This window comes from Hallella seregens ATCC 51272, from assembly GCF_000518545.1.
Taxonomy (GTDB): domain Bacteria; phylum Bacteroidota; class Bacteroidia; order Bacteroidales; family Bacteroidaceae; genus Prevotella; species Prevotella seregens.
In genome coordinates this window covers 115,343-161,090 of the sequence record NZ_JADU01000007.1, presented here as the reverse complement: position 1 = coordinate 161,090, position 45,748 = coordinate 115,343, and the positions used below count along the sequence as shown (strand labels likewise).

Sequence of the window (45,748 nt, the reverse complement as noted above, 5' to 3'; positions counted from 1 at the left end):
AGCGTTCATCCTGAGCCAGGATCAAACTCTCCATGGTAAAATATAACATTGTACGTACCTACAATCACCACAAGGCCAATGCCCCACGGCAAATGAAAGCACGACGTCTTGCCTGTCACAGAACGCCTGAAAATGTATCGAAGTTCAAGTAAAACCTGTGAATCTCATCCAAAATGAATCGGACGGTTCTCATTCATACCCAATTCCCCGAAACCCAATAAAAACAGGAACGGGGACTTGCTTCTTGTACTACTACTCTGTCTATGTAAATACTTTCAAAGAACTCTTTCCTAAACGCAAACCGCCACACAGGCGGAAAGCGAGTGCAAAGGTAGACATTGCAACCAAAACAACCAAACAATCCCACAAAAAAATACAGATGAAAAACGAATTTTTCGCTTTAACGGACAAATAAAGGACACAAAAACAGAACTCACATTATTATATATATGCGCGAGAAAAAGCGGCGATCGAGGCGAGCATCACCCTCAATGATCTCCAAAGCACAGCAACCGACTCTTGGCTTCACCACCTTATCTAACTACGAACACCATACTCTATGGCAAACTGCTCCGTCTTGTTTTTCCTGTATCAGCATTATAAAGTTCGATGGACATTGTTCCATGTTCAAAGAAAAAAGTATTATCTTTGCGCCGTAAAACCAATCAACCGAAATGAACGACGAGGTGTTCCAAAAGAATGTGGCCCTGCTCACTCAAGTGACGGATGCCGAAGCACGAATGCTCCCCGACCATGAGGCCCAGCTGCCATCGGTCGAAACATTGGGCGAAATCGTGTCGCTGGTGAAGATGATGGTGTTTCCCGGATTCTTTGACAAGCGACAAATCGACAGCGACATCCGTTCATACCACATCGGCGTGAACATGGAACGTCTCGTTTGTCTGCTGAAACAACAGACCTCCTTGGCCCTGCTCTTCAACCAGCACGACACGCAGCAGGCCAAAAAAGAGGGCGACCGCCTGACCCAACAGTTCATAGACCGGCTGCCCGAACTTAAAAACATGCTCTACACCGACGTGGAAGCCGTCTTCGCCGACGACCCAGCGGCCCGTTCCTACAGTGAAGTGATTTTCTCCTATCCGGTCATTCTGGCCATGATCCACTACCGGGTGGCCCACGAACTGTACGAAATGGGGATTCCCGTCATCCCGCGAATCATCACCGAACAGGCCCATGCCCTGACCGGCATCGACATCCACCCGGGAGCCCGGATAGGTACTCACTTCTCCATCGACCACGGCACAGGCGTGGTTATCGGCGAGACCAGTGTCATTGGCAACCATGTACGCCTGTTTCAGGGCGTGACTCTTGGCGCCGGACACCCCGACCGACCCCAGCCGGCCGGCCGCAACATGGCCCGACTCTCGGTTCCACGCCACCCCATCATCGAAGACCGTGTGACCGTCTACTCCAATTCCACCCTGCTGGGACGCATTACCATTGGGCACGACACGGTGGTGGGCGGCAACGTCTGGCTCACCCACAGCGTGCCGCCTGGCTCTCTTGTCCTGCAAGGCAAGTCGCAGGACTTGAGCTTCTCCGGCGGCCTGGGGATTTAGCTACCGAGCATCGGGAGACCGTCATCAAGGTGACGGGAAGAAAAAACAGACTGCATTTAAACCAAACACCATGAATTTCAAGAAGACAACGTTAGTGAATGAAATTCGCGACTATGTGATGATTCTCATCGGAATGCTCTCCTACTGCATCGGGTGGAACATCTTTCTGCTGCCCAACAGCATCACCACGGGGGGCGTTCCGGGCATCGCTTCGGTTGTGTTTTGGGGCACAGGCATTCCCGTTCAGTACACCTACTTTGCCATCAACGCCGTCCTGCTGGTGGCGGCCCTGCGCATTCTGGGCTTCAAATTCTGTATCAAGACCATCTATGCCGTCATTGCACTGACCACCATGACCGTTCTGACACGGCAACACGGCGCGGACATGCGCCTGCTTCACGACCAACCCTTCATGGCCAGCATCATTGGAGCCATCTTCTGCGGCTCGGGCGTGGGACTGGGCTTCTCGTTCCACGGATCCACCGGAGGCACCGACATCGTGGCGGCCATCGTGAACAAGTACCGCGACATCTCGCTGGGCCGTGTCATTATGATTTGCGACATCTTCATCATTTCCTCGTCCTACCTGGTATTTCACGACTGGGAAAAGGTCATCTACGGCTATGTCGTGCTCTGGGTGACGAGTTTCTGCGTGGACCAAGTGGTGCAGTCCACCCACCGCAGCGTACAGTTTTTCATCATCTCGGACAAGTATCAGGAGATCGCCTCGCGCATTGCCGTCTATCCCCACCGCGGCGCAACCATCATCGAGGCCCACGGCTTCTACACGGGGCACGGCGTGAAGATGCTCTTCATCATGGCCATGCGCCGCGAGAGCAGCATCATCTTCTCCATCATCAACGAGATAGACCCCAAGGCTTTTGTCACGCAAACCAACGTGATCGGCGTCTACGGCGAGGGATTCGACAAGTTCAAGGTGAAACCCCGGCCGCAGACTACAGAGCATGCCAAGGCCATAGAATGAGGTTTTCGGCGGGCTTACGGGTTAGAAAAAGATTAAACACAACAATAAACAGCCATGAACAAGAAAAACATTTTGCGCGGACTGCAGCTCTTTCTCTTCCCCCTGCTGCTGTCGTCATGTGCCGCCCTTGGGATGAGCGGGCAGCTGAAAGCAATCAGCAAGATACATCAGGGCCAGACTCAGCAGCAAGTTCTCTCCGCGATGAAAGGCGAACCCAAGTACCGGCGCTTCATGGAGAACGGCATCGAACAGTGGGAATACCACAAGAACGTGTGCCTCAACGGCGACTACGACGTGGTGCTCATCGGTTTCCGCGACGGCCGCGTGGTCTCCTTAGACTCCTTCCCCTACGTCTATCCCAAGGCTCCCGAGTCGTCGCAACCGGCCGGCCCACAGCGGTAACTGCCCGTATGGCATCCGCGCCCACCCAGCCATAGCAGAAGAAGTGCGGCCGGTCCTCACTTCTTCTACGCTCACAGACTTCTACCGTACATCAAGTCGCGAGGGGAGCCGCACCATGCGACTCCCCTCACGACTTTCTTGTCAGAGCACAATCCGCTCACGGATGGCCGCTATGAAGCCGGCCGAATTCACGGCCCGGGGCTCCACACCCTCCATGAGCCCCACGAGGTCTTTGGTGGCAATGCCGGCATTGAGCGTGTCAAGACAGGCCGCCTCCAGCCGGTCGGCAAAGTGCACGAGGGCCGGCAGACCGTCCAGCTCGCCGCGTTTGCGCAGGGCACCGCTCCATGCAAAGATGGTAGCCATGGGGTTTGTCGAGGTTTCCTCGCCCTTGAGATAGCGGTAATAGTGGCGGGTCACGGTGCCGTGGGCCGCCTCGAACTCGTAGTTGCCGTCGGGCGAGACGAGCACCGACGTCATCATGGCCAGCGAGCCGAAGGCCGTGGAGAGCATGTCGCTCATCACATCGCCGTCGTAATTCTTGCAGGCCCAGATGAATCCGCCCTTCGACCGCACGACGCGCGCCACGGCATCGTCTATCAAAGTGTAGAAGTATTCGATGCCGAGCCGGGCAAACTGCTCCCTGTAGTCCTGCTCGTACACCTCTTCAAAGATCTCGCGGAAGCGTGCGTCGTAGGTCTTCGATATGGTGTCCTTGGTGGCAAACCACAGGTCTTGCCGCGTGTCTACGGCAAACTTGAAGCAGCTGTGGGCAAACGAACGGATGCTTTTGTCGGTGTTGTGCATGCCCTGCAACACGCCGGAGCCCTCGAATTCGTGTATTTCCACCTCCTGTCTGCGGCCGCTCCGGCCCTCGAACACCAGCCGCGCCGTGCCGGGTTCGTCCACTTTCAGCTCCACGCTCTTGTACACATCGCCGTAGGCATGACGGGCAATGGTGATGGGCTTCTCCCAGTTGCGCACCACGGGCCGTATGCTCGGGATGGTGATGGGAGCGCGAAACACCGTGCCGTCCATGATGGAACGGATGGTGCCGTTGGGGCTCTTCCACATGTGGTGCAGGTGGTATTCGTCCATGCGCTGGGCGTTGGGCGTGATGGTGGCACACTTCACGGCCACGCCATACTTGCATGCAGCACGGGCCGAGTCGACGGTCACCTGGTCGTTTGTACGGTCGCGGTTGGGCAGACCAAGGTCATAATATTCCGTCTTGAGGTCGACAAAGGGCAGGATGAGCTCTTCCTTAATCATCTGCCAAAGGATTCGAGTCATCTCGTCGCCGTCCATTTCGACCAGCGGGGTCGTCATCTTGATTTTCTCCATAACCTGTCTTTTTCAATGAACGAGTGTGCCAAAACGCCGGGTTGTTGCCGCAACGCAGAAGCATGCGCCCCATAAGACCGAAAGCCGAACAAAGCCCACGGATACCCACGGGGTGTGCTCCTACGCGTCAAACCCAGTCATTTGTCTTGACACACACGCCGTTACTTGTTGCTGTCTTCGGGTGCCTTGTCGATGAGGTCCATAAACTGGTCGAGCTTCGGCGTGATGATAATTTGCGTGCGGCGGTTGCGCTGCTTGCCCACCTCGGTGTCGTTGGAGGCCACGGGGTTGAATTCGCCGCGTCCACCGGCCGTGAGCCGCTTGGGAGCCACGCCGAAGCGGTCGATGAGATACTGCACCACACTGGAGGCGCGCAGGGCCGAAAGGTCCCAGTTGTTGCGGATGTTGCGCATCGAGGCCGCGTCGGTGTTGATGGGTACATTGTCGGTATTGCCCTCGATGAGCACGTCGTAGTCCTTGTAGTCGGTGATAATCTTGGCAATTTTACTCAACGTTTCCTCGGCCCGGTCGTTGATTTCGTAGCTTCCGCTCTTGTAAAGCATGTTGTCGGCAAGCGAAATATAGACCACGCCTTTGAGCACTTGGACGTCCACTTCCTTCATTTCCTCCTTGCTCAGAGAGCGTGTCAGGTTGTTGGTGAGCACCATATTGAGCGAGTCGCTCTTGCTCTTCACCTCCACCAGATGGCGTATGTACTGGTTCGACTCGTTGATTTGGTCGACGAGTTTGGAAATGTTCACGTTGTTGTCACTCGTATTGGCCAGGCTCTTGTCCAGGCTGCGCTGCAGGGCCGCATAGTCGGTCTTCTGCTGGGCCAGCTGCTCTTGCAACGAGGCCGAACGGGCCTGTGAGGCGGCCAGCTGCTCCTTGGCGTCCTGATAGTTGGCCGTGAGCTCACGATTCTCGTTCTGGCAATTCTGCAATTCCTTCTTGCTGGCGCAGCCCGTAACGAGCAGCGCACCTGCCAGCAGGGTCAGCACTAAGATGTTCTTTTTCATATTGTTCTCATTTTTAGTTGTGATTTTACCATAGGGTGGCGGGCTTCTCCCATTGCCAGTTACCCTTTAGACGGCCCAGCCGCCTGATTGTTGCATTGCGTTAGGTTTATTTAACCGCTTTCGGCGGGCTGCGTCCCTATCGTCCGGGCCGGCTGTCCAAGCCTGGGGCAACGAGGGAAACAACGGCCGAAAACCATTCTTCATGAATGGTTGCACTTAGGTTTGCACGGCCAAAGTTACGACTTTTCGTTCACAAACAAGCCTTTTGGATTACATTTTATCACAACACGGGGCAAGAAATAACGCATCGTTCACTCTCCCCGACTTCGCCAACCTGCCGGCTGCATGCCGCGGCGGCGGCGCGATGGCGGTGCAAACGCCGCGCGACAACGGCGTAAACGCCACGCGATCGCGCCGTAAACGCGGGGCGATGACGGCGCAAACGCGAGGCGAAAACGGCGCAAGCCAAGCGGCCTGAACAAAAAAAGACGGTGGAAGAGCCCAAGGCGGGCCAGTCAACGGGCCCGCGAAGAGGCTGGTTCCGCCGACAGGACAGGCCAGCCTTTCTTCCATTTGATGGCACGCTGCACCAGCACCGACTGGCCTTGCAGCGGGATGGAGTAGCCGTGGCAGACGAAGAGGTCGGTGCCTTTCACATCCCCGGCGGCGGGCAGCGCATAGGCGGCGCAGTGGCCGGCGGCCTCGAAAGTGTGGCCGTCGCCCCCGAACACCTCGGTGCCACCGCCCTCGGTCATGGGCCGCCCCTGGCGGTCCACGTAGGGTCCGGCCACATGCCGGCTGCGGCCCACGGCCACGCGGTAGGTGCTCTGGCTGCCGCGGCAGCAGTAGTCCCAGCTCACAAAGAGATAGTAGTAGCCGCCGTGGCGGAAGATGAACGGGGCCTCGATGGCGTTGGTGCCGGCATGGCGCGACGTGGGATTCTCCTGCTGGTAGGGCGCTCCCGGAGCGTAGCGGCGCGCTATGGTCTGTGGCGGGGCGGCCAGGCGCAGCGTCAGGCGGCCGTCGGGGGCCGTAGCCTCCGTGAGGGGAGCCAGCTGAATGCCGTCCCAGAACGAGCCCCACGCCATCCACAAGCGGTCGTCGTCGTCAACAACGAAGTTGGGGTCGATGGCGTTCCAGTTGTCGCGGCCCTCGCGGCTGGCCACCAGGCAGCCACCGTCGTGCCAGTCGGCAGCGGCCAGCGACGTGGCCGAGAGCAGCCCAATGGCCGAGGTGTTCTTGCCAAACGTGGAACAACTGTAGGCCATCCACCAGCGGCCGTGCCAGCGAATGACGTCGGGGGCCCAGACGTGGCGGTCGAATCCGGGCACGCTGTCGCGCGTCCACTGCGGAATGTCGCGGAGTACGCCGTCGCGCTGCACGTGCCAAGTGCGGCGGTCGGCCGAGGTCATGGCGCCGATGTTCGTGCCCGTGCAGAAGAGATAACAGCGTCCGTCTTCAAAGGCCAGCACGGGGTCGTGTACGAAAGGCGTGTCGGTGGTGAAGGTCAGGGGGCGCAGGGGCGCGGCGGGCGCGGGGTCGGCGGGCTGGGCCTGCGCCGCAACAGCGGAGAGCACGGCGCAGAGCGTGAGGGCCAAGGGGGGTCGTTTCATAAGTGGTGAGGGGTTAAAATGAATCAAAACGGAGTGCGGCCGTGCCCTCAATAGAGCAGCAACAGACCGGCCAGCGCCGCATAGCAAATCATGCGGATGGGGTTGACCTTGAACCACATCGTGCCCACAAAGGTGGCGGCGAAGAGTGCAAGGCTGATGCCGAACTGCCAGGGGCTGACGCTCGGGCTGGAGAAGTTCTCATCGTTACAGAGCAGCAGCGTGGCGGCGGCCAGCAACCCCACGACGGCAGGACGCAGTCCGGCAAAGACGTGCTGCACGGCGGCGGTCTTCGTGTACTTCATGAACATCTTGCTGATGAGTATCATCAGCAAGAACGAGGGCAGCACAAGGGCAAACGTGGCCGTGGCCGAACCGAGGCAAGAGAGCCACAAACCATAGCCGGCATTGTGCACGGCGGTGTAGCCGCAGTAGGTGGCCGAGTTGATGCCAATGGGCCCCGGCGTCATCTGCGAGATGGCCACGATGTTGGTGAACTCGGCCGTGGAGAGCCAGTGGTGGCGCACCACGGTCTCGGTCTGGATGAGCGACAGCATGCCGTAGCCGCCGCCGAAGCCGAAAAGGCCTATCTCAAAGAACGTGACGAACAGCTGGACGAAGATCATAAGGCCATCCTCCCGTATACGTAGCCGCCCACGCCGGCGGCAATGATAATCCAGATGGGGTTCACGCCAAAGGCCCAGATGAGCAGGGCCGAGGCCACGGGAATCCAGCAGTTGGCCAGATTGATGCGTGCGCTTTTGGCCAGACTGAACGTGGGCACGGCGATGAGGGCCACCACGGCGGGCCTGATGCCCCTGAACATGGCGGCCACCCACCCCACGTCCATGAACTGATGGAAGGCGATGGCAATCATCAAGATGATGAGAAACGACGGCAGCGCGGTGCCCACCGTGGTGCACACCGCCCCGCGATGGCCGCGCAACCTGTAGCCGATAAAGGTGGCGAGGTTGATGGCAAACACGCCGGGGCAGCTCTGGGCAATGGCTATCAGGTCGATGAACTCGTCCTTGCCAATCCACCGGTTCTTGTTCACGACCTCGCTTTCGATAATCGGAATCATGGCGTATCCTCCCCCAAGGGTGAATGCGCCAATCTTGAAAAAGGTGGTGAAAAGGGTTCTGTACATGCGTTGGAAATTATTGGAGTGACGGAGTTAAGGAGTGATGGAGTTAAGACAACAGGCTATTGGGACGTTTTCTTCCCTCCAACCATTTGTCTTAACTCCATCACTCCTTAACTCCCTAACTCCCTCATTGAATTATTTTTCGAGCCTTTCCTCCACCCACTTGCGGGCGTTGACAAAGGCTTCCATCCACGGTGTCAGCTCGTCGGCACGGCGGTCGGCCGGGTACCAGGCGTTCTGCCAGGGGAAGACAGACCGCTCGGGGTGCGGCATCATGGCCAGATGGCGGCCGTCGGCCGAGCAGATGGCGGCCACGTTGTAGTCGCTGCCATTGGGGTTGCCGGGATATTCGGCATAGTTGTACTTGGCCACGACGTTGTAATGGTCCTCGGGTTCGGGCAGGTAGAAACGGCCCTCGCCGTGGGCCACCCAGATGCCGAGCTTGCTGCCACCCAGACTTCCCAGCATGATGCTCTCGTTCCGGGGGATGGAAAGGCTGAGGAACTGGCTCTCGAACTTCCGGCTCTGGTTGTGCGTCAGGTGCGAGCGGTGCTTGTGTTCAGGATTGATAAGGTTGAGCTCCACCATGAGTTGGCACCCGTTGCAGATACCGAGCGACAGCGTGTCCGGGCGGGCATAGAAGCGGTCGAGCGCCTCCTTGGCCTTGGGATTGAAGAGGAAAGCGCCCGCCCATCCCTTGGCAGAGCCGAGCACATCGGAGTTGGAGAAGCCGCCGCAGAACACAATCATGTTCACCTCGTCCAGTGTTTCGCGGCCGCTTATCAAGTCAGTCATCATCACATCCTTGACTTCAAAGCCGGCCAACCACAGTGCATAGGCCATCTCACGCTCGCCATTCGTTCCCTTTTCACGGATGATGGCGGCACAAGGCCTTTGGTCTTCGGGCTGTGAACCGTAGTCTTTGAGCTGTGAACTATGGTCTGTGAACTGTAAACTGTAGTCTGTGAATTTTGAATTTTGAATTTTGAATTTTGAATTCTTCCCCTCTTCTTTCCACCGGTCGGGGTTCAGGCCGAGCGAAACAAAGGTTCCTTGGAAGCCGTCGGCGAACTTCATCTCCAGCGGCTGCTTCTTGTAGTTGAGCCAACGCTTGCGTGCCATGCCGTTCCGGCTCTGGTTGCGGTCGAGCAGATAGGAGGTCTTGTACCACGTGTCGCGCAGGGCGTCGATGTCGAACTCATGGTGGAAGTCGCCCTTCACCACCACTATCTTGCGCTCGGCGGGCGTGGGATAGGCTATCTTGGCATAGCCGATGCCGTTGGCTTCAAAGTATTCACGCAGGTCTTTCTTGTGCTGGTCGCTCACCTGAATGACCACGCCCGGGTTCTCGGCAAAGAGCATTTTCACCACGTCGTCTCCGCTCTCGGGGGCTACATCGTGCAGGTTTACGTGCATGCCGCCCTCGACATTGGCAAACGTCATCTCCAGCAACGTGATAATGAGACCGCCTGCCGATATGTCGTGTCCGGCCATGATCCATCCCTTTTTGATGAGTTCCTGCACGGCGTTGAAGCAGTCGGCGAAGTACTCCGGGTTCTTCACCGTGGGCACGTCGCTGCCTATCTTGCCCAGCGTCTGGGCCAAGGCCGAACCGCCCAGACGGAGCCTGTCGAAGCTGAAGTCGATGTAGTAGAGCGAGGAATTCTTGTCGTTCACCATCACAGGACTCACGGTTTGCTTCACGTCGCTCACCTCGGCGCCGCTCGTCACAATGACCGTGCCCGGCGCAATAACCTTGCGCCCGTCGGGATATTGCTGGCTCAACGAGAGCGAGTCCTTGCCCGTGGGCACGTTCAGACCCAGGCTACAGCAGAAGTCGCTCAGGGCCTCGACGGCCGTGTAGAGGCGGGCGTCCTCGCCTTTCTGGCTGCGGCAGGGCCACATCCAGTTGGCCGAGAGGTTCAAGTTCTGCACGGGGTAGGGATGATTCACGTCTGTTGCCACGGGTGCCCACACGATATTGGTGAGGCTCTCGGCCACGCTCAGCACGCTTCCGGCGGCCGGATCGGCCATGCCGGCCTGGGGGGCATGGCCCAAGGCCGTGGCAATGCCTTTCTCACCACGGTAGTCGAGCGCCACGACGCCGCAGTCGCTCAGCGGCAGTTGCACCTGCCCCTGCGTCTGCTGGCGGGCCACCTTGCCCGTCACCGAGCGGTCCACCTTGTTGGTGAGCCAGTCCTTACAGGCCACTGCTTCCAGTTGCAACACGTTGTTGAGGTATTCGTCCAGATGCTCCACCGAGTAGACGGCATCCTCGTAGTGGCGCACCACGGTCTCGTCGCGCATCACCGTCTTGGGCGAATGGCCAAACATCTGGGCCACGTCGAGGTCGAAAGGCTTCACGCCGTCGCCCTGCCTGAAGCTGAAGTGGGCGTCGCCCGTGGTGCGGCCCACCACATACAGTGGGGCACGCTCACGCTCGGCGATGCGCTTCACATGGTCGAGATGCTTCTCGTCAATGAGCAATCCCATGCGCTCCTGGCTCTCATTGGCGATGATTTCCTTGGCACTCAAGGTCTTGTCGCCGATGGGCAGCCTGGTCATGTCTATCTCGCCGCCACACTCCTCCACCAGTTCGGAGAGGCAGTTCAGGTGGCCGGCAGAGCCGTGGTCGTGGATGGAGACCACGGGATTCACGTCTTCTTCGACCAAGGCGCGCACCAGATTGTAGGCACGTTTCTGCATTTCGGGGTTGGCTCGCTGCACGGCATTCAGCTCGATGCCGCTGGTGTAGCGGCCGGTGTCCACGCTCGACACCGAGCCGCCGCCCAGTCCGATGCGGTAGTTGTCGCCGCCCACGACCACGATTTCGTTGCCCGGCCGGGGCTCTTTCTTCAGGCAGTCGCGCTTCTTACCATAGCCCACGCCGCCTGCCAGCATGATGACTTTGTCGTAGCCATAGACCTGCGGGGCAGCCCCCGACCCCTCCGACGGGAGGGGAGTGCCGTCCGGGCGTGTTGCTGTGTCGGCGGATGAGGTCTGGTATTCAAAGGTCAACACTGAGCCGACAATCAGCGGCTGGCCGAACTTGTTGCCGAAATCGCTGGCGCCGTTCGAGGCCTTGATGAGGATTTGGTCGGGTGTTTGGTAGAGCCAAGGGCGTTCCGGGATGCTGTCTACCCACGCACGCCGTGCTGTTGTATCGGCATGCCCGCTGCCCTCTCCCATCGGAGCGGCGTCAGCGGAGGGGGTGCCGGTGGAGAGACTGCGGGGGTAACTCGTCATGTACACGGCCGTGCCGGCAATGGGCCAGCTGCCCACGCCGCCGCCCATGCGGTCGCGTATCTCGCCGCCTGTGCCTGTAGCAGCGCCGTTGAACGGCTCGACGGTCGTCGGGAAGTTGTGGGTCTCGGCTTTCAGAGAGACTACACTCTCAATGGGCTTCACGCGGAACCAGTCGCTTGTGCTCTGATCCTCGGGTGCAAACTGCTCCACCACCGGGCCCTGCGCAAAGGCAACGTTGTCCTTGTAAGCCGAAAGTATCTTGCCGGGATTCTCTTTTGTGGTCTTCTTAATCAGTGCAAAGAGACTCGACTCGCGCTCCTCGCCGTCGATAATGAACGTTCCGCCGAAGATTTTGTGGCGGCAATGCTCGGAGTTGATTTGGGCAAAGCCGAAAATTTCCGAGTCGGTAAGCGGGCGGCCGTTTGCTTTCTCGATCTTGTGCAGGTATTCTATTTCTTCAGGACTCAAGGCCAAACCCTCCTCCTCGTTGAACTTCTCCAGGTCGTCCACGTGCCTGATGGGCTCCGGTTCATGGTTCACCGTGAAGACGTTCTGGTCCAGACCGCGGTACATGCGCTGGAGCATCGGGTCGTGGTCGGCCGCCTCACTCTTCACCGGGAAGAACTCTTCTATACGCAAAATGCCATTGAGACTCATGTTCTGGGTTATCTCAACGGCATTCGTACTCCATGGAGTGATCATCTCGCGACGCGGTCCAACAAAGAAGCCTTCCAGCTTCTCGGCCCTCAATGGCTCGGCATCGCCATAGAGCCAGCACAGTTCTTTTGTCTCCTGCTCACTGGGCCGATGGTCCATTTCAGTGGCAATGATGTTCTCCTTAGGAGTCTTAAAGAAAAGAATCATAATCTTCCTGTTTAATAATTAAGGTGTGATACTATGATGCAAAGGTACTTGATTTTTTTTGCCCAAGCAATGATTTACCCTTAATTTTAAGACGATAAAGGCCTTGTCGCCGGTTATGGCAACAAGGCCCTTGCCTTTAAACAGGACCGTAGAAAGACTTAGTATTCCAGTATCAGCGTTTCGCGGCCGGCCAAGGGGATGTCCTTGGTCAGGTCAACACGCTTTCCGGTCAGCACGTCGGTGGCCTGGGTGTGGCTGCCTATCACCTCGGCATAACGTCGAACAGCCATCGAGGCCTCGCCGTGCTTGCCGTTGAGGACGGTGAGCACCGTGTGCCCCGCATGCCGACGGGCTATGACATAGACGCCTTTCCAAGGGATAAACTGCGTCTGCGTGCCCTCGGTGATGACAGCATTGCCCTGCCGCCAGTGGAGAAGCCGGCTCAACCACGCAAACATGGACTGCTCCTCACGCGTGCGTCCGGCCGGGGTGAAGCAGTCGCGGGCGTCTCCGGGGAACCCGCCGGGGAAGTCCTTGCGCACGTTGCCGTCGCTCGTCTCCTTGGTTCCGTTCATCAATATCTCCGTGCCGTAGTAGAGTTGGGGAATGCGATTGATGGTGAGCAGCAGGGCAAGAGCCTGTTTCAGAGCCGTGGTGTCCTTGCCATTGCCCAGGAAACGGTCGGTGTCGTGGTTGTCGATGAACGCCATCACACTCCGCGGGTTGGCATACACGTAGTCGTAGCACAGCACGTTGTAGATGCGGTTGAGCCCTTTCCACCAGTCGTCGGTCTCCTCGTTCTTGGCCTGATTCAGGCGATCGTAGAGGGCAAAGTCCATGACTGTCTTCAGATAACTGTTGGAATCCGAGAGCCTCGATCCTTTCTGCCAGGTGGCTGTATAGGCGGGTTCCGTCACCCAAATCTCGCCCACGGTGTTGAAGTTGGGGTATTCGCGGTCGAGTGCTTCCATCCACCGGGCCATGCCCTCGCGGTCGGCATAGGGATAGGTGTCCATGCGGATGCCGTCGATGCCCACCGTTTCGATCCACCACATGGAGTTTTGAATGAGGTATTTCATCACATGGGGATTGCGTTGGTTCAGGTCGGGCATGGAAGAGACGAACCATCCGCCCATGGTTTCATCCTTGTCCACCTGCGAAGCATAGGGGTCGAACACGGGCGTGAGCTTGTAACTGGTCTGCAATCCGTAGCCCGGATGATTGAACCAATCGGCTGAAGGCACGTCTTTGTTCCACGGATGGAAGTCGCCGCAATGGTTGAAAATCATGTCCATCACCACTTTGAGCCCCCGCTGGTGGGCCTCATCCACGAGCTGGCGATAGTCTTCATTGGTACCGAAGCGTGGGTCCACGCGATAGTAGTCGGTCGTGGCATAACCATGATAAGTGCTGTACTTGCCCTCGTCGGCCGGGCGGTCATTCTCCAACACGGGGGTGAGCCACAGGGCCGTGACCCCCAATTCGTTGAAATAACTGAGGTGCCGGCGGATGCCCTCCAGGTCGCCGCCGTGGCGCAGACTGGGTTCCCGGCGGTCGCACAGCTTGTCCTGCATCGTCTTGAAAGCGTCGTTCTTGGGATTGCCATTGGCAAAACGGTCGGGCATGAGCATATAGAGCACGTCCTTATTGGTGAATCCCATGTGCTTCTCGCCCGCCATTTCGCGGGTCTTGAGCAGGTATTTCACGCGTTTGTTCTGCTTGCCCTGCCTGAAGCTGAGCGTCATTTCGCCGGGCTGCGCCCCCTGCAGGTTGAGGTAAACGAGCAGATAATTGGGAGAATCGAGGCGCACAAGCGAGTCGAGGCGCACGCCCGGATAGTCGGTGGATACGTCGGCCGCCCCAATATTCTGGCCATAAACCATCAGCTGCAGGCTGGGATCTTTCATGCCGGCATACCAGTCGGTAGGGTCTATACGGTCTATTTTCACTTGTGCGCTCATCAGAAAGGCCTGTGCCAACAGTATCAACGTAAGAAGTTGTTTCTTCATTTCAAGGGATATTTTGGGTGTTACGGTTTGCCTCGGATTACTTATGAAGGATCAAGGCCGACTGTGCGGCAACGGTTACACGGCCACCCGGGAGGGTCCGTAGGCCCTGCTCGTCGATGCGTCCGTCGCTGCACACCACGGTATAACTGCCTTCCGGCAGGGTCACGACGGTGGGCTGGCGGTTGGCATTGAGCACTACAACGATGTCGTTCCACGCGTCAATGCCCTGCAAATTCTCCAGCGCATAGGCCACTACACAGGGTTGCGCATCCAAGAATCGGAGGTGCCGGCGCACGCGCTCGGCCGTGCCCAAGCGGAAAGCAGGGTGATTCTTGCGCAGTTGGATGAGCCGGCTGTAATAGTCGAACACCTGCGGATAGCGCGTGAGGTTGTTCCAATCGAGGTGATTGATGGAGTCGGGCGAGTTGAACGAGTTGTGCACGCCTTTCTTGTCGCGCAGCATTTCCTCGCCACTGAGCATGAACGGAATGCCCTGGGCCGTAAACACGGCGGTCTGGGCCAGCAGGTCGAGCCGCACAAGCTCGTCTTGTGCAATGCCGGGAATGGAGGCACGCAGCCGGTCCACAAGGCACATGTCGTCGTGACAACTCACATAACTGATCTGCTGCGTGGGCTCGGCGGCCCACGGTTGCTTGTCGTAGTTCACCCGACTCATGTCTACCTGCGGATGGGCGATGCCGCCCACGATGCCGAATTTCAAGCTTTCTTCCTCACCGGGAAGCCCAGCCAGGAAAGCCCCCTTGCTGTCGTCGGAGAACGGGCCGCGCAGGGCATCGCGCATATCGTCGCTGAAAGCGGCTATGCCGGGCATCTGCAGGGTGTGCGCCTTGACGGCCAACTTGTCCAAAGGATAGGCGCATGTGCCCGCGCTCCAGCCCTCGCCATATATAAATAAGGTGGGATCCAGCTCTGTAAGCTCGTGCTGAATGAGGTTCATCGTCTCTATATCGTGCACACCCATGAGGTCTACCCGGAAGCCGTCAATGTGGTATTCCGTGGCCCAATACTTCATGCTCTCCAGCATGAAAGCGCGCATCAGCGGCCGTTCCGAGGCCGTCTCGTTGCCGCATCCCGAGCCGTCGGAGTATTTTCCATCGGCTGTCTTGCGATAGTAATAGTCGGGCCAGGTGCGTTGGAAACCGCTGCCGTCGATGTCGAACGTGTGGTTGTACACCACGTCGAGTATCACACGGATGCCCGCCCGGTGCAGGGACTGCACCATTTGCTTGAACTCACGGATGCGCACTACGGGGTCGTAGGGGTCGGTGGAGTACGAACCCTCCGGCACATTATAGTTCAGCGGGTCGTAGCCCCAGTTGTATTGCGGCTGGCTGAGCCGCGTCTCGTCCACCGAAGCATAGTCGAATGAGGGCAGGATGTGCACGGCGTTCACGCCAAGCGCCCGCAGATGGGCGATGGCTCTGGGCTCTGTGAGGGCCAAGAACTTGCCCTTGTGCTCCAGCCCCGACGAGGCGTCGATGGAAAAGTCGCGGTGGTGCATTTCGTAAATCACCAAGTCGGCGGCCGACTTCAGTGCGGGCCGCACGTCCTGTGCCCAGCCGTCGGGGTCGGTGTCGCGCAGGTCGATGATGGCTCCGCGCCGGCCGTTCACCCCCACGGCACGGGCAAACACGCCGGCGGTCTCGCCGTGCGACGTGTCGAAAGTATAGAACTTGCCTTTCAGATCTCCGCCCACAGTGGCCGTCCAGCGGTTGTCGCCGCTCTTCTTCATCCTCACCGTCTTCACGGCCTTGCCGCCCTCTCCCCGGTCGTAGATGCGCAGGGTGACGTGCGGGGACCGGCCAGCCGACTGCGATGTGGCCCCTGTAACGGCATCCACCGCAGTGGGGGCATTCAGGTTGAAGACGGTCTGCTTCGCCGAATAGACTATCTCTCGAAACAGATCCTTGCCCTCTCCTCCCGTCGACGGGGCGGCCTCCATCTGTCCATGGATGCCTAAAAGTGCGAGGGCAGACACAAAGATATTCTTCAATTGCATGGGGGTTGTGATTATTTTAGAGCAACGGAGTTAAGGAATTAAGGAACGCCTTGACCGCCCAAACGGTTACTTCGCCATCAGCGACACGGCAAAGCCGCCGCCGCACGCCTCGGTGAGCTTCAGCACGTCGCCGTGTTTCACCGTCCTGCGAGTAATGGTATAGGCCTTGGGATTCTTCTCATAGTCGGCCCCTTTGGCGTCGGCATAGATGGTGCAGTCGTAGCGACGGCCCTTGTCGAGGAAGTCGAGCTTCACCGTGCTCTGGTGTCCGTGCTCGTCACACTTGCCTCCTACAAACCAGTTGTCCGTGCCCTTGGCCTTGCGTGCCACCGTGATGTAGCGCGCGGGTTCGGCTTCCAGATAGCGGGAGTCGTCCCAGTCGCAGGCCACGTCACGGATAAACTGGAAGGCATCGTCGTATTTGGCATAGTTCTCGGGCAGGTCGGCGGCCATCTGCAACGGGCTGTACATCACCAGATACAGGGCCAGCTGGCCCACGAGCGTGGTGTGCACGTAGTTGGGATTGTCGCTCCAAGTCTTGAGCTGCGTCTCCAGAATGCCGGGCGTGTAGTCCATGGGGCCGCCCTGAAGCCGGGTGAAAGGCAGGATGACCGTGTGGTTGGGCTGGCTGCCGCCAAAGGCTTCATATTCCGTGCCGCGGGCGCTTTCGTTGCCCACCAGGTTGGGCCACGTGCGGCAAAGACCCGTGGGACGCGTGGCCTCATGGGCGTTCACCATGATGTGATGCCGGGCCGCCTCCTTCACGCAGTAGAGATAATGGTTGTTCATGGACTGGGAATAGTGGTGGTCGCCGCGCGGGATGATGTCGCCCACATAGCCGCTCTTCACCGCGTCGTAGCCGTAGCGGTTCATCAACTGGTAGGCACGCTCCATGTGTCGCTCGTAGTTTTGCACGCTCGACGAGGTCTCGTGGTGCATCATCAGCTTCACGCCCTTGCTGTGGGCATAGTCATTCAGCGCCTTAAGGTCGAAGTCAGGATAGGGCGTCACAAAGTCGAACACATCCTGTTTCCAGTGGTTAGCCCAGTCTTCCCAGCCCACATTCCAGCCCTCGACGAGCACTTGCTGCAAGCCGTTCCGGGCAGCAAAGTCGATATACTGCTTCACTTTGGCCGTGTTGGCGGCGTGGCGGCCGTTGGGTTTGGCCTTGCTCCAGTCTATCTGGTCGAGCTTGATGGAGGGGAACTCGTCGGTATAGTTCCACGAACTCTTGCCCACAATCATCTCCCACCACACGCCACAGTACTTCGTGGGGTGTATCCAGCTGGTGTCTTCAATCTTGCACGGCTCGTTAAGATTGAGGATGAGGTTGCTCGAAAGCATGTCGCGCGCATCGTCGCTCACCATTACCGTGCGCCAGGGTGTCTGGCAGGGCGTCTGCATGTAGCCTTTCATGCCGGTGGCGTCGGGCGTGAGCCACGAGTCGAACACCAAGTTCTTGTCGTCCAGATTGAGGTGCATCGTGGCATAGTCCACGCAGGCAGCCTCGTGAATATTGATGTAAAGGCCATCGCGACTCTTCATTTGCAGCGACGTCTGCACGCCGGTGGGCGAGAACACCGACACCGAAGAGTTGCTCCAATTCACGGCATCATGGAAGCGGGTGCGTATCTCCGAGAGGCGGCTTTCCTGGGTTTCCTGCTCCTGAGTGTCGTAGTCTCCGGGCAGCCACCAGGCGGTATGGTCGCCCGTCATGGCGAATTGCGTGTGCTCATCCTTGATGACAAAGTAGACGAGCGAGTCCTGCTGGGGGAACTCATAGCGCAGCCCCATGCCGTCATCGTACACGCGAAAGCGGATGGTCATGGTGCGCTTGGACGAAGGCTGGGCCAAGTCCACGGCCAGTTCGTTGTAGTGATTGCGGATGGTGGCCGTCTCACCCCACACAGGTTTCCACGTCTCGTCGAAGGTTGTGGTGCGATGGGCCGTCTCGGTGAAGCCGTCCATCAAGCTGGTTTCGCGCATGCCCTTGGAGGCATGGCTGTCCTTGGCCAGCTCGAGCCCCAGGTGCGAGGGCTTCACCACGGCCCGGCCCTTGTAGCTCATCTCGTAAGTGGGCTGGCCGGCGGCCGTGAGCGAGAACCTGAGCCTGACGTTGCCGTCGGGCGAACTCACCTCCTGGCCCAGGGCTGCAGCCGAGCACAGGAGGGATGCTATGAACAGATGTAAGCGCATATTCCTTTTCTTTTTTAAATCCCGCAAGAACAATTTTGAATTTTGAATCCTGAATTTTGAATTACCTCCCGCTCTGGTACACCAGCTCGCGCACGCTCTCCATGAAGGCTTCGTCGGCCATCAGGTCCTCGATGCAGAGGTGCATGCGGTAGCGCCAGTAGTGCCTGGGGTTGGCGGGAACGTTGATACGCTCGGCGTCGGCGTCGGGCAGCCGCAGCCGCTCGTCGCCGGCCAGCCAGTCCTGAATGCTCAGCACGCAGAGCATCGAGGGCGAGGTGAGCTGCCGCGACACGATGTCGCGGGCCAGCCAGCCCGGCAACGGGTGCGGGGCTGCACCGCCGCGATGGAGCATAGAGTTGTAATAATCCTGCGTGCGGTCGATGTTCTCGTCCCACCACTGGCGCATGGTGGGCATGTCGTGGGTGGAGAATGTGCAGACGGAACGGTAGGGATTGCGCGAGAGATGGCCGAAGCGCACGTGCGGATCCTTGGGCATAGACTGGATTTCGAGCGAGAGAATGCGCAGGGCATTGATGACCCATGACACACAGTCGGGCACCATGCCGAGGTCCTCGGCACACACGAGCATGCGCGTGGCCTCGACCAGCCGCGGCAGCTTCTTCATGGCCTCGCGATACCAAAACTGGTTGTTGCGGCGATAGAAATAGTCGTTGTAGAGGCGGTTGAAGGCAGCTTTGTCGCTGTCGTAGAGGGCCTCGTAGGTGAAATCGAACTGTGCCGAGATGCGCGGATGGTACTTGCCGGGCTCCCTGGCGTCGCGCACGAAGAGCACATTGGAGATTAAAGCATAGAGGCCGTCGCGCAGATTGAGCTCGCTCTGTGCGGTGACACCGGCAAAGGCACGCTCCACCTTGCGCTGCGTGGCATACTCGGGCTTCATGTTCCATACGTCGTCGTGGGCATGGTCGAGGTACTTCTGCTTCACCTCGTCGGCGCGCTCGCCAAACACACGCTCGACGATCCAGTCGGAAATGAACGGGTCACAGAACTGGTGCTCCTGGAAATGGAGGCCATAGCCCTCGATTTCCTCGCGCGTCATGCCGAGTGCGGGGCTAAACTGTCCCAGCAATCCGTGCACGGCATCGCCGGGAATCTGCCAGATGCGGAAGAAGCCCAGCACGTGATCGATGCGGTAGGCGTCAAAGAAGCGGGCCATGCTCTGGAAGCGGCGCACCCACCACCGACAGCCGTCCTTGAGCATCTCGTCCCAATTGTAGGTGGGGAAGCCCCAGTTCTGGCCGTTCACCGAGAAGTCGTCGGGGGGGGCACCGGCCTGGCCGTTCAGGTTGAAATATTTCGGTTCCATCCACACGTCGCAGCTGTAGCGGTTCACACCGATGGGGATGTCGCCCTTAAGCACCACGCGGTGCAGACGGGCATAGTCGTGCACTTCACGGAACTGGCTATCCAGAACGAACTGCACAAAGTACCAGAACTCCACCTCCCGATAGGCCTTGGTACGGCTGTTGGACAGGTCGCGGCGGTCGGCCTCGTCCCACGTACGGTGGTCGGGCCACTGCGAAAAGTCGGCCGTGCCGAAGCGGTCGCGCAGCATGCTGTACTGTGCGTAGGGCACAAGCCACTGCCCGGCCTCCTTGAAGAACCCGCGGAAAGCCTTGGAGGCCATCATGGCCTTTCCCTCCTGCTCGAACACCAGGCGCAGATACTCGGTCTTAGCCTGGTTCACACGCTCGTAGTCTATCTGGTCGAGGGCGTTGAGCTCCTGGCGCAACTGCTCGAACCGTGCCCGCTGCCCCTCGTCCTTGAGGGCGGGCAGCCGGGTCAGATCCACATACTGCGGATGCAGGGCAAACACGCTGATGCAGCTATAGGGATAGGAGTCGGTCCAGGTATGGGTGATGGTTGTATCGTTGATGGGCAGCACCTGGAGCACGCGCTGACCGCTCTGCTCCACGTAGTCTACCATGCGGCGCAGGTCGCCGAAGTCGCCCACGCCGAAGCTGCTGTGCGAGCGCAGCGAGAATACAGGCACCAGCGTGCCGGCCAGCTTCACGTTGTAGACGGGCAGGAAAGCCTGGTCGAGATGGTAAACCACCACTTGCCCGTCGGTCATCGGGGGCAGTTCCACGGTGCGGTTCAGCCCCGTCTCCCAAAGTGGGCCCGAAGCTTGCCCGCTGCCGAGGGCGGCAAACTTGAACTCCACCACATTGGAGTCGAGGGCATCGGCGTTCAGATCAACGGCCCACTCGTTGATATTGTGCTCCGTCATGGGCAGAGCCTTGTCCCATTCCCAGTTGCCCAGATAGTCACCCGCGCCCACCAGGGCCAGCCGCTCGCCGCTGCGCAACTGAGGGGCGCGCACCACAAGGCGCACCGTCCGGCCATACTCCGTGCGGGGCAATGCACCCGTCTCGCGGCGGTTGATACAGTCTGTGAAGGCCGAACTGTAGAGATAGGAGTCTTCGGGAATGTCGGTCCAGTGGTCGTAGACGGTGTATTCCACGCCCTTGGCCGCACAGAGCTCCAGCCGGTGCATCACGGTGGTCCACTCATGACGCTCCCGTGTGCCGGCGTAGTCCACGCTATAGTAATAGTCGATTGTCGCTTTCGAGGGCTGCATGGTGAGCTGGCAGCTCCACCGGCTACCATCGGTCGTCCTCATACGGTACTGGGCAACGCCGTCCTGCTTGACAAGATTCAGCACGAGTTCCTCGCCGAACCGAGTCTGGTAATCCACATGAAATGATAAATTCATAGAGTTTAGGTTAAATATTTTCTGGTTCAAAGATAACAAAAACTATCATACACCGCTCCCCGCCTTTTGCACAAAGTGTGGAAAAGAACGTGCAATCGTTTGCACTCTCGTCCTTTGAACTTCATATTTCAAAGGGTAAAGCTCAAAGTTCGAGGTTCAAGGTGAGCTCGTTTGCACCCACATGCAGCTGCCAACGGCTGTGTTCCCCCGTGAGCTTGTCGCCCAGCCAGTAGCCGAGCCACGTACCCCCCACGCCGAGGGCGGCCCCTGTCGCCACGTCGTGCCAGCGGTGGCGGCGGCTCGTTACCCGCTCCACGGCCACGCCCGCAGCCAGCGCATAGCCCGCCACGCTAACCCACGGCGAGGCGTGGCGAAACTCCCGATCGAGCACCGCCGCGCCGGCAAAGGCCAGCGTGGCATGGCCCGAGGGGAAAGCATGACGGTCGGCCCCGTCGGGCCGACGCTCGCGCACAGCCCGCTTCAGGGCATAGGCCGTGCCACACGAGAGGGCCAGCGAGGCTACCGCATCCACGCCCAGCCGCCGCCACGAGCTGGCACTCTCCACGCCGCCGGCCTTCAACACCAGGGTGGCGGCCACTGGCAACAGGGCCGGCCCATAGCTCAACGCGCCGCCGCCGCCGGGCGCAGCCACGGCGGGCAGCCCCGGCAGCAGCAGCCACAAGGCCAGCACACACCGGCGAACCGGCTGCAGACCACCGGCCGCCCACGGGCGGTTACTCAAAGCTGTCGATGGAAATGTCATCAAACTGGGCCAGATAAGTGTTGAGCAGCCGGTGCTGGTCGCGGTCGCGCCGCACCTTGATTTCCATCGTCACCTTGTAGCAATCGCCCTCGGCGGTGGGCGCATGCTTCATCTCGTAGGCGGCCAGGACGATGTCCTCACCGTGCAGACGGTCGAGCACGGCGGTGACGGCCATCTTGCTGGTGGCCGTGAAGCCCACGGTGATGACCGTGCGCCCCATCTTAGGCAGACTGCTGTTGATGACCTCCAGGCAGAGCAACAGTAGCACCACCGTGGCCACGGCGGGCAGGAAGAGGCCTCCACCGCAGGCCAGACCGATGGCCGAGGTGACCCACAAGCCGGCGGCCGTGGTGAGTCCCTTGACCACATTCTTCTGCAAGATGATGCAGCCGGCCCCGAGGAAGCCCATGCCCGAGACCACCTGGGCGGCCACGCGCGAGGGATCGAACCGGCCCACAGCCCCGTGGGCAATGATGTCGGCAAAGCCATACTGGCTCACAATCATGAACAGGGCGCTGCCCAGGGCCACGAGCACGTGGGTGCGGAAGCCGGCATCCTTGGAGCGATAGTCGCGCTCGAGGCCGATGAGGCCGCCGAAGATGGCGGCCACGGCCAGCCGGAGAAGAATCATTGTCGTTGTCATAACCAAAGCATTTGGGGGATTAAAGCCCATTGCAAAAATAGGCAAAAATCGGCAACCCGCCAAGTCCGGCAGCCCGAAAACGCGCCCCGAGGGCCCGCAACGCCATCCGCCACCCCGTCGGGCCGCAGCGACAACGGCGCAAACGCAGTGCGATGGCGGCGTAAACGTGGCGTGAAAAAGCCTCAAACGCGAGGCGACGACGGCGTAAACGCAACGCCGTTGCGCCGTGATGAAAAGACGATTGCAGGGTTGGCGCAGTGGGGCCAGGGAATGATGGGGGAATGACGGCACAATGGTAGGGAAAAATCAAAGCCGTGGCAACCCTCTGACAGGGTTGCCACGGCTAAACCATCATGGCTCCACGCACGCACGGCAGGGCCGTGGCGGCAGAGAAACGGGGGCTATGCCTACTTGCCGTCGCGGATGAACGACACGGCAACGGCACCGAGCACGAGACTCACGCCGGCCACAATCATCATGTGGCTCTGCACACTGCCCACCACGGCCAGCAAGGTGCCGCCAATGGCTGCAGCCACAATCTGCGGGATGCAAATGGTGCCATTGAAGAGCCCCAGATAGGCACCCATGTGGCCATAACCCTGCAGGGCATTGGTGACAAAGGTGAAAGGCATGGCCAGCATGGCAGCCCAGGCAGCCCCGATGAGCAAGAAAGGCACGAAGAGCAGGTAGGGATCGTGCACCACGGCACAGGCCGCGAAGCCCACGCCACCCAGCAACAGACTCACGGCATAGGCCATCTTGCGGTTGCTGAACTTGGGCAGGATGGGGGCCCAGACCACCGAACCGATGGCCTGCACGGCGAAGAGGATGCCCACCCAGTTGCCGGCCTCTTGGTAACCGCTGCTGGTCACATCGGTGGTGCCCCAGCAGTTGGCGGCCACAGTGCCGTTGGTATAGGTCCACATATACATAAAAGCAAACCAGCAGAAGAACTGCACGAGGCCTACTTTCCAGAACGTGGCGGGCGCATGGCGCAGCAGCACCAGCCAGTTGCCGCTGCCCTCGTCGTCCAAGGCCCCGTTGTCGGTCTTCTTGCCGTTGTACTGTTCATACTCCTGCGGACTCCATTCTTTCACTTTCACCACGGTATAGACGACGCAAAGAATGAGGATGGCGGCGCCCACATAGAAGCTGTAGATCACCGAGTCGGGCACCACGCCCTTGGGAGCCACGTTGGCAATGCCCAGCAAGGCAAAAGCAAAGGGGAACACATAGCCCACGAGCGACCCTGCATTGCACAGGAAACTCTGGATGCTGTAGGCCTTGGCCTTCTGCCGCTCGTTCACCATGTCGCCTACAAGCATCTTGAATGGCTGCATGGCCATGTTGATGGAGGTGTCGAGAAACATGAGCGAGACGAGCCCAAAAACCATGGCCGTGGACACGGCCATGCCGAAAGAGCCACTGTTGGGCAGCAGACACATCACCAGTACAGCCACGGCTGCACCGATGAAGAGGTAGGGAATACGGCGGCCCCAACGTGTCCAGGTGCGGTCGGAACACGAGCCCACGATGGGCTGCACCAGTATGCCCATGAGCGGCGGCAGTATCCAGAAGTAACTCAGACTGTGGGGATCGGCGCCGAGCGTGGCGAAAATCCGCGAGATGTTGGCACTCTGCAGGGCATAAGCAATCTGCACACCGAAGAATCCGAAGCTCAGATTCCATAAGCCCCAAAAGGATAAATCGGGCTTGTTTTTTAATTCAAAATTCAAAATTCAAAATTCAAAATTAGGCTGACGCGTAGGCGGTCATCCGTTGATACGCTGGCAATTATCCGGTGATACACTGACAATCGTCCGGTGACGCACGGGCAATCATTCGGTGATACGCTGGCTATCATTCGGTGATACGCGGGCTGACATGCGTTGACGTACTGGACGACATCCTATTTTTTCGTTGTTTGGGGGTTGATTTTACTTTTTATACGGTCTGACATGATGATATAAGATGAGGCTGACGGAGTGGCTGCCAGCCTGACTTTTAACTATTTTGGGGTTCCATTCACATTGTTTTGGGCCGTGGACTTCACGATAGCCATGAGGAGTTTGCACAGTTCCGTGCAATCGGCAAACAAACTTTGATACTCCCTTTCGGAGATAAGTCCCACGCGAGACAGCAAGTCCAGCCAGTACTGCGACTCGTTGGCCTCACGCAAAGAGATGTTCATCCGGGCGCGAAAGTCAGCCCGGCTCTGTCCGCGCAACGCCTCGCACACGTTCGCGCCAACGCTCGTGCCGCTGCAAAGAATCTGGCTGGCCAGGTCGTATTCATGGTGGGTGTCGCGCAGATACTTGGCCAACCGCACGCACCGCACGGCAAAATCCATACTCTTCATCACAACAACATTATCGTTCAACTCCTTCATGCCGCACGGTAATTTTGAATTTTGAATTCTGAATTTTGAATTATTTCGTTGTTCCCCTGATGACCAGCCGCGTCCTCACCACGCGTTTCTCCACTTTGTTCAGAGGAGTTTCTCCCTCCACTTTGGAGATAAGGATGTTGGTGGCCTCCTCGCCCACGCGCACACCACGCTGTTCCACGGTGGTGAGCATTGGGTCGCAGGCCACGGCGCGGTAGCCGTTGGTGAAGCCGCAGACGGAGACGTCTTGGGGTACGCGGTAGCCCATACGCTTGGCTGTATAGAGAATACCGATGGCCGTATCGTCGTTCACGGCGAAGAAAGCGTCGGGAATCTCCCCCTGTGAGAGCAGGCCGGGCGTGATGGCCTCGGCGTCGGCCCGGTTGTCGCAGATGCGGAAGAACCGCTCCTCGGGCTGCAGGCCTTGGCGCAACAGGGCGTCGCGGTAGCCGTTGTAGCGGTTTTTGGAGATTTCGAGAGTCATGGGAGAGCCGTAGAAAGCAATGCGCCGGCAGCCCGTATTGATGAGATGGGTCACGGCGTTGAAAGCCCCCTGATAGTCGTCCACCACCACACGGTTGCAGTCGATGCCGGTGCAGATGCGGTCGTAGAACACGAGAGGCATGCCGTGGTCCATGAGTTTCTGGAAGTGTTCGTACTGCTGCGTGTCCTTGGCTTGGGAAACAATGACGCCGCACACCTTGTGCTCATAGAACCGCTCGCAGAGCAACACCTCGCGGTTGTACTGTTCGGCACTCTGTCCCACCATAATGGTGTAGCCCCGCGAGGCGGCCTCCTGCTCGATGCCACTAAGCACTGAGGCAAAGTAGAAATGTGCAAACTGGGGTACAATAACGCCGATGATCTTGAGCGGTCGGGTGCGGCTGTTGCGCAAACTCTCGGCCAACACATTGGGATAATAATTATGTTCGCGCGCGTACCTCTTTATTTTCTCGCGCTGTGCGCCGCTGATGCGCGGGCTGTCCTTGAGGGCACGCGACACCGTAGCCACCGACACGCCCAGTGCCTCGGCTATATCTTTCATCGTGACAGGTGCAGATTGTTTCATCTTCTACATTAGGTCTAAAGGGCAGATCACTGCGTTTGCAGCGCGGCCGGCCGTCCAAAAAGGCCAAACCGCGCCTTTCTCGTTGCAAAAATAAGGATTTTGGCGTGAACACGGTACACCGTTTTTTACAAAGTTTGCATTGAATTGCGCAAACGTTTGCACGACCGTTTCGACAATTTTGTGCTAAAAAAAGTGTACGGCAATTAAATAACGCTTATTTTTGCAGCGTGAAAGTGTGCCGCGAGCACCGCTAACCATTCCCATTATCAACGATTTATCTACCACACAGGAAAGGGAGTTGGAGCCTAAAGACGAGTAAACAATTTATAAATTATAGGTTAACTTAAAACGAAAAATGATGAAGCAGGTAAAGATTACAATGCCTCGCAGAGCCGTCACATTAGCATGTGGCCTTGCTCTCGCAGCCACTGCGTTTGGTCAGCAAGTGGTTGTCAAAGGACATGTAGTGGATGCTACTGGCGAGCCAGTCATCGGCGCCACGGTCCGTATAGACGGACAACAGGGCGGGACGGTGACCGACATCGACGGTAATTTCACACTGAACGCCAACTCCGGAGCCACGGTAACCGTGGACTATATCGGGTACGAAAGCTACAAAGGAACGGCTTCTTCCAACATGAGCATCACGTTGCAGGAGGGCAAAGAGAAGTCTCTCAACGAGGTGGTAGTTATTGGTTACGGTGCCGTGAAAAAGTCAGACCTCACGGGATCGGTGACTGCCTTGAAGCCGGATGGCAAGAACAAGGGACTCGTGGTGAACGCCCAGGAAATGATTTCGGGCAAGATTGCCGGTGTGAATGTGACCACAGAGGGCGGCGCCCCCGGCTCCAAGGCAACCATTCGCATCCGTGGCGGTGCCTCGCTCAACGCCGACAGCGACCCGCTAATCGTTATCGACGGCATCCCCATGGACAACAATGGCGTGAAAGGTTTGTCCAATGCGCTGTCTATTGTAAACCCTCAGGACATCGAGAGTTTCAACATTTTGAAAGACGCCTCGGCCACGGCCATCTACGGAAGCCGCGGTTCAAACGGTGTCATCATCATCACCACCAAGAAAGGCCGCAAGGGACAGAAAGTGCAAATCAGCTACAACGGCAGTGCCACGGTGAGTATGAAGCGCAAGACCATCGACGTGATGGACGGCGATCAGTACCGCAAATTCGTGACCAATCTGTACAAAGGCACCTCGCAGGAACAGACCGTACAGAACGCTTTGGGCAAGGAAAACACCAACTGGCAGGAGGAAATCTACCGCACGGCCATCACTCAAGACCATGCCTTGACGCTTTCGGGCTCGCTCGGCACAGTGCTCCCCTACCGCGTTTCAGTGGGCTATACGGGTGAGCAGGGCATCCTGAAGACCTCAGATTTCGACCGCTACACGGCATCTGTAAACCTGAGTCCCAGTCTGCTCAACGACCACTTGAAGTTCAACATCAACGTGAAAGGCATGTATGCCGACACGAAATATGCCAACACCGACGCCATCAGCGCAGCCGTGTGGATGGATCCCACGAAGCCGGTACGGAGCAGCGATGCCATGTACAGCAACTTCGGCGGCTACTATGAGTGGACGCAGCCCGGCACGCCACTGGGTGACAAGAACTGGGCCTACACCTACAACAACAACGCCACCAAGAATCCCGTGGCACTGCTCAACCTGAAAAACGACCGCGCGCACTCCAAAGACCTGAATGCCAACCTTGACGTGGACTATCAGATACAGGGATTTGAAGACCTGCGTCTGCACGGAACCGTGGGCTACGACATTGCCGAGGGCAAGCAGCTGACCGACGTTGATCCCGCCTCGCCTGAGAACATCTACTACGGCAGCCACGGATGGGAGAAGATTCTGAAGCGCAACTTCACGGCCAGCGCCTATGCGCAGTACTACCACGACTTCAACGACCCGGCCAAAAACCACTTTGACATCATGCTGGGTTCGGAGTTCCAGCGCTTCTGGCGCAGCCAGCACAACAACTATTATGGCTATTATGGCGCCGGTTACAACGATGCCTCGAAGGCCGGCACCAAGTACAACGACAAGACTTACGACTTTATCACCCACAGTAAGCTGCTCTCTTTCTTCGGTCGTGCCAACTGGACTCTCATGGACAGCCGCTATATGCTGACTGCAACGGTGCGTGCCGACGGCTCGAGTCGCTTCAATTGGCTGCAGCCTTACGACAACAAACAGTGGGGTGTGTTCCCGTCGTTCGCCTTCGGTTGGCGCATCAAGGACGAGAATAAGTTCCGCGACATCTCCTGGTTGTCCGACCTGAAGCTACGCCTTGGCTATGGCACCACCGGACAGCAGAACCTCGGAACCGACATCGGCGACTATCCCTACTACGACACTTACGACCTGAATGTGAACCCCACCTCCTATTATGACATCGACGGTGACGGATCGCTGGCACGCCCGGTAGCCACCAACCACGCCCTGACCTGGGAGAAGACCACGACCTACAACATCGGTCTGGACTGGGGAATCCTCAATCAGCGCATCAGTGGCAGCATCGACTGGTACTACCGCAAGACCACAGACCTCATCAGTACAGTGAATGTTGGTGCAGGCTCTACCTTTAAAAACACCCTGCCAAAGAACGTTGGCGACATGACCAACACCGGTGTGGAGGCAGCCATTCACTTCAATCCTATCCAGACGAAAGACTGGAACTGGATGATCGATTACAACTTCACCTACAACCAGAACAATATCTCTCGGCTGACCGAAGCCTATGTGAAAGACTACTTTATCCCCGTAGGAGGCATCTCGGCCGGTACCGGAAACAACTGCCAGGCACACGCCGTGGGCCATCCGGCTTTCTCTTATTATGTGTTCCAGCAGGCTTATGGGGCCGACGGCAAGCCCCTGGAGGGTGTGGTCGTAGACCGCAACGGCGACGGTGTGATTACCGAAAAGGACAAGTATTTCTACAAGAGTCCCGTGGCTCCGGTGACGATGGGCCTGAGCTCGCGCCTGGAATACAAGAGCTGGGACCTCGGTTTCTCACTCCGTGCCAGCATCGGCAACTATGTGTTCAACAACCTGGAGGCCGGCTCTGCCAACGTTGGTTCGGCCGCCATCTACCGCAACGAGTTCCTGAGCAACCGCCCTATCTCGGCCCTTACAGCCGGTTGGACATCGGACGAGACCTACTCCGTGCTCTCCGACCGCTACGTGCAGAACGGCTCTTTCCTCAAGTGTGACAACATCACGCTGGGCTACAGCTTCAACAGTCTCTTCCGTGCCGGCAAATGGGCAGGCCTGAACGGCCGCATCTACGGTGCCGTGAACAACGTGTTCACCATTACCAAGTACAGCGGCATAGACCCCGAAGTGTACGGCGGTATCGACAACAACGTCTACCCGCGCCCCTTCTCGGCCATGGTCGGACTGAATCTTAACTTCTAATTCTAATAGGAATCGACAATGAAACAGTTAATCAAAAACATATTTCCTGCTGCCGTTCTGGTGCTGTCGATGGGCTTGAGCTCCTGCGACATCCTTGAGGTTGAACCGCTCGACCCCAACAAAACGACACAGATCAAGAGCAGCCAGCTCTTCAACAAGTGCTATGCCAACTTCGCAGTATCCGGCAACAAGGGTGCCGAGGACAATGACTGCGACATCGCCGGGCTCGACGGCGGCACCACGGGCTACGTGCGACAGCTCTTCAATGCCAACGAGCTGACCACCGACGAAGCCATTTGCGGCTGGGGCGACGAGGGCCTCTCGTCGTTCTGCTACAACGCCTACGACGCCTCGCATCCCATGCTTCGCGGTTTCTACTACCGTCTCTACTTCGGCGTGACGGTGTGCAACCAGTATTTGGATCGGTTCAGTTCGGAAGACGCCACCAAGACAGCCGAGGTGCGTTTCCTCCGCGCCCTGAATTACTTTGAGCTGCTGGATCTCTATGGCAACGTGCCTTTCACGCTGGCCGCAGACGGCAACAACCCCACGCAAATCAAGCGCGCCGACCTGTTCAACTGGCTCGTAAAAGAGCTGAAGGAGATTGAACCCGCGCTCTCCGAGCCCAAGGCCAAGAAGTCCAGCGACGCCGGCTACGGCCGTGTGGACAAGGCAGCCGCATGGATGCTTCTGGCCCGGCTCTACCTGAACGCCGAGGTTTACACGGGGACAGCCCACTGGGCCGACGCGCAGACCTACGCCAAGCGCGTGATTGGCTCCGACTACAAGCTCTACAGCACGGCTTCGACCGATCCCAACGGCCAGAAATGGTCGGCCTATCAGAAGCTGTTCCTGGGCGACAACGGCGAGAGCGGAGCCTCCGTAGAGGGCATCTTCCCGATTCTGCAACAGGGCAACCGCACCACCTCCTACGGCGTGACGACCTTCCTCATGGCCGGCTGCATGGACGGAAGCGTGTGTGTAAAGAAAGACGGCACCACCGGCAACAACATCTCCCAGACCTGGGGCGGCAACCGTTGCCGGCCTGATCTCATCGCCAAGTTCTTCCCGCAGAACGACGCTCCCAACGTGAACGCCTACGCCATGCCCGACGCAGCCAACGACGACCGCGCCATCTTCGACGGCGTTGGACGCACCGTAGAAAACACCGAGGTGGGTACCTTCACCAACGGTTTCGCCGTAGGCAAGTTCTCCAACTGGAAGAGCGACGGCTCGACTGCCACCGACTCGAAGTTCCCCGACACCGATTTCTTCTTCTTCCGCGTGGCCGAAGCCTACCTGATCGACGCCGAATGTGACGCTCGCCTCAACGGCGGCAACACCACGGCAACCGGTACGGCCGACATCAACGCCCTGCGCACCCGCGCCAATGCACAGACCCGCACAGGCAGTTTCTCGCTGAGAGACATCTGCGACGAGTGGAGCCGCGAGTTCTATTTCGAGGGTCTCCGCCGGCCCACGCTCATCCGATTCGGCTACTTCGGCGGCAGCAACAGCTACATGTGGCAGTGGAAAGGCGGCACCAAGGCCGGCAGAAGCTTCGACGCCAGGAAGAACATCTTCGCCATTCCGACCACCGACCTCACCGTCAACAGCAACCTGACACAGAACGACGGCTATTAATCAATCCCTTTAAAGCATACGACAATGAAAACAATATTCAAGTCAGCCTTTCTTCTGCTCTGCGCCGTGGGCCTCTTCACGGCCTGCGAAGACGACAACGACTCCAACCCGACGCTCCAGATTCCCAAGACGTTCCAGCTCAATACGCCCGCCGTTTCTGAGAACAACGTGGTTGACCTGGCCCACTCGCAGTTCGTCAACCTCACCTGCAGCCAGCCCAACTACGGCGGCTTCCCCGTCTACACGCAGTACACGGTGGACGTGGCCACGAAAGCAGACATGAGCGATGCCGTGACGTTGAGCCAGACTTTCACCTCCACCCAGCTGGTCCTCGACGCCAATGAGGTGGCCAGCACCATGACCAATCTGGAACTCAACGCCGGCAAGAAAGCCGAGGATTTCCCCCTGACCGTACCGGTGTACTTCCGCGCCACGGCCAAGATTGTGAACGCTTCCACCAAGCAAGCCATGGACACAACCCAGGTGGTGTCCAACGTGGTGAGCCTGAAGAACGTGAAACTCGCCTACTCCCTGCCCGCCGCACAGGCTCCGAGCGCCCTCTACATCACCGGCAACTTCTGCGGTTGGTCGTGGGACAGCCCGCTGACAATGACCGAAGTGAACGGCTCGCGCGACAACGACAACACGACTGCCAAGTTCTGGCACATGGTCTACATCGACGCATCGGGCATCAAGTTCAACACGGCCACGGCATGGGATGGCGGCGAAGTAGGCTTCGCGGGCATCACCATCGACCCCGAGAGTGAGCTGGGCACCGACATTCAGGACGGAGGCGGCAACATCGCCTCCAAGAATCCGGGCTGGTATCTGATGATTGTGACAGCCAAGGTGAGCGGCCGCGACGTGAGCTACACCGTGACCTTCAACAAGCCCGAGGTGCGCCTCATCGGCGTAGCCATCGGTGGCTGGGACGAGGGCAAGGGCGAAGCATTCAGCGTGCCCGCCACGGCCGACGGCGAATTTGTGTCGCCCGCTCTGCCCGCTCTGCCCGGAACCGACGAAGGCGGCTGCGTGCGCATGTACGCCAAGGTGCCCGGTTACGACTGGTGGAAGTCGGAATTCATCGTCGGCATCGACGGCGACAAGATTTCCTACCGCGGCAACGGCGGCGACCAGGCCCGCGTGGGCTGCACGGCCGGCCAGAAGATTTATCTGAATTTCAGCAAGGATACCGGCTCGATCAAGTAATTCACATCTTCAGGATTAAATACCAACAAGAATGAAAAAGCTATCTATTTATATCATGCTCGCACTGACAGGACTCTTCATGGGGTCCTGCAGTGAGGACTACACCGACTGGGCCAACCCGCAGTCCAACCCTCAAGAGGATGCCATCACCATTCCGGGCTTCACCGCCACGGCCGTGGCCGCACAGACCCTGACGGCCGACGCCGCCACCGTTCCCGTGTTCACGCTGAGCACCGCCACCCTGCCCGAGGGCTACGCGCTGGCCAACGCCCGCGTGGAACTCACGCCGCAGGGCGCCACAACAGCCACCGAAGTGAGCGCCACCATGGAGGGACTAGCCAGCAAGGACAACATCCAGTCGCTCATCGAGGCCGCTTATGGCAAGAACCCCGTGGCCCGCACCTTCAGCGGCCACGTGTATGTGAACGCCGTCAAGAGCGGCCAGGCCGTCCTCATCGACGCCGGCACCGTGAACTACACCGTGACCGCCGTCACGCCTGACATTGCCAATGCCTACTACATCATAGGCGGTCCCAACAGCGACTGGGCGGCCTCGGCAGCCAGCCGCAGCCTGAAATTCACCCATAGCGAGACCAACATCTACGACGATCCCGTGTTCACCATCGTGTTCCCCATCGCCGATGCTTCCAAGGACTGCTGGTTTGCCATCGCCGACGACAAGGCCTGCGACGCCATTGTGAACAGCGATGACTGGACCCAGCTCTTCGGAATCAAGGAGGGCAACGGCCAGAACGCCACCGACGGCACTGCCGGACAGCTCGACCGCCGCGCCAAACTGACCGACGACGGCTCGCTCAAGGTGCCCGCCGGAACCAAGTATGCACGCGTGGAAATCAACATGCTGGAGTCCACCTACAAGGTGACGGCCCTCAACTTTGCCGAGTATATCTACGAGCGCGGGGCCAATACCAGCTGGGGCGACAAGGCTGCCTGCCCGCTGGCACTCGTCAGCGAGGACGGCAAGTACCAGGGATTCATGTACCTGAACGGCGAGTTCAAGTTCATGCCCAACAGCAACAACTGGGAGGGCGACTGGGAGAACAACGGCGAAGGAAAGATTGCCGACAACGGCGGCAGCAACTGCCCGGCCCCCGAAACGGGCTTCTACGCAGTCAATGTAGACCTTACAGCCATGACCTACAGCCTGGACAAGGTGAGCGTTGTGTCGCTCATCGGCGACTTCAGCGACGATGGTTGGAAGACCGACATCGACCTTGCCTACAACCCGACAAGCGGGGCATGGGAGGGCGACGGCGTGGTACTCGCCAAGACGGGCGGCCTGAAATTCCGCATGAACCACGACTGGAAGACCTCATGGGGCGGCACGCTCGACAAGCTCACCTCCAACAATGGCGCCAACATCAACGTGGAGGCCGGCACCTACGACGTGAAGCTCTACCTGAGCTGCGAGGGCAAACACTACGCCACGCTGACCAAAAAGTAACCTCTGCTTCATCAGATGTTACCACGCCGGGGGCGGTTCTCTGCAAGGAGAGCCGCCCCTTTTGCTTGCCCTCACGGCCCCGGCCCGGGCCGTTCCCCCTGCCATCCCGCCGCCGTCACGCCGTAAACGCCGGACGAAAACGCCGCAAACGCCCTGCGATTACGCCGCAGACACGAGGCGAACACGGCGTGGACGCGGGGCGTGGATACCGCAAAGCCTGCACCATGACCAAGAATTGGGTAAAAAGAAAAAGGGAGAATCATTTGCTTCTTTCAGGAATATCCCCTAAATTTGTAGGGAAAAAGAGAATATTCTACATTATAATTTCGTATGAAGGACAAGACCAAGGAAAAGATAGGAGACTGGTTACTGGATGTAGCCAAGTATATCTTTACTGCCGTCTTGCTATCTACGCTCTTCAGTGGCATTGCAACATGGAAATGGTATTGGTATATTCTGATTGCCATAATTGTGCTTTCCATTGTTGTCATTGGGTTGAAGATCATCAATAGTACGGGCAATAAAAAACGGAGGTAACCCATGGGAGCTTTTATTTTAATAGGAATGATGGCCTTGTTTGCCATAGGCATTTACGTCTATATCTGCATAGAAGACAAACGCGAGAGCAGAGTTTGATTCTCTGACGCACCGCATAAGGGGGCGGCTCCCAGCCATGGGGCCGTCCCCTTATGTACTCTTCCACCCCTCTACGCGCAATCGTTTGCACGGAATGAACGGCAATTGATTCAGCCCATACAGACGATGATGTGCCAAAATATCGTATCTTCGCGGCAGAACCAAACTAAAAAGTTGATGATGAAACGTTTCCACACTTTCATGATGGCAGCCCTGACGCTGCCCATGACCATGGCCGCCCAAGGATGGCCGGCCGACTATGGCGGCGTGATGCTGCAGGGATTCTACTGGGACGGCTTCAAGGATGCCAAGTGGACACGCCTCGAAAGGCAGGCCGCCGACTTCTCTGGATACTTCGACCTGGTGTGGGTGCCGCAGAGCGGAAAGACCCAAGGCGGCCTCTCCATGGGCTACGACCCTTACTATTACTTCAACCAGAACTCGTCGTTCGGCAGTGAGAGCGAGCTGCGGTCCATGATGAAAACATTCAAGGACAAAGGCATCGGCACCATTGCCGACGTTGTGGTGAACCACCGCAGCACCTCGGGCTGGTTCACTTTCCCCGCCGAGACCTACCAAGGCGTGACCTATCAGATGACGCCGCAGGACATCACGGCCAACGACGACGGGGGTGCCACGGCCCGCCAAGCCACCCTCGAGGGCGTGACGCTGAGCAGCAACATCGACGAGGGCGAAGACTTCGGCGGTTTCCGCGACCTCGACCACAAGAGCACGAACGTGCAAACCATCGTCAAGGCCTATGCCAAATACCTCATCGACGACCTCGGCTACACGGGCTTCCGCTACGACGTGGCCAAGGGATTTGCGCCCAGCCATCTGGCCGACTACAACAACTACGCCGGCCCGAAGTTCGCCGTGGGCGAGGTGTGGGACGGCGACGCCAAGATCAAGAGCGTAATCAATGGCTCCGGCAAGACCACGGCAGCCTTCGACTTCCAGTTCCGCTACACCGTGCGCAACGCCGTGGGCAGCGGCGACTGGAGCCGCCTGGGGCAGCAAAACGATGACAACTGGCCCCTCGTGAGCAGTTCCAACGACAACGGCGCCTACCGCCAGTATGCCGTGACTTTCGTTGAAAACCACGACACCGAGCAGCGTTCGGCCACCAACCAGCAGGATCCCATCCGCCGCGACACGCTGGCCGCCAACGCCTACATGCTGGCCATGCCGGGCACACCCTGCGTGTTCTACAAGCATTACTTGGCCTACCCCAACGAAATCAAGGCCATGATCGACGTGCGCAAGGCCGCCGGCGTCACCAATACGAGCAGCTACAACAACTACCGCAGCAGCAAGGCCTACTATGCCAACACCGTGAACGGCAGCCGCGGCACCCTGCTCGTCTGCGTGGGCAGCGGCTTCACCGACCCCGCCGCCAGCCGTTACGTCAAGGTGCTCAGCGGCCGGCACTACGCCCTGTACCTCTCGCCCTCCACTGAGGTGGCCTTTGCCGACAAGCCCTCGGGCACCTATGCCGAGGCCTTCAGCACCCGGCTTACGGCCGTGTCGGCCAACGGCGGGGCCCGGCTGGTCTACACCACCGACGGTTCCGACCCCTCGGCCTCCAACGGCACGACCGTGGACAGCGGCACAAGCGTCGCCATCGGGCAGGACTGCACGCTCAAAGTGGGGCTCCTTGTGGGCGGGCAGGTGACCCACACCGTCATCCGACAGTACACCATCAAGGGGGGCGAAGTGGAAGATCCCGTGGTCTATGAGACTCCCCCCGCCGGCTACACCTACCACGCCTACTTCATTGCACCGGCCTCGTGGGGCAGCGAAGCCGACGTCTACGCCTGGGCCTGGGTGGAGAATGGAGCCAACTACACCCCCGACAACAACGCTTCGTGGCCGGGCGACAACGAGCACGTCTACCGCATTGCCAAGGCCGGCGACGGCGGCTATGTGTGGCAATGGTGCTACTATGGCACGGAGACCACGCCGCCGGCGATGATTATCTTCAACAACGGCAGCAGCGGCGTGGGCACCAACCAGACCAAGGACATGACCTTTACCGACGGCGGCTGGTACAACATCGGCACCACCGAGGCCAACCCCACACTCGACATTCAGCGCGGCATGACCGTGGCCACGGGCGACGACGGGGCCTGGCACACGCTCTCGGGCATGCGCCTCGGCGGTCGGCCCACGCAGAAAGGCGTCTACGTGCACGGGGGAAAGAAAGTGGTGAAATAGGCTTCGGCCTCGGCAATTCCCGTTTTTTTCTCAAGAGTAGGGGAAGTTGGCTTGGCCAACCTCCCCTACTCCTGTTTTCTTTTCGTACCTTTGCAGCCATCAACCCAAACTGATTGACGATGAACAACATCAAAAAACTATTCTCCCTGCTGTGTCTCTGCCCGCTGCTGGCCGGGGCGCAGAAGTATGTGGGCGGCGACATCTCGCTGCTGCCCACCTATGAAGAGCACGGCGTGCACTATCTCGACACCCACGGCACGCAGGTGCAGCTCCTGCCCTATCTGGGTCGGGAGGCCGGGTGGAACGCCATGCGCGTGCGCCTCTTCGTCGACCCGTCGAAGGCTCCGGCCGCCCACCGGCAGGAGGGCGTGCGCCAGGACCTCGACTACGTGACGGCCCTGGCCCGCCGCATCAAGGCCGAAGGTTATGCGCTGATACTCGATTTCCACTACTCCGACACCTGGACCGACCCGGGGCAGCACGCCACACCATCGGCCTGGACCAGCTCAGACCCCTCGGTATTGGCCGACAGCGTGTACCGCTACACCGTGCGCTGCCTGGAACATCTCAAGGCCAACGGCGTGGCTCCCGACCTCATTCAGCCGGGCAACGAGGTGACATTCGGCATGCTCTGGCCCACCGGGCGCTGCTATCCCGACGGCTCCCAATACGACACGGGCAGCTTTTCCAACTTCGTCAGTTATCTGCAGGCCGGCATCAAGGGCTGCCGCGAGGTGTGTCCACAGGCCAAAATCATTGTCCACACCGAGCTGAGCAGTGCCTGGAACGTCACCACTTTCTACAATACGCTGGGCAACCGGGTGGACTACGACATTATCGGGCTGAGCTATTACCCCGATTACCACGGCCCGCTCTCCACCCTCGCCTCCACCCTCACCACGCTGGAGGCGCAGCATGCTGACAAAGACATCATGATTGTAGAGACGGGTTACGGGGCCCGCTGGTCGCTCAATGGCGACTACAGCAGTGCCGTGCAGCGAGCATGGCCCGTGACCGAGGCCGGCCAGAGGCAGTTCACGCTCGACCTCATCGGCGAGCTCGCCCGACACAGCCGCGTCACCGGCCTCTTCTGGTGGCTGCCCGAAGACAATGAGTTCTGGGCCGATAAGAATCCGGCCCGCAGTTCCTGGTGGAATGCCTCGCTCTATACGCAGAACACGGGCCGCCCCCTCGCCGCCCTTTTCGAGCTGCAACGGTTTGTCGGGCTCGACCCCACGGGCATCGCTGCCCCGCCCCTCGCTGGCAGCTCTCGGCCAGCGGCCGGCACTTTCCAGCCCTCTGCCGGTGCTTCCCAACCTTCTGTCAACGCCTCCCAGTCCTCTGCCAACACCTCGGATGCCTCGCCCGTCTATACCCTCCAAGGGGTGCAACTGCCTGCCAATGCCCCCTTACGCCGCGGGGTTTATGTCCAAGGGGGCAAGAAAATCGTGCGGTAAGCCGATGGGAGGGCATAGGATTTGGTAGGTGGTGATAGGCTTTGGATAGGAAATGATAGGCACCTATCCCCTCCTACGGCTGCTTATCCTCCCCTATTCCCTCACTTCCCGCCATTCTGAGTAGCCGGGCTATTTCCTGCTCACGGATGGCGAGCTGACGTTCGCGGGCTGCCAACTGCTGTTCGCGCTGCAAGGCGGCCTGTTCGCGCCGTATGAGCTCGTCGCAGCGGCGGGCATACTCATGGTCGTTGGCCGGGTACTGGTGGCTCTGCGGGTGCTGCTGACGGTAGGCCAGACGGCCGCGCGTCATCTCTTCCTTGATGCCGCCGGTCTCCAGAAACTTCTGTTTGAGCTTCTCTATGTAGTTGCGCAGCATCTGGTCTTCCTGGCAGATGAGCGTGATGCAGATATTGGCCAGTGCCTCGTCACTGCGTTTGTCGATGTCGCGCATGTAGTATTCGCGGTCGTTGTGGGCCCGGCAGGCCCGGCGCACCTGCTCGTATTTGGCATCGCCAGGCTGCCATACCCGGAAGCCGTGGTGGGCAAGATAGTCGCGATAGTCCTCCAACAACTCTTGATGGCTGGCCTTGGCCACATTCATCAACTTGATTTCCGTCTCTTTCGAGGTGGCCGACGCTGCCGTTCCCTCTACGATATTCTGCTTGCCCGAGCGCGCCGCCTGAATCATTTGGTCCACGGTACGATCCTTGTATTTGTCGAGAAAGTGGTGGCAGAAGTAGAAAGTGAGGTCGCAAATGCACTCTGCTTTCTTGTAGACCAGCAGGTGCTGGTACTGCCCATCCTGGGGCAGGAAGTTGTTGTTGAGCTTGACCATGGGGATGTTGGTTGGGGAATCATCACTTCCCTTCACTGTCCTTCACAATCTTCGGGCCGCGCACCTTGTCGCCTTTGCCCAATCCGCTCTTCACCTGAATATGGATGCCGTCGCTCAGGCCAGTGGTTACCTTGCGGCGGGTATAGGTTTTGGCCTCGGGCGTGCCGCCCACCAGATACACATAAGTGTCGTTGCCGCTGAACTCAATGGCGCTCTCGGGCACCGTGACGACACCACGGGCCTCGGCCAATACTATCTCGGCATTGGCACTGTAGCCCGAACGAATCTGCGTGCCGCCCACGCTGTGCACGGCCGCCTTAATCTCAAACTGGTTGGCTCCGTTGCTTTCCACCGCCTTGGGCGAGATGTATTCGAGCGAGGCGCCGAGCTTCTCGTTCTGCAAAGCACCGATGGTTATCTTCATGGGCATGCCTGTTACAATCTGCCCCACCTCGGTCTCGTCCACGTTGCCCCGGAAAATCAGGTCGCCCATGTTGGCCACGGTGGCAATGGTGGTACCGTCGTTGAATGTGTTGGAGAGTATCACCGTGTTGCCCACCTTTACCGGAACGTCGAGGATGAGGCCGCTGATGGTGGAGCGGATGAGCGTGGAACTGGTGTTGGCGTTCTGCGACGACACGCCGTCGCGCACCACCTCCAGGTTGTCGCTGGCGGCGCGCAGCTCCTCGCGGGCCTGGTCGTAGGTCTGCCGTTTCTTGTCGTACTCGTCGCCCGAAACCAGCCCCTTGTCGTAGAGCGTCTTCTCGCGGTCGTAGTCCACCCGTGCCTGGCGCACATTTACTTCGGCCAGCCGCACCCGCGACTGGGCCGACGACAGCTGGCTCATGTCGGGTATCACCTTGACCTTGGCTATCACCTCGCCCGCCTCCACATGCTGGCCGGCCTGCTTGTAAATGTCGGTGATGATGCCCGAAATCTGCGGTTTCACGTTCACTTCGTTGCGCGGCTCTATCTTTCCCGTGATGATGGTGGTCTTGCGAATGTCGCGCACCACCGGCGAAAACTCCTCGTAGGCATCGGCCTGCGGACGGCTCTTCATCCACAGAAACACAAAAGTGCCCACGAAAATCAGCAGCACCACCGCTGCCACCATAAACTTGATGTACCTTTTCATATCTTTTGCTTGTTTAATTCCTATGTGCGCATGCCCTGTTCTCCAAGGATTCCCACAGTCGGGAGCCCTCCCCATCCATGTCCGGGAGGGCTGTCAACCGAGCCTACTCGTCGCGCATGGCATCCACGGGCTTGATGCTCATGGCCCGTGCAGCCGGTGCCAGACCGGCCAGCACGCCGAGCACGCTCAGCAAGGCCACGGCCCCCAGAGCCGTCCAGAAGCCCACTTGGAAGTGGGCCGAGGCTATGCCGTCGGTGGTATTGCCCACCTCTAGCATCTGTAGAATGATGACTGCCAGCAGGATGCCGCTCATGCCGGCCACGGCCGTAAGCACAATGCTCTCGGAAACAATCTGCGAAAGAATCATGCGCGGCGTGGCCCCGATGGCCCGCCGAATGCCAATCTCGGTGGTGCGCTCCCGCACGGTCACCATCATGATGTTGCTCACGCCGATGGCTCCAGCCAGCAAAGTGCCGATGCCCACCAGCCAGATGAGGAAGTTGACCCCCTTGAACAGACTGTCGACCATGCCGAACATCACCTCGGTGTTGAACACCGACACGGCTTTCTCGTCCATGGGATCCACGTGATGGGCCCGTGCAATGACCCCGCGGATGTGCTGCGTGATGCGGCTCATCGTCACGCCGGGCTTGCCGGTGACGCAGATAAGGTGCACCTCGCTGCCCATATTGTAGGCCTGTTGCATCAGTGTAAGCGGCACGACCACACTCTCCTCGGCCGAGCCGTTGATGCTCATGTTGCCCGAACTATAGTCTACACCCACCACGTTGAAATACATCGAGTCGATGCGAACCAGCTGTCCACAAGGGTCGCCGCCGCCGGGAAAGAGCGACTTGTAGACTTTCTTGCCAAGCACGCACACCTTGCGCCGCTGGGCCATGTCCATCTGATTGAGATAGCGGCCGTAGTACAGGCTGGGCTCTTCCACGCGTGCATACTCGGGCAGCAGCCCCTTGACCGAGGCCGTGGTCTTCTTGTCGCCGAAGACCACGGTGCGCTGCCACATGGAGATGACGGGCGACACCACGTCGAGTTCGGGCACCTGGGCCCGCAGCCGCTCCACATCTTTATATTCCATATTCCACTCGCGGCCTTTCCGGAAGCCGTCGCAGGGCTTGGTGGTGGGCTGTGCAAAGACGATGGCCGAGTTGGTGGCGAAGCCGGCGAAATTGTTCGAGAGCAACTCTTTCAGGCCGGCACCGCCCCCGATGAGGGCCACGAGCATGAACACGCCCCAGAACACGCCGAAGCCGGTGAGCAGCGATCGCGTCTTGTTGCGCGTCAGCGTGTCGAGAATTTCACGGTAAGTATCGATGTCTATTTTCATTCTGCTCTCAATGCTTCGATGGGACGGATGCGGGCGGCACAGCGTGCCGGAATGATGCCGGCCATGGTACCGGCGAGGATCATCACCACAGTGGCCTCGATGCAAACGTCGAATCCCACGGTGGGATTGACGAACATCGTGGCCTTGAACAGGCCGGAGTCCACCTGCATGTGGCCTACGGTGGCATCCATGTACTGGTTGACGGCCACGCCGAGCATCATGCCGATGTAGCCAAAAAAGGTGGTTATGATGATGCTCTCGATGATAATCAGCCGCAAGATGGACCACGGCGTGGCCCCGATGGCCTTGCGCACGCCAAACTCGCGCGTACGTTCTTTCACGGTGATGAGCATGATGTTGCTCACACCAACGACTCCCGAGAGCAAGGTGAAGATGCCAATAATCCACAAGGCCGTGCGGATGATGCCCATTCCCATCTCCATTTGCAGGTTCTGCGTGAAGCGATTCCATATCCACACGGCGTTATCGTCGTCGGGGGCTGCCCGGTGGTTGGTGTTCAGTTCGGCCTTGTACTGCTTCTCGAAAGCCTCATTGGCTTCTTGACTCTCCAGTCCGTGAAAGGTGAAGACGATTCTGTCCACCTTGTCGCCGCGGTTATAGAGCGCGCGAAGCGTGGTGAAAGCGCAATAGGCGTCGGTGTTCATCCCGCTCTGATCGCTCTGATAGATGCCCACTACACGGAAAGCCGACTGCCCCGCCTTGACGTAGCGGCCCACCAGTGAGGCCAGGCTGCCGTTGCCGACAAGCTCGCGTGCCTGCGTCTCGCTGATGACGAGCGTCTTGCGTTGCTGCGCATTGTCAATATCATTGACAAAGCGACCGTGGAGCATCACTATCTTATTGATTTGCTGCAAATTGGGATAGACGCCGCGAAGCGTGCTGTTCACGTAGTTATCGGCCGCGGAAACCTGCACGCTGCCCTGCGCAATGGTGGCCCCAATGGTGTCCACTACCTGCTCGTGCCGACGCAGAGTAGTCTGCATGTCGGCGTCGTTAAGGGTGATGTCCCGGCCCTCCATCAGTCCCTGATAGGCCTTGGACGTGACACCGCCACTCACCTGCATCGAGTTGGCCATGAAGCGGTCGGAGTTCTGCTGGGTGGCATTGATAAGTCCGTTGCCGGCTCCCAGCAGAAAGATGAGCATGAAAATGCCCCAGGCTACAGCAAAGCCCGTGAGTGCCGTGCGCAGTTTGTTGCGCCGGGCCGTGGCCCATATTTCTTCGAGAACATCACGCATAGAGACTGGTATTTGACAAGAAAAAAGAGAAGGAAATCGTGAATTTTGAATCCTAAGTTTTGAATTACTTCATCGGTCCCGCGCCTCCAAAGGGCGAGGCGTTGTGGTCGAGGTTCTCCTCGATACAGCCGATGAGTCCGTCTTTGATATGGATAATCTTGTTGGTCTCGTTGGCCACGCCGCTCTCGTGCGTCACCACGACGATGGTTTTGCGCTCTTCGACGTTGAGTTTCTTGAGCAGGGCCATCACCTCCACACTCGTCTTCGAGTCGAGGGCACCCGTCGGTTCGTCGGCGAGAATAATCTTGGGGTTGGTGATGAGGGCGCGGGCGATGGCCACGCGCTGCTTTTGTCCGCCCGACATTTCGTTGGGATAGTGGTCGGCCCAGGGCAAAAGCTCCAGCCGATCCAGATAGTCGAGGGCCATCTGATGACGCTTGCGGCGCGACACACCTTGGTAGAACAGAGGCAGTTCCACGTTCTCCACGGCTGTCTTGAAGCCGATGAGGTTGAAGCTCTGGAAGATGAAACCGATGAAACGGTTGCGGTATTCGGCGGCGCGCTTCTCGCTGAGGTCGCGAATGAGCGTGTCGGCCAGCGTGTATTCACCGCTGTCATAGTTGTCGAGAATGCCGAGTATATTTAATAAGGTGGACTTGCCCGACCCTGAAGCACCCATGATTGAAACGAACTCGCCCTCGTCAATGTCAAGACTGATGCCCTTGAGCACGTGCAAGGGCTGGGCTCCAAAGTAGGTCTTGTTGATGTCTTTGAGGTGTATCATCATGATGAAAAGACGCTGAACGGCAGTAGAAAGTTGCAGTTTGGGGGATTAATAAGCAAACTTGAAAGGCATGTTGTATTTTACTCTCTGCTTTCGACCGGCTTTCTCGCCGGGCTTCCAGCAGGGCATGGCACGCACCACACGCAGGGCCTCCTGCGTGAAAAGCGTGCGGCAGAGCGTCTCCTGTTCCTTGATTTCGTCCACCGTCACAGGGCCTTTGACCTTTATGCTGCCTATCTGCGTATAGTTACTGATGGCCAAGTCACTGACGGAACCGTCACGATCGACCACAAACGACACCACGACACGGGCCTTAGCACCCAGTTTCTCGCAAGTCTTGGGGAAACGGAGATGGCCTTTCACAAACTGCATCAACGCCGGTACTCCCCCAGGAAACTCCGGCATCTTCTGTTGGTAAGGCTCAAACTTGCCGGCCGCCTTGAGCTCGGACAGACGATCCGACAGCTTGTTCACATCTACCGTGCCCAGGTTTACCGTGCCATCGGGGTTGAGCAGGTACAGCGTGGGAATCCAGTTGATGTGATAATCCTTGGACACCTGCGTCTCCTTCCACTTCTTCAGCTCAGACACCTGCTTGCCAATCATCTTGTTTTTCTCCCGCACGCACTTCTTCCACTGCGCTGAATCGGTGTCGAACGACACGCCGACAAACTGCACGCCATCCTCGAAATACTGTTCGGAAAGCTTGCTCACGGCCGGCATTTCCCGGCGGCAGTCGCCGCACCAAGAGGCCCAAAAGTCGATAACCGTATAGCCATCGCTGTATTCGTGTCTAAGGTTCACGAGTTGTCCATCGGTGTCGGGCAGACTGAAGTCGGGGGCCTGGGTGCCGGGCTTCAGCAGTTCGGCTCCGTATTTGGTATCAAGGTCTTCGCTCTTTTTCTGTGCATGCAGCGTTGAGAGGCATGCGCTCAGCAGCGCAACTGCCAGCAAAACTTTCTTCATAAGCTGTCTGTGGTTTATATTTTCTCGATTCTTAATGTCTGGTCGCAGTAGTCCACCACGGCCGGGCGGTGGGTAATGAAGATGACGGTCTTGTTCCGAGCCGACAGGATATTGCGCAAAAGCTGCCGCTCTGTCTCGGGATCGAGGGCTGAAGTAGCCTCGTCGAAAAGCATGATGCTGCGGTCGCGCAGCAGCGCACGGGCAATGGCGATGCGCTGGGCCTGGCCTTCGGAGAGGCCGCCGCCGGCCTCAGCGCACTCGGTGTTGAGCCCTGCCGGCAGGTCCATCACGAAGTCTGCACAGCTCTTGTGCAGGGCTTCGTACATCTCCTCGTCGGTGGCACTGAGCTTGCCCAGCCGCAGATTGTCGCGGATGGTGCCGCTCATCAGCGTGTTGCCTTGGGGCACGTACACGAAATTGCAGCGCAGCCGGGGCGAGAGCACATAGTGGCGGTGGGCGTTGTAGACCTCGGCCCGCCCTTTCTGCGGAGCCAAGAGGGCCAGAATCATACGCACCAGCGTGGTCTTGCCCGCACCCGTTTCGCCGAGAATGGCCGTGCACGAGCCCGGGTAGAAGTCGAAACTCAGGTCGCGTATCACGTCGCCGTCGATGTCGTCATAGCGGTATGACGCATGAACGAAGCGCACCCCGCAGGCCCCGTCGAGGTCAATGGGAGCGCCCCGTTCCTCAAGTCGGTCCTCCTCAAGCTCCATCAAGCGCTCTGCCGCAGTGAACACAGAGACAAAAGCCGGGGCCAGTCGGGTGAGACTCCGCGCCGGACTCTGTATCCTGTTCACCAGTTGCAGGAAAGCCGTCATGCCGCCAAAGGTGAGGCTGTGATGCGACATGCGCAGGGCCGCCCAGAGAAAAGCCACCAAATAACCCATGGCAAAGCCCAGGTTGATCACCAGATTGCTGAACACGGAAAAGAGCGTTCGGCGCACCACGCGCTGGCGAAGCTCGCACTGTGTGGTCTCCAACCGCCCCACCATAGGCTCTTCGCTCTCCAGTGTCTTGATGAGCATGCGGTGCTGAATGGTCTCCTGGAGCACGCTCTGCACCTTGGAATCCGACGAACGGACGGCACGCGTGAGGTGGCGCATCCGGCGAACGTAGACCTTGCTGGCGGCTATGAACACCGGAATGATGCCCACTGTGATGAGCGCCAGGCGGGCATCCATGACGAAAAGATAGCAGAAAGCACCCACGAACAGCGTGAGCACGGAGAGCGTGTTGGGAATGGTCTCGGTGAGAAAGCCCACCACATTGTTCACGTCTATCTCCAAACGGTTGAGCACATCGCCGGAGTGGTGCTTCTCTTTGCCGTGCCA

33 protein-coding genes (1 of these 33 only partly in view) are annotated in these 45,748 nt (G+C 58.8%); 11 read left to right on the top strand and 22 right to left on the bottom strand.

The genetic code is table 11. The annotated features are described in order from the left end of the window. Positions 1-674: 674 nt before the first annotated feature. From L888_RS0103000 to L888_RS0102990, 3 genes are all read left to right on the top strand, one after another. Complete coding sequence (locus tag L888_RS0103000) at positions 675-1,580, top strand: serine O-acetyltransferase (protein ID WP_005844877.1); 906 nt, start codon at positions 675-677, stop codon at positions 1,578-1,580. Positions 1,581-1,650: 70 nt separating this feature from the next. After that, positions 1,651-2,565, top strand: coding sequence for a YitT family protein (locus tag L888_RS0102995; protein WP_005844878.1), 915 nt, complete (start codon positions 1,651-1,653; stop codon positions 2,563-2,565). 54 nt (positions 2,566-2,619) lie between these two features. Continuing rightward, entirely contained in the window at positions 2,620-2,967 is a 348-nt protein-coding gene (locus L888_RS0102990) for a hypothetical protein (RefSeq protein WP_027951819.1), read from the top strand. A 141-nt stretch (positions 2,968-3,108) separates the two neighbouring features. Here the strand turns inward: L888_RS0102990 and L888_RS0102985 are convergent, their stop codons facing one another. Next, entirely contained in the window at positions 3,109-4,311 is a 1,203-nt protein-coding gene (locus L888_RS0102985; RefSeq protein ID WP_027951818.1) for an NADP-dependent isocitrate dehydrogenase, read from the bottom strand. A 161-nt stretch (positions 4,312-4,472) separates the two neighbouring features. Next, positions 4,473-5,330: an OmpA family protein gene (locus L888_RS0102980; RefSeq protein WP_027951817.1), complete on the bottom strand. Its 858-nt coding sequence runs from the start codon at positions 5,328-5,330 to the stop codon at positions 4,473-4,475. Between the two features lie 265 nt (positions 5,331-5,595). On the opposite strand from L888_RS0102980, the gene L888_RS14390 reads away from it, so the two are divergent. Further along, positions 5,596-5,808 carry a hypothetical protein gene (locus L888_RS14390; protein ID WP_156924975.1) on the top strand — a complete coding sequence of 71 codons (213 nt, stop codon included), beginning with the start codon at positions 5,596-5,598 and terminating at the stop codon, positions 5,806-5,808. Between the two features lie 37 nt (positions 5,809-5,845). On the opposite strand, the gene L888_RS0102975 is transcribed toward L888_RS14390, so the two are convergent. From L888_RS0102975 to L888_RS0102915, 13 genes are all read right to left on the bottom strand, one after another. After that, entirely contained in the window at positions 5,846-6,943 is a 1,098-nt protein-coding gene (locus tag L888_RS0102975; RefSeq protein WP_027951816.1) for a family 43 glycosylhydrolase, read from the bottom strand. Between the two features lie 47 nt (positions 6,944-6,990). Then, complete coding sequence (locus L888_RS0102970; RefSeq protein ID WP_027951815.1) at positions 6,991-7,566, bottom strand: chromate transporter; 576 nt, start codon at positions 7,564-7,566, stop codon at positions 6,991-6,993. After that, positions 7,563-8,090 carry a chromate transporter gene (locus L888_RS0102965; RefSeq protein WP_005844886.1) on the bottom strand — a complete coding sequence of 176 codons (528 nt, stop codon included), beginning with the start codon at positions 8,088-8,090 and terminating at the stop codon, positions 7,563-7,565. Before L888_RS0102965 ends, L888_RS0102970 begins: the two co-directional genes overlap by 4 nt. Positions 8,091-8,222: 132 nt before the next feature. Continuing rightward, the gene (purL, locus tag L888_RS0102960; RefSeq protein WP_027951814.1) at positions 8,223-12,197 is read right to left on the bottom strand and encodes a phosphoribosylformylglycinamidine synthase; all 3,975 of its coding nucleotides are present in this window, start codon (positions 12,195-12,197) and stop codon (positions 8,223-8,225) included. 158 nt (positions 12,198-12,355) lie between these two features. Next, positions 12,356-14,206 (bottom strand): glycoside hydrolase family 13 protein, encoded by a 1,851-nt coding sequence (locus tag L888_RS0102955; RefSeq protein ID WP_027951813.1) that lies wholly within the window; start codon positions 14,204-14,206, stop codon positions 12,356-12,358. A 37-nt stretch (positions 14,207-14,243) separates the two neighbouring features. After that, positions 14,244-16,226, bottom strand: coding sequence for a type I pullulanase (gene pulA / locus L888_RS0102950; protein WP_027951812.1), 1,983 nt, complete (start codon positions 16,224-16,226; stop codon positions 14,244-14,246). A 66-nt stretch (positions 16,227-16,292) separates the two neighbouring features. Continuing rightward, positions 16,293-18,422 (bottom strand): glycoside hydrolase family 97 protein, encoded by a 2,130-nt coding sequence (locus L888_RS0102945; RefSeq protein ID WP_027951811.1) that lies wholly within the window; start codon positions 18,420-18,422, stop codon positions 16,293-16,295. Positions 18,423-18,483: 61 nt separating this feature from the next. Continuing rightward, on the bottom strand, positions 18,484-21,159 hold the full coding sequence (locus tag L888_RS0102940) for a 4-alpha-glucanotransferase (RefSeq protein WP_027951810.1): 2,676 nt from the start codon (positions 21,157-21,159) through the stop codon (positions 18,484-18,486). Between the two features lie 142 nt (positions 21,160-21,301). Further along, entirely contained in the window at positions 21,302-21,901 is a 600-nt protein-coding gene (locus L888_RS0102935) for a phosphatase PAP2 family protein (protein WP_245594803.1), read from the bottom strand. Then, the gene (locus tag L888_RS0102930) at positions 21,894-22,565 is read right to left on the bottom strand and encodes an MgtC/SapB family protein (RefSeq protein ID WP_015298531.1); all 672 of its coding nucleotides are present in this window, start codon (positions 22,563-22,565) and stop codon (positions 21,894-21,896) included. Before L888_RS0102930 ends, L888_RS0102935 begins: the two co-directional genes overlap by 8 nt. Before the next feature lie 407 nt (positions 22,566-22,972). Continuing rightward, positions 22,973-24,301 (bottom strand): MFS transporter, encoded by a 1,329-nt coding sequence (locus tag L888_RS0102925; RefSeq protein WP_027951809.1) that lies wholly within the window; start codon positions 24,299-24,301, stop codon positions 22,973-22,975. 272 nt (positions 24,302-24,573) lie between these two features. Continuing rightward, entirely contained in the window at positions 24,574-24,954 is a 381-nt protein-coding gene (locus tag L888_RS0102920) for a four helix bundle protein (RefSeq protein WP_027951808.1), read from the bottom strand. Positions 24,955-24,994: 40 nt separating this feature from the next. After that, entirely contained in the window at positions 24,995-26,020 is a 1,026-nt protein-coding gene (locus tag L888_RS0102915; RefSeq protein ID WP_027951807.1) for a LacI family DNA-binding transcriptional regulator, read from the bottom strand. 358 nt (positions 26,021-26,378) lie between these two features. On the opposite strand from L888_RS0102915, the gene L888_RS0102910 reads away from it, so the two are divergent. The 7 genes from L888_RS0102910 (at position 26,379) to L888_RS0102880 (ending at position 38,090) form a co-directional block, all read left to right on the top strand. Next, entirely contained in the window at positions 26,379-29,462 is a 3,084-nt protein-coding gene (locus L888_RS0102910; protein WP_027951806.1) for a SusC/RagA family TonB-linked outer membrane protein, read from the top strand. An 18-nt stretch (positions 29,463-29,480) separates the two neighbouring features. Next, complete coding sequence (locus L888_RS0102905; RefSeq protein ID WP_027951805.1) at positions 29,481-31,106, top strand: RagB/SusD family nutrient uptake outer membrane protein; 1,626 nt, start codon at positions 29,481-29,483, stop codon at positions 31,104-31,106. Between the two features lie 24 nt (positions 31,107-31,130). Next, positions 31,131-32,315, top strand: a complete 1,185-nt coding sequence (locus L888_RS0102900) for a SusF/SusE family outer membrane protein (protein ID WP_027951804.1) — start codon at positions 31,131-31,133, stop codon at positions 32,313-32,315. A gap of 31 nt (positions 32,316-32,346) precedes the next feature. Beyond that, entirely contained in the window at positions 32,347-33,780 is a 1,434-nt protein-coding gene (locus L888_RS0102895; protein WP_027951803.1) for an Outer membrane protein SusF domain-containing protein, read from the top strand. Positions 33,781-34,110: 330 nt separating this feature from the next. Further along, positions 34,111-34,317, top strand: a complete 207-nt coding sequence (locus L888_RS0102890) for a DUF6722 family protein (RefSeq protein ID WP_027951802.1) — start codon at positions 34,111-34,113, stop codon at positions 34,315-34,317. Positions 34,318-34,596: 279 nt separating this feature from the next. Continuing rightward, positions 34,597-36,633 carry an alpha-amylase family glycosyl hydrolase gene (locus tag L888_RS0102885; protein ID WP_027951801.1) on the top strand — a complete coding sequence of 679 codons (2,037 nt, stop codon included), beginning with the start codon at positions 34,597-34,599 and terminating at the stop codon, positions 36,631-36,633. A gap of 119 nt (positions 36,634-36,752) precedes the next feature. After that, a complete protein-coding gene (locus L888_RS0102880; RefSeq protein ID WP_027951800.1) occupies positions 36,753-38,090 on the top strand; it encodes a glycosyl hydrolase 53 family protein in 1,338 nt (445 codons plus the stop codon). 73 nt (positions 38,091-38,163) lie between these two features. Here L888_RS0102880 and L888_RS0102875 read toward each other — a convergent pair whose 3' ends face one another. From L888_RS0102875 to L888_RS0102845, 7 genes are all read right to left on the bottom strand, one after another. Further along, a complete protein-coding gene (locus tag L888_RS0102875) occupies positions 38,164-38,925 on the bottom strand; it encodes a four helix bundle suffix domain-containing protein (protein ID WP_005844919.1) in 762 nt (253 codons plus the stop codon). 22 nt (positions 38,926-38,947) lie between these two features. Then, positions 38,948-40,060 carry an efflux RND transporter periplasmic adaptor subunit gene (locus L888_RS0102870; protein ID WP_027951799.1) on the bottom strand — a complete coding sequence of 371 codons (1,113 nt, stop codon included), beginning with the start codon at positions 40,058-40,060 and terminating at the stop codon, positions 38,948-38,950. 103 nt (positions 40,061-40,163) lie between these two features. Then, positions 40,164-41,408 carry an ABC transporter permease gene (locus tag L888_RS0102865; protein ID WP_005844923.1) on the bottom strand — a complete coding sequence of 415 codons (1,245 nt, stop codon included), beginning with the start codon at positions 41,406-41,408 and terminating at the stop codon, positions 40,164-40,166. Beyond that, entirely contained in the window at positions 41,405-42,667 is a 1,263-nt protein-coding gene (locus L888_RS0102860) for an ABC transporter permease (RefSeq protein ID WP_027951798.1), read from the bottom strand. Before L888_RS0102860 ends, L888_RS0102865 begins: the two co-directional genes overlap by 4 nt. A gap of 64 nt (positions 42,668-42,731) precedes the next feature. Then, positions 42,732-43,451, bottom strand: coding sequence for an ABC transporter ATP-binding protein (locus L888_RS0102855; protein ID WP_027951797.1), 720 nt, complete (start codon positions 43,449-43,451; stop codon positions 42,732-42,734). Positions 43,452-43,499: 48 nt separating this feature from the next. Continuing rightward, positions 43,500-44,417: a redoxin domain-containing protein gene (locus L888_RS0102850; RefSeq protein WP_027951796.1), complete on the bottom strand. Its 918-nt coding sequence runs from the start codon at positions 44,415-44,417 to the stop codon at positions 43,500-43,502. 14 nt (positions 44,418-44,431) lie between these two features. Beyond that, a protein-coding gene (locus L888_RS0102845) for an ABC transporter ATP-binding protein (RefSeq protein ID WP_027951795.1) crosses the window boundary here: on the bottom strand, positions 44,432-45,748 show its 3' portion. The gene runs 333 nt beyond the window's last position; 1,317 of the gene's 1,650 nt are visible here — the last part of the coding sequence; the start codon falls outside the window, past its right edge — the gene reads right to left on this strand; its stop codon occupies positions 44,432-44,434.

Bases quoted from the DNA above. Each gene is read 5' to 3' on its own strand.
- L888_RS0103000 (WP_005844877.1), top strand. From the start codon at position 675: ATGAACGACGAGGTGTTCCAAAAGAATGTGGCCCTGCTCACTCAAGTG.
- L888_RS0102995 (WP_005844878.1), top strand. From the start codon at position 1,651: ATGAATTTCAAGAAGACAACGTTAGTGAATGAAATTCGCGACTATGTG.
- L888_RS0102990 (WP_027951819.1), top strand. From the start codon at position 2,620: ATGAACAAGAAAAACATTTTGCGCGGACTGCAGCTCTTTCTCTTCCCC.
- L888_RS0102985 (WP_027951818.1), bottom strand. From the start codon at position 4,311: ATGGAGAAAATCAAGATGACGACCCCGCTGGTCGAAATGGACGGCGAC.
- L888_RS0102980 (WP_027951817.1), bottom strand. From the start codon at position 5,330: ATGAAAAAGAACATCTTAGTGCTGACCCTGCTGGCAGGTGCGCTGCTC.
- L888_RS0102975 (WP_027951816.1), bottom strand. From the start codon at position 6,943: ATGAAACGACCCCCCTTGGCCCTCACGCTCTGCGCCGTGCTCTCCGCT.
- L888_RS0102970 (WP_027951815.1), bottom strand. From the start codon at position 7,566: ATGATCTTCGTCCAGCTGTTCGTCACGTTCTTTGAGATAGGCCTTTTC.
- L888_RS0102965 (WP_005844886.1), bottom strand. From the start codon at position 8,090: ATGTACAGAACCCTTTTCACCACCTTTTTCAAGATTGGCGCATTCACC.
- purL (WP_027951814.1), bottom strand. From the start codon at position 12,197: ATGATTCTTTTCTTTAAGACTCCTAAGGAGAACATCATTGCCACTGAA.
- L888_RS0102955 (WP_027951813.1), bottom strand. From the start codon at position 14,206: ATGAAGAAACAACTTCTTACGTTGATACTGTTGGCACAGGCCTTTCTG.
- pulA (WP_027951812.1), bottom strand. From the start codon at position 16,226: ATGCAATTGAAGAATATCTTTGTGTCTGCCCTCGCACTTTTAGGCATC.
- L888_RS0102945 (WP_027951811.1), bottom strand. From the start codon at position 18,422: ATGCGCTTACATCTGTTCATAGCATCCCTCCTGTGCTCGGCTGCAGCC.
- L888_RS0102940 (WP_027951810.1), bottom strand. From the start codon at position 21,159: ATGAATTTATCATTTCATGTGGATTACCAGACTCGGTTCGGCGAGGAA.
- L888_RS0102930 (WP_015298531.1), bottom strand. From the start codon at position 22,565: ATGACAACGACAATGATTCTTCTCCGGCTGGCCGTGGCCGCCATCTTC.
- L888_RS0102920 (WP_027951808.1), bottom strand. From the start codon at position 24,954: ATGAAGGAGTTGAACGATAATGTTGTTGTGATGAAGAGTATGGATTTT.
- L888_RS0102915 (WP_027951807.1), bottom strand. From the start codon at position 26,020: ATGAAACAATCTGCACCTGTCACGATGAAAGATATAGCCGAGGCACTG.
- L888_RS0102910 (WP_027951806.1), top strand. From the start codon at position 26,379: ATGAAGCAGGTAAAGATTACAATGCCTCGCAGAGCCGTCACATTAGCA.
- L888_RS0102905 (WP_027951805.1), top strand. From the start codon at position 29,481: ATGAAACAGTTAATCAAAAACATATTTCCTGCTGCCGTTCTGGTGCTG.
- L888_RS0102900 (WP_027951804.1), top strand. From the start codon at position 31,131: ATGAAAACAATATTCAAGTCAGCCTTTCTTCTGCTCTGCGCCGTGGGC.
- L888_RS0102895 (WP_027951803.1), top strand. From the start codon at position 32,347: ATGAAAAAGCTATCTATTTATATCATGCTCGCACTGACAGGACTCTTC.
- L888_RS0102890 (WP_027951802.1), top strand. From the start codon at position 34,111: ATGAAGGACAAGACCAAGGAAAAGATAGGAGACTGGTTACTGGATGTA.
- L888_RS0102885 (WP_027951801.1), top strand. From the start codon at position 34,597: ATGAAACGTTTCCACACTTTCATGATGGCAGCCCTGACGCTGCCCATG.
- L888_RS0102880 (WP_027951800.1), top strand. From the start codon at position 36,753: ATGAACAACATCAAAAAACTATTCTCCCTGCTGTGTCTCTGCCCGCTG.
- L888_RS0102875 (WP_005844919.1), bottom strand. From the start codon at position 38,925: ATGGTCAAGCTCAACAACAACTTCCTGCCCCAGGATGGGCAGTACCAG.
- L888_RS0102870 (WP_027951799.1), bottom strand. From the start codon at position 40,060: ATGAAAAGGTACATCAAGTTTATGGTGGCAGCGGTGGTGCTGCTGATT.
- L888_RS0102865 (WP_005844923.1), bottom strand. From the start codon at position 41,408: ATGAAAATAGACATCGATACTTACCGTGAAATTCTCGACACGCTGACG.
- L888_RS0102860 (WP_027951798.1), bottom strand. From the start codon at position 42,667: ATGCGTGATGTTCTCGAAGAAATATGGGCCACGGCCCGGCGCAACAAA.
- L888_RS0102855 (WP_027951797.1), bottom strand. From the start codon at position 43,451: ATGATACACCTCAAAGACATCAACAAGACCTACTTTGGAGCCCAGCCC.
- L888_RS0102850 (WP_027951796.1), bottom strand. From the start codon at position 44,417: ATGAAGAAAGTTTTGCTGGCAGTTGCGCTGCTGAGCGCATGCCTCTCA.